This window comes from Pseudomonas sp. L13, from assembly GCF_009935965.1.
GTDB classification, from domain to species: Bacteria; Pseudomonadota; Gammaproteobacteria; order Pseudomonadales; family Pseudomonadaceae; genus Aquipseudomonas; species Aquipseudomonas lactis.
The window spans coordinates 1-57,671 of the sequence record NZ_QODJ01000014.1; the positions used below are offsets into that span (position 1 = coordinate 1).

General features: G+C 61.8%; 41 protein-coding genes and 2 pseudogenes (1 of these 43 running past the window's edge). 10 read left to right on the forward strand and 33 right to left on the reverse strand.

The features are described 5' to 3' along the window. Positions 1 to 154: 154 nt before the first annotated feature. Positions 155 to 1,423, reverse strand: a complete 1,269-nt coding sequence (locus DK871_RS10020) for an Hsp70 family protein (RefSeq protein WP_161904893.1) — start codon at positions 1,421 to 1,423, stop codon at positions 155 to 157. Positions 1,424 to 1,589: 166 nt separating this feature from the next. On the opposite strand from DK871_RS10020, the gene DK871_RS10025 reads away from it, so the two are divergent. The 3 genes from DK871_RS10025 (at position 1,590) to DK871_RS10035 (ending at position 14,961) form a co-directional block, all read left to right on the forward strand. Continuing rightward, positions 1,590 to 8,537 (forward strand): NEL-type E3 ubiquitin ligase domain-containing protein, encoded by a 6,948-nt coding sequence (locus DK871_RS10025; protein WP_161904894.1) that lies wholly within the window; start codon positions 1,590 to 1,592, stop codon positions 8,535 to 8,537. Between the two features lie 230 nt (positions 8,538 to 8,767). Next, on the forward strand, positions 8,768 to 9,706 hold the full coding sequence (locus DK871_RS10030; protein ID WP_116666804.1) for a DnaJ C-terminal domain-containing protein: 939 nt from the start codon (positions 8,768 to 8,770) through the stop codon (positions 9,704 to 9,706). An 83-nt stretch (positions 9,707 to 9,789) separates the two neighbouring features. Then, entirely contained in the window at positions 9,790 to 14,961 is a 5,172-nt protein-coding gene (locus DK871_RS10035; protein WP_161904895.1) for a dermonecrotic toxin domain-containing protein, read from the forward strand. Here DK871_RS10035 and ureC read toward each other — a convergent pair. The 12 genes and pseudogenes from ureC to urtA all read right to left on the reverse strand — a co-directional run bounded on the left by ureC (position 14,958) and on the right by urtA (position 25,075). Then, positions 14,958 to 16,658: an urease subunit alpha gene (ureC, locus tag DK871_RS10040; protein ID WP_056782782.1), complete on the reverse strand. Its 1,701-nt coding sequence runs from the start codon at positions 16,656 to 16,658 to the stop codon at positions 14,958 to 14,960. The two genes, DK871_RS10035 and ureC, sit on opposite strands and share 4 nt — an antisense overlap. Positions 16,659 to 16,770: 112 nt before the next feature. After that, on the reverse strand, positions 16,771 to 17,076 hold the full coding sequence (locus DK871_RS10045) for an urease subunit beta (RefSeq protein ID WP_161904896.1): 306 nt from the start codon (positions 17,074 to 17,076) through the stop codon (positions 16,771 to 16,773). Continuing rightward, complete coding sequence (locus DK871_RS10050) at positions 17,073 to 17,606, reverse strand: GNAT family N-acetyltransferase (protein WP_161904897.1); 534 nt, start codon at positions 17,604 to 17,606, stop codon at positions 17,073 to 17,075. Before DK871_RS10050 ends, DK871_RS10045 begins: the two co-directional genes overlap by 4 nt. 5 nt (positions 17,607 to 17,611) lie before the next feature. Continuing rightward, positions 17,612 to 18,124 carry a GNAT family N-acetyltransferase gene (locus DK871_RS10055; protein WP_161904898.1) on the reverse strand — a complete coding sequence of 171 codons (513 nt, stop codon included), beginning with the start codon at positions 18,122 to 18,124 and terminating at the stop codon, positions 17,612 to 17,614. 9 nt (positions 18,125 to 18,133) lie between these two features. After that, positions 18,134 to 18,436: an urease subunit gamma gene (gene ureA / locus DK871_RS10060; protein WP_003171437.1), complete on the reverse strand. Its 303-nt coding sequence runs from the start codon at positions 18,434 to 18,436 to the stop codon at positions 18,134 to 18,136. 45 nt (positions 18,437 to 18,481) lie between these two features. Next, positions 18,482 to 18,592, reverse strand: a pseudogene (locus tag DK871_RS29070) (outer membrane lipoprotein carrier protein LolA); the annotation flags it as partial. Between the two features lie 2 nt (positions 18,593 to 18,594). Further along, positions 18,595 to 19,434: an urease accessory protein UreD gene (locus DK871_RS10065; protein WP_161904899.1), complete on the reverse strand. Its 840-nt coding sequence runs from the start codon at positions 19,432 to 19,434 to the stop codon at positions 18,595 to 18,597. Between the two features lie 30 nt (positions 19,435 to 19,464). After that, the gene (gene urtE, locus DK871_RS10070; RefSeq protein ID WP_161904900.1) at positions 19,465 to 20,163 is read right to left on the reverse strand and encodes an urea ABC transporter ATP-binding subunit UrtE; all 699 of its coding nucleotides are present in this window, start codon (positions 20,161 to 20,163) and stop codon (positions 19,465 to 19,467) included. 139 nt (positions 20,164 to 20,302) lie between these two features. Next, positions 20,303 to 21,136, reverse strand: coding sequence for an urea ABC transporter ATP-binding protein UrtD (gene urtD, locus DK871_RS10075; RefSeq protein ID WP_161904901.1), 834 nt, complete (start codon positions 21,134 to 21,136; stop codon positions 20,303 to 20,305). Beyond that, positions 21,133 to 22,200, reverse strand: coding sequence for an urea ABC transporter permease subunit UrtC (gene urtC / locus DK871_RS10080; RefSeq protein ID WP_161904902.1), 1,068 nt, complete (start codon positions 22,198 to 22,200; stop codon positions 21,133 to 21,135). Before urtC ends, urtD begins: the two co-directional genes overlap by 4 nt. Next, complete coding sequence (gene urtB, locus DK871_RS10085) at positions 22,200 to 23,702, reverse strand: urea ABC transporter permease subunit UrtB (protein ID WP_161904903.1); 1,503 nt, start codon at positions 23,700 to 23,702, stop codon at positions 22,200 to 22,202. Before urtB ends, urtC begins: the two co-directional genes overlap by 1 nt. Positions 23,703 to 23,809: 107 nt before the next feature. Beyond that, the gene (gene urtA / locus DK871_RS10090) at positions 23,810 to 25,075 is read right to left on the reverse strand and encodes an urea ABC transporter substrate-binding protein (RefSeq protein ID WP_003188149.1); all 1,266 of its coding nucleotides are present in this window, start codon (positions 25,073 to 25,075) and stop codon (positions 23,810 to 23,812) included. Positions 25,076 to 25,332: 257 nt separating this feature from the next. On the opposite strand from urtA, the gene DK871_RS10095 reads away from it, so the two are divergent. Next, positions 25,333 to 29,889: a DUF4329 domain-containing protein gene (locus tag DK871_RS10095; protein ID WP_161904904.1), complete on the forward strand. Its 4,557-nt coding sequence runs from the start codon at positions 25,333 to 25,335 to the stop codon at positions 29,887 to 29,889. Positions 29,890 to 29,904: 15 nt separating this feature from the next. On the opposite strand, the pseudogene DK871_RS10100 reads toward DK871_RS10095, so the two are convergent. From DK871_RS10100 to DK871_RS10125, 6 genes and pseudogenes are all read right to left on the reverse strand, one after another. Next, positions 29,905 to 31,288, reverse strand: a pseudogene (locus DK871_RS10100) (PepSY-associated TM helix domain-containing protein). 118 nt (positions 31,289 to 31,406) lie between these two features. After that, positions 31,407 to 33,467: a TonB-dependent copper receptor gene (locus tag DK871_RS10105; protein WP_161904905.1), complete on the reverse strand. Its 2,061-nt coding sequence runs from the start codon at positions 33,465 to 33,467 to the stop codon at positions 31,407 to 31,409. Between the two features lie 92 nt (positions 33,468 to 33,559). Further along, complete coding sequence (locus DK871_RS10110) at positions 33,560 to 33,961, reverse strand: DUF2946 domain-containing protein (RefSeq protein ID WP_161904906.1); 402 nt, start codon at positions 33,959 to 33,961, stop codon at positions 33,560 to 33,562. Positions 33,962 to 33,971: 10 nt separating this feature from the next. Then, complete coding sequence (locus DK871_RS10115) at positions 33,972 to 34,454, reverse strand: copper chaperone PCu(A)C (RefSeq protein ID WP_161904907.1); 483 nt, start codon at positions 34,452 to 34,454, stop codon at positions 33,972 to 33,974. A gap of 47 nt (positions 34,455 to 34,501) precedes the next feature. Then, complete coding sequence (locus DK871_RS10120; RefSeq protein WP_161904908.1) at positions 34,502 to 34,894, reverse strand: DUF2946 domain-containing protein; 393 nt, start codon at positions 34,892 to 34,894, stop codon at positions 34,502 to 34,504. Positions 34,895 to 35,222: 328 nt separating this feature from the next. Continuing rightward, positions 35,223 to 35,705 carry a DUF6392 family protein gene (locus DK871_RS10125; RefSeq protein WP_161904909.1) on the reverse strand — a complete coding sequence of 161 codons (483 nt, stop codon included), beginning with the start codon at positions 35,703 to 35,705 and terminating at the stop codon, positions 35,223 to 35,225. 424 nt (positions 35,706 to 36,129) lie between these two features. On the opposite strand from DK871_RS10125, the gene DK871_RS10130 reads away from it, so the two are divergent. Beyond that, entirely contained in the window at positions 36,130 to 36,381 is a 252-nt protein-coding gene (locus tag DK871_RS10130; RefSeq protein ID WP_161904910.1) for a DUF6124 family protein, read from the forward strand. Between the two features lie 176 nt (positions 36,382 to 36,557). Here the strand turns inward: DK871_RS10130 and DK871_RS10135 are convergent, their stop codons facing one another. From DK871_RS10135 to cbiE, 4 genes are read right to left on the reverse strand one after another with little or no spacing between them, the layout of a single operon-like run. Next, the gene (locus tag DK871_RS10135; RefSeq protein WP_014716718.1) at positions 36,558 to 36,881 is read right to left on the reverse strand and encodes a DNA-binding protein; all 324 of its coding nucleotides are present in this window, start codon (positions 36,879 to 36,881) and stop codon (positions 36,558 to 36,560) included. Between the two features lie 5 nt (positions 36,882 to 36,886). Beyond that, positions 36,887 to 37,219, reverse strand: coding sequence for a type II toxin-antitoxin system RelE/ParE family toxin (locus DK871_RS10140; protein ID WP_161904911.1), 333 nt, complete (start codon positions 37,217 to 37,219; stop codon positions 36,887 to 36,889). 56 nt (positions 37,220 to 37,275) lie between these two features. Continuing rightward, positions 37,276 to 38,001 (reverse strand): cobalt-precorrin-6A reductase, encoded by a 726-nt coding sequence (locus DK871_RS10145; protein WP_161904912.1) that lies wholly within the window; start codon positions 37,999 to 38,001, stop codon positions 37,276 to 37,278. Continuing rightward, a complete protein-coding gene (cbiE, locus tag DK871_RS10150) occupies positions 37,998 to 39,203 on the reverse strand; it encodes a precorrin-6y C5,15-methyltransferase (decarboxylating) subunit CbiE (RefSeq protein WP_161904913.1) in 1,206 nt (401 codons plus the stop codon). Before cbiE ends, DK871_RS10145 begins: the two co-directional genes overlap by 4 nt. 38 nt (positions 39,204 to 39,241) lie before the next feature. Between cbiE and cobG the strand changes: the two genes are divergently transcribed. The 5 genes from cobG (at position 39,242) to DK871_RS10175 (ending at position 44,593) form a co-directional block, all read left to right on the forward strand. Further along, positions 39,242 to 40,588, forward strand: coding sequence for a precorrin-3B synthase (gene cobG / locus DK871_RS10155; RefSeq protein ID WP_161904914.1), 1,347 nt, complete (start codon positions 39,242 to 39,244; stop codon positions 40,586 to 40,588). Continuing rightward, positions 40,581 to 41,207 carry a precorrin-8X methylmutase gene (locus DK871_RS10160; RefSeq protein WP_073524968.1) on the forward strand — a complete coding sequence of 209 codons (627 nt, stop codon included), beginning with the start codon at positions 40,581 to 40,583 and terminating at the stop codon, positions 41,205 to 41,207. Before cobG ends, DK871_RS10160 begins: the two co-directional genes overlap by 8 nt. Beyond that, complete coding sequence (locus DK871_RS10165) at positions 41,207 to 41,938, forward strand: precorrin-2 C(20)-methyltransferase (protein ID WP_032893769.1); 732 nt, start codon at positions 41,207 to 41,209, stop codon at positions 41,936 to 41,938. The genes DK871_RS10160 and DK871_RS10165 overlap by 1 nt, the downstream gene beginning before the upstream one ends. Continuing rightward, complete coding sequence (gene cobJ / locus DK871_RS10170; protein WP_161904915.1) at positions 41,938 to 43,575, forward strand: precorrin-3B C(17)-methyltransferase; 1,638 nt, start codon at positions 41,938 to 41,940, stop codon at positions 43,573 to 43,575. The genes DK871_RS10165 and cobJ overlap by 1 nt, the downstream gene beginning before the upstream one ends. Positions 43,576 to 43,813: 238 nt before the next feature. Then, on the forward strand, positions 43,814 to 44,593 hold the full coding sequence (locus DK871_RS10175; RefSeq protein WP_161904916.1) for a hypothetical protein: 780 nt from the start codon (positions 43,814 to 43,816) through the stop codon (positions 44,591 to 44,593). Here DK871_RS10175 and DK871_RS10180 read toward each other — a convergent pair. The 10 genes from DK871_RS10180 to accB all read right to left on the reverse strand — a co-directional run. Then, on the reverse strand, positions 44,590 to 45,186 hold the full coding sequence (locus DK871_RS10180) for a MarC family protein (RefSeq protein ID WP_003171467.1): 597 nt from the start codon (positions 45,184 to 45,186) through the stop codon (positions 44,590 to 44,592). The two genes, DK871_RS10175 and DK871_RS10180, sit on opposite strands and share 4 nt — an antisense overlap. 688 nt (positions 45,187 to 45,874) lie before the next feature. Then, the gene (locus DK871_RS10185) at positions 45,875 to 48,646 is read right to left on the reverse strand and encodes a hybrid sensor histidine kinase/response regulator (RefSeq protein ID WP_161904917.1); all 2,772 of its coding nucleotides are present in this window, start codon (positions 48,644 to 48,646) and stop codon (positions 45,875 to 45,877) included. Positions 48,647 to 48,762: 116 nt separating this feature from the next. Next, positions 48,763 to 50,055 (reverse strand): phosphoribosylamine--glycine ligase, encoded by a 1,293-nt coding sequence (purD, locus tag DK871_RS10190; RefSeq protein ID WP_003188167.1) that lies wholly within the window; start codon positions 50,053 to 50,055, stop codon positions 48,763 to 48,765. 170 nt (positions 50,056 to 50,225) lie between these two features. Beyond that, positions 50,226 to 51,833: a bifunctional phosphoribosylaminoimidazolecarboxamide formyltransferase/IMP cyclohydrolase gene (gene purH / locus DK871_RS10195; protein ID WP_161904918.1), complete on the reverse strand. Its 1,608-nt coding sequence runs from the start codon at positions 51,831 to 51,833 to the stop codon at positions 50,226 to 50,228. 82 nt (positions 51,834 to 51,915) lie between these two features. Then, the gene (gene fis / locus DK871_RS10200; protein ID WP_002555375.1) at positions 51,916 to 52,236 is read right to left on the reverse strand and encodes a DNA-binding transcriptional regulator Fis; all 321 of its coding nucleotides are present in this window, start codon (positions 52,234 to 52,236) and stop codon (positions 51,916 to 51,918) included. Further along, positions 52,233 to 53,246, reverse strand: coding sequence for a tRNA dihydrouridine synthase DusB (gene dusB, locus DK871_RS10205; protein ID WP_034126416.1), 1,014 nt, complete (start codon positions 53,244 to 53,246; stop codon positions 52,233 to 52,235). Before dusB ends, fis begins: the two co-directional genes overlap by 4 nt. A gap of 185 nt (positions 53,247 to 53,431) precedes the next feature. After that, a complete protein-coding gene (locus DK871_RS10210; RefSeq protein WP_161904919.1) occupies positions 53,432 to 54,682 on the reverse strand; it encodes a DUF3426 domain-containing protein in 1,251 nt (416 codons plus the stop codon). A 30-nt stretch (positions 54,683 to 54,712) separates the two neighbouring features. Further along, positions 54,713 to 55,591: a 50S ribosomal protein L11 methyltransferase gene (gene prmA, locus DK871_RS10215; RefSeq protein ID WP_034134793.1), complete on the reverse strand. Its 879-nt coding sequence runs from the start codon at positions 55,589 to 55,591 to the stop codon at positions 54,713 to 54,715. Between the two features lie 295 nt (positions 55,592 to 55,886). Then, a complete protein-coding gene (gene accC / locus DK871_RS10220; protein ID WP_056782803.1) occupies positions 55,887 to 57,248 on the reverse strand; it encodes an acetyl-CoA carboxylase biotin carboxylase subunit in 1,362 nt (453 codons plus the stop codon). A gap of 17 nt (positions 57,249 to 57,265) precedes the next feature. After that, positions 57,266 to 57,671: the 3' portion of an acetyl-CoA carboxylase biotin carboxyl carrier protein gene (gene accB, locus DK871_RS10225; protein ID WP_003188191.1), read on the reverse strand. Its footprint extends 59 nt past the window's final position; 406 of the gene's 465 nt are visible here — the last part of the coding sequence; its start codon lies off the right edge, out of view; it ends in the stop codon at positions 57,266 to 57,268.

Genomic DNA, 57,671 nt, shown 5'->3' on the forward strand with positions numbered 1-57,671 from the left:
CGGGTTACCCACGAATTCAAGCCTGCGTTCGGCCAGCGTGGTTTAACGGGGCGCCTGAGATCAAGATCAAAAGCAGAGCAACGGCAAGATCAAGAGCGGCTCGCTTCGCATCGTGGTTACCGTCGGATGGGCTCGCCACGTTGTCAGCTGCAACTCAGCAACCGTAACGCTTGCTCGCCTCAATCGCCAAACCACTCCCAATACTGCCAAAAATATTGCCCTCCACATGCCGCGCATTCGGCAGCATGGCCGAGATGCTGTGGCGCAGTGCCGGGATGCCGCTGGAGCCGCCGGTGAAGAACACGGTGTCCACCTGCGCCACGCTCACCGAGGCGTCGTTGAGCAACTGCGTGACGCTGCCGCGTACACGTTCCAGCAAGCTGTCGATGGACGACTCGAACAGCGCGCGACTCAGGTCTACGCTCAGGCCGGCTTCGATGCGGTCCAGCGGCACGTGGCGGCCGTCTTGGTGGGTGAGCTGGATCTTGGTTTCTTCCACTTCCATGGCCAGCCAGTGCCCGGCGCGCTGTTCGATCAGTTTGAACAGACGGTCGATGCCGCCGGTGTCTTCGATGTCGTAGCGCATGCTGCCCAGGGCCAGCTGGGATTTTTGCGAGTACACCGAGTTGATGGTGTGCCAGGTGGCCAGGTTCATGTGGTGGCTGGTGGGCATGTAGGCGCCGCTTTTCATGCGGCTGCCGTAGCCGAACAGCGGCATCATGCCGGCTAGCGAGAGCTGTTTATCGAAGTCGGTACCGCCGATGTGCACGCCGCCGGTGGCGAGGATGTCGCTCTGGCGATTGTCGTTGTGACGACGGTCCGGCGACAGGCGCACCAGGGAGAAGTCGGAGGTACCACCGCCGATGTCGACGATCAACACCAGCTCTTCTTTGGCGATGGTGGACTCGTAGTCGAAGGCGGCGGCAATCGGTTCGTACTGAAAGGAGATGTCCTTGAAGCCGATCTTGCGCGCCACGTCCACCAGGGTGTTTTCCGCTTCCTGGTCGGCCATCGGGTCGTCATCGACAAAGAACACGGGGCGGCCCAGCACCACTTCTTCGAACTCACGGCCGGCGTTGGCTTCGGCGCGGCTCTTGAGCTGGCCGATAAACAGTGCCAGCAGGTCGGTGAAGGGCATGGCAGTGCCGAGCACGCTGGTGTCGTGCTTGATCAGCTTGGAACCCAGCAGGCTCTTGAGCGAGCGCATCAGGCGGCCTTCGTAGTTCTCCAGGTATTCGTGCAGCGCCAGGCGACCGTATACCGGGCGGCGCTCCTCGAAGTTGAAGAACACCACTGACGGCAGGGTGATCTTGTCGTCCTCCAGCGCGATCAGCGTCTCCTCGCCGGGGCGGATCCAGCCGACGGTGGAGTTGGACGTGCCGAAGTCGATGCCGCAGGCACGGGCTGGGGATGCGTTTTTCATGTCTCACAGGTTCCGGGCAAAAAACGGCCGCGCAGTGTATGCCACTGGCGCGCGGATGCGTAGACCGGTGATCCGTAAATCCACCGGCATTCGCGCTACATAGCTACGTCTTGAGCCTGCCGGGGTTTGGCTAGGCTGCGGTTTTACCGCTCACGGATGAACTGCTATGCCTGATGCAACCTTTACCGCCGACCTGCGCGGCGTGCACTACGACTTCCTCAAACAACGCGTGCCAAGCTGGTTCCTGGACGGCACCACCCAGCGCCAGGAAGAGCTGGGCCAGCACGAAATGGACATTCCTTCCTGGTACCTGGCAGCCACTCACCCAGACAAAACCACCCTGGCCGAGCAGCACACACGTTTTCGCGAAACCCTCAATTCAATCGAAGCGCATCTTGGCCAGATCGACGACATCCTGGCGTTCGCCGAGCAGCCGCTCAAGGACGCGATCAAAAAGCAGTTCAACCTGGAGTTGGATGTACGCAATGTGTTCCTCCTGCGCAAATACGCTTACAAAGGTGCTCGCGACGATTTCTACGGGACCTTTGTTTTTGAGCAGCAAAACGACCCCAGCCTGACCTACACCTACCGTGGTACATCCCTGCTGGAAGCAGCCCTGGCCAATTTCGAGGCTGATGAAGAACAGCCATCGCCGTGCACCGATTGCCAACTCATTACCCGCTGGAATCCCGATAACCCCCACATCATTGCGACATTCGCCGCCGTCAGCGCCCACGCGGTGGCGATCAAGCCCCATGAATTTGCCAAGCTGTGCCGCTCCCTGGACCTCGGCGCGCAATACCAGAAGCACATCAAGGCGGTGGTCGAACCCGACGCCGCCCAAGAGCGCGAGGCGCTGGAGCAATTGCTTGAGGAGCATCAACGCCAGCAACTGGCGCTGAGCATCGAGATTGCCCGGTTGCAGTTAAACGGCGCGTTGAGTGCCGATGCCTACCAGATGCTCAAACAGGTGTTGGCCGGTTCCGGCACGCCGAAGCTGGCGGGCAAGCCGGTCACCTACGCCGCCCTCAAGGTACTGGACAGCGTGCTGGTGGGGCCGCTGCTGATCGGGCCAGACCGTGAACGTTCGGACCGTACCGAGCGCCTGGTGGTGTACATACCCGGCGACCCGCAACAGCCGGTCAAGGAGTACGCCTCCAGTGGCGAGTTCATGGTCGACCTGCGCATGCGTTTGCACAGCGCATCCTATCGACGCTTTTTCAGCCGCTTTGTACCGGTGCGCGAGCAAGGCGTTTTTTTCGCCCGTTTCAGCCGGTTGTACCAGCCCGCCGATAACGGCAACGGTGGGGCCGATTATCCGCTGCGTACCTCGCTGGTGCATTTGCCCATGGACGGCTTCCTGCTCAGTGGTGACCTCTGGCAGCGCAGTCGCCAGGCACATATCAGCAAGATCTTGAGTGATGCGCGGGCCGTGGCCGTACCCACCGAGGACGAGGACCGCAAGGCGCGGCTGGAGCGTCTGGAAAGCTTTTTCGACGCCGCTGTCAGCGTGTTCAACCTGGCCGCCTTCGTGGTGCCAGGGTTGGGGCCGATCATGCTGGCCGTGGGCGCGTCGCAGATGTGCTACGAGGTCTTTGAAGGGATAGAGGCCTATGGGCAAGGCGAGCCACGGCAAATGTGGGCGCATTTTGCGTCGGTGGCGTTGAACGTGGCGTTTATTGCCACCGGCGCCAAGGTGTTGCCTGCCGTCAAATGGCAAAGCGCGGTGGAGCATCTCAAGCCTGTGACAATGCCGTCCGGCAAGCAGGTGCTGTGGAACCCTGACCTGGCGCCCTACGAATCGCCTGTCAAACCGGCGCCCGAGGCCAAGGCCAACGCGCTGGGCCTGTACGAGCACGACGGGCAGCAACTGGTGGCATTCGAGGACGCCCATTATCAGGTCAAGCAAGACCCCCTCACCGGCGATTACCGCATCCAGCACCCGACCCGCTCCGGCGCTTATACCCCAGAGCTGGAACACAACCACAACGGGGTATGGAGCCATGAGCTGGAAGAACCGCTGACCTGGGATGAACCGACCTTGCTCAAGCGCCTGGGGCTTGGCGATCAGGCAGACCCGCTGCGCATCAGCGGTGTCGACACCGACGTGCTGCGCCAGGCCGCAGTCCATCATGAGCCATTGCCGTGGTTGCTGGAAGACACGCTCAAACGCTTCGAACTGCACCAGCAGCTCACCACCTTTGCCGAGCGCATCAGAAGCAGCGACCCCTTGGAGTACTCGAAAGCCGAACCCAAGCTGCAATTTGACCTGCTTCAACGCCGCGGCCTGTTGCCTGACAACGTGGCGCTGAAAGTCATCGGCCCACAGGGCGAGGTGCTCTGGGAGACGCCCGATGCCCCGGCTTCAGCCAGCAAGCGCGTGATGGTGGTGACCGAAAGAGCCATGGCCTTGGGCGGTTTGCTACGGGAATTGTTGTATACGTTGCAGGGTGTCGACCCGCTGCTCAAGGAGTTTCCCGGCAGCCCCGAGGAGTCGCTGGAGGTGCGCGCCGGCAAGCTGCGCCATTATCTCGGCGATGCCGTTGACAGCCTCAAGGGGACGTTACTGGAACAACGCTACCAAGCGCTGAACCCTGGGCCCGATGCCGATGTACAACGTCTGCTGGATACCTACCCGGCCTTGCCCACACCGGTCGCTGAGCGTGTGCTGCAAGGGGCGACCACCGATCAGTTGCAGACCTTTCGCAGCACCCGTCGCTTGCCCGAGCCGCTGGCCACGCAAGCCCGATGGTGTGCCCAGGAAACCCGGGTGGCCCGTGCCTACGAAGGGTTGCACCTGGACACCCAGACGCACCTCGATAGCCTGCGCCTGGCCTTGCGCACCCTGGAAACCCTGCCGGGCTGGCACCGAGGGTCGCGCATCGAGCTGCGTCAGTATTCGGCTGAAGGCACGGTGCTGGATGCCATCGGCTCGCCTGACTTTCCGCATAAACGCACACTGGTGCTGCTGGAAAGCGGCGACTTCCAAGCCTCCATGCCTGGCGATTTCTACAGCGCTATCTGGGAACAATTGGCGCTCGATGAGCGCCAGCGCCTGGGCTTGAGCAGTGCCGTTGAGCTCAAGCAGGCGATTCAACGCAGCCCGTTACCGCGAGAACCGTTGCGCACGGTGCTAGAGGAGAACCCGTTGCGCAAGCCTGACTATGACCCGATGGCCAGGCTGTTGGGCGGCGCGCCTGGGGTGCGCCAGTTGTTAAGGACGGCGGGGAATGTGCTTCGCTCCCCGGCGGAGCGGGTACGGCGGTTGTTTCCCACCTTCAGCGACGAGCAGGTCGCGGCGTTCATTGAATCGCTGGGTGAAGACGTGCGGGGCGAGTTGAGCCGCCGTGAGTTGGAGTACCGCACCCTGAAGAAAACCTTGAAGGTCTGGGCGCAAGCAAGAGGGCCGCGGGCCCTGAACCCTCACAGCGTTGAGTGGCGTGTGAGCGAAGAGATCAAACGCTGCTGGCGCCGTGAGACCGGGAGCCAATTGCACATTCGCGTGCCCAGGGACAGCTTCTATTGGGTGGATATACCCGCCATAAAAGGAGGCTTCGACCATGTCCGGGAGTTGGTGTTGTCGAATGTCACATGGGGTGGACAGTCCACTGCGTTGTTCCTCGAAAACTTTATCGAGTTGAACAGCTTGAGCATCACCGGGGCCGAAATGACCGAGCTGCCCGCGGTGATCGGCGACATGAAGCAGCTCACGTCGTTGAGGCTGAACGCCAATGGCTTGCAGTTGACCGAACACAGCGCTGGACTGTTAAGCGATCTCAATGCGCTGCAAGTGCTCGACCTTTCGAGTAACCCATTGGGCGTAACGCCAGACTTCAGTGGCATGCCCCATTTGAGAGAGCTGAATCTGTATTGGACGCGCATCGAGCGTTGGCCCTCGGGGTTGAGAGAACAGGCCGGGCTGGAGCGTCTCGACCTGCGTCAAAACCGTCTGCAACAGGTACCGCAGGACAACCTGGTGCCGCCCGCGGATCAATTGGAAACCGTGGCACGGATCAACAATGTCACCCTGCTTGAGGATAATCGCTTCCCCCCCGATTACTGGAAAACCTTCGATAAGTACTGGCAGGACCTGGCCCAGTCGCGACCCGACCTGTTGCAAGGGGCACTGGAGGGCGCTTTCGACAGTAAAAATCCGCGCATCGAGAAGGTGCAGTACGTGTACCCCGAGTACTCCGTGCAGAAGGCCAGGGCGCTTATCTGGTCCTGGGGTGAAGGGGCCGAGGCGCAGTTGAACCGCCTCTGGCAAGAGCATTCTGTGCTGCTCCGACAGTTGAACGGGTGGCTGTTCTCAGGCGGTGGTGAGCGCCAGCGCTATGTGCGTGTTGGCGAGCGTGCCAATGACGCAGGGTCTTTGCGTGACCGCCACCAGGCCTGGGACCGCATCTTGCGCTGCTGGAGGCAAGAAACACCGCAACAGCTCACCAATGATGGCGAACCTTTCGGCTTGGAGTTGAACCTCAGTGATCTGAACCTGCCGAGCCTGCCCGACCTGGATGCGGATTTCAGCCATGTGGGTTCGCTCAAATTGAGCAATATGAACCTTCGAACCTCGCCGGAAGGGTTCCTCGCGCGTTTTCGCGGGGTGCGCTGGCTCGATTTGTCCAAGAACCAGTTGCGTGAGTTACCGCCGGCGGTCGGGCAGATGCATGGCTTGACCCGCTTGTCCCTGCAAAACAACCGGATCCGCCTGACTGCCGATTCGGCGGCGATACTCTCGTCACGCACCACGCTCAAGGCTCTGGTACTCAATTCAAACCCCCTGAGTAGGGCGCCGGATTTCAGCCAAATGACCAGTCTGCACTCGTTGGGCATGGGGGCCACCGGCCTCGATACCTGGCCTACCGGCTTGGACGAGCTCCCCCTGTTGGACATGGTGTACCTGCGAGGCAACAATATTTCCACCTTGCCCGATGCGCTGATCGCCCCGTCGGACGAGCAACTGGAACAGACACTGCGGGTCACCCGGGTAACCGACCTGGGCCTTAACCCGCTGTCCGCCGATACACGACAACGCATCAGCGCCTACGGCGACCGGCTCACCGCCACCGAGCGAGCAGCCAATCGATTGGTCGCCAGCGTGACGAGTGCGGTGGATGGCCCGGTGGTGCTGGCTGGCGCGGATGCTCCGTTTCGGCGCTGGTCCACGGGCTTTTCCACTGAGCAGTTGGCGCAGCGCCGGCTCCAGTGGTCCACCCTGCGTGCGTTGCCGGGTTCGGACGGCTTCTTTGAAGTGCTCCGGGATCTGGAAATAGCGCCCGCCGGGCGTGAGGACTTGCAGCGCCGGATCTGGGAGGTGATCGATGGCATCACGCAAAACAGCAATGAGTCCGAGCAGTTGCGCAAGGAGATGTTCGAGTGGGCGGGGCGGGCGGCCTGCTGTGACCGGGCGGCCTTGACCTTCAGCAACCTGGAGATCCTGCTGATGACCTACAACGCCAAGGCACTCGCTTTGGACTCGACCCAGGGTGCGGCCCTGCTGAAGCTGTCCAAGGGGCTGTTCCGTCTCGATGAGCTGGAAAAGATCGCCTTGGAAGATATCGACCAGCGCAGGGCCGCTATCAACGCGCGTGAGGGCTTGACCCCTGCCCAACGAGAGAGCGCCTTGAGGGCCGTGGAAGAGGTGGAGGTGCGCATGGCGTATCGCCATGGGCTCAAGGATCGCCTTGCATTGCCCGGCCAACCGCAGCAGGCCCGGTTTGCCCATTTCGGCAATGTGACCCAGGCCATGCTTGATGCGGCCTACCAACGGGTGCTCAGCCTGGATAACTCCGCCCAGGAGTTGCAAGCCATGCTCGCCAGAGACTTCTGGAAAGACTATGTGGCGAATAAATATCGTGCGCAGTTTGAAGCACAGAACGAACCCCATCACGAACAAATGGAAGCCTTGCAGCGCGATTTCGAGGCCGGGACGCTGCCCCGTGCAACCTACGACACCAAGGTCAAGGCATTGCAGGCGCAGTTCGAGATTGAAGAAGCACAGTTGATCGAACGCTTGAGCCGCGATGAAGTGGCGCAGGCGCTGGTGCCGACAGCGAGCCTTGAAGTGTTGGCGGACAGCGATGGCAACGGCTTGCAACTGTCCCAGGCACAAGCCGTCGACTTCAATGGCAAGCGCTACTTCGTGGCGAGCATGCCCGATGCGGGTGATGGCGAGCATTACGTGTTATGGGTACAAGCGGCGGATAACCCCTTGCGGTTGACCAGCAGCGCAATCGTCGCCAAGCCTGACGTCAATGGCGTGTGGCGCCGCCGAGGCCTGGCGGGCGGAATGGTGCAGCCGGGGTCTGACGATGAGTTTGTCGACGCGTCGGAATCCATGCCGGTCAAGCCCTATACAACGGCCGAACTCAGTTACATGCGCCGGGAAGTGCACTTTACGGCCAACCCTAATCCGGTTGGCAGTTACATCCGCGCCAACAACGGCAAGTACCCACTCAGGGATTTCCAGGGTAGGCCGATCCGTATCCGAACCCTGGAGAGGCAAGTGACCTTGGATTCCGGCGCGCAATACACTTCCGCGCAGGTCAAGCCCTACATCCAGTTCGAAGGGTATGAGCACGTCGGTGCACGCTATGAAGCGCAACTGCAACTGCGCACGTTCACGGCGCAGGATGTGAAAGTGCCTGGTGAAAAGGCGTTGATCGGCCAGTCCATGGTGGTGGCCAACCGGCGTATCGCCAAAGGGGAAATCGTCGGTGTATACGGCGGCACCGTACTGCCGTCGGGTATCTTCGGCGAGGGCGGCCAGACCTACACCATGAAGGTGGGCAGCCAGAGGGTCGCCGAGGGTAACGTTCTAATGGAGGTGCCGATTCATTTGTCGGGGGACAATATTCTGTCGCGAATAAACACCCACTTTGAATATGACGCAAACGGCAAGCCGCTGCGCCAGGCGCCAGGTGGCTATAACGTCGAGACAGTGGGGTTTGATGTTGAGGCCGACATGTGGCTGGGCGTGGGGCCAGAGGCGCAGATAAAGCGCAAGCCGTTCATCCTCAACACCCTTTTCGCCACTGAAGACATCGCTGCGGGCACCGAACTGCGAATTGACTACCAATACACCGAGGGGATGATAAAAAAGCTGTTCGCTTGATCCTACTCAGGTCGGTAACCCGTCCGTCGTCGTAAATAGCGGTATCGCATCTTGAAAGACCGCGTTTTGCCCCAATCTTGTGGGCATATCCAGGCGGTACACAGCCATTGCATTGAAGCTGTGTGCCGCCGCTTAACTTATGACGCGCCCTGACATCAATTCCCAGGCTGCCAGCCATGGTGTGCCGTGTGGCGGGCTGCGCGATATCGATAACGGATGGTGATGCCCCCATGGATTTCAAAGACTACTACAAGATTCTCGGTGTCGAGCCGACGGCTGACGACAAGGAGATCAAGTCGGCTTATCGCAAGCTGGCGCGTAAATATCACCCGGACGTCAGCAAAGAAAAAGATGCCGAAGCCAAGTTCAAGGATGCGTCCGAGGCCTATGAAGCGCTGAAAAGTGCCGACAAACGCGCCGAATACGATGAACTGCGCAAATACGGCCAGCATGGCCAGCCGTTCCAGGGGCCGCCGGGCTGGCAGAGCCGTGGCGGTTTTGGTGGCGGCCAGGACGCGGGCGACTTTTCGGACTTTTTCAGTTCGATCTTCGGCTCGCGCGGCGATGCTTTCGGTGGCGGCCAGCGCCGTCCTACCGGGCGCAAGGGCCAGGACGTGGAGATGCAGCTCACGGTTTCCCTGGAGGAAACCCTGTCCACCGAGTCCAAGCAGATCAGCTTCCAGGTGCCGCAATACGATGCCTCAGGTCGGCATGTGAGCAATACCACCAAAAGCCTGAACGTGAAGATCCCGGCCGGTGTGGCCGATGGCGAGCGCATTCGCCTCAAGGCCCAGGGCGCGCCGGGCATCGGTGGCGGGGCCAACGGTGATTTGTACCTGATCATCAAGTTTGCGCCCCACCCCAAGTTCGAGGTGGACGGCGAAAACCTGATCATCAACCTGCCGCTGGCACCGTGGGAGTTGGCGTTGGGTACGGAAGTGGCTGTGCCGACCCTCACCGGCAAGATCAACCTCAAGGTGCCTGCCGGCAGCCAGAACGGCCAGCGCATGCGCGCCAAGGGTCATGGCTTGCTGAACAAGGCCGGGCAACGCGGCTATCTGTTCATCCAGCTCAAGGCGGTAATGCCCAAGGCGGCGGATGATGAGGTCAAAGCACTGTGGGAGGCCTTGGCACAAAAGGCTGCGTTCAATCCGCGCGAGCAGTTCTGAGCGGGTCATTGATTTAGTTAGCGCCAGCGGCAAAAACGGCGTGCCTAGGATGACAACCTCTTCCAAGAAAAGGTTGTCATCCCATGCCGGACTTTCAGGTCACCGACCCCGCCACCCCGCTTCCGGGTGAGCAGGGCCAGCATTACGAACTGATCAAACAGGCGATCCCCACTTGCCTGGTCAACAGTTCGCCCTCCCGTCGCAAGGCCCTCAAAGACACGCCGCCGGCCATTCCCCGCTGGTACGACGCCGCTTCCCAGGCGCGCAAAGATCAGCTCAAGGTGCTGCTGGACGCCCGTTGCGATTCGCTCAACGCACTGGAGAAAACCTTCAGTCATATACGCTCGGAGCAAGCATTTGCCCAACCCTTGTTGGAAGCCAAGCTAAAGGCTATCGGCCACGAGCTGGACGTCAATCAAACCTGGTTGCGCCTGTATGTACCGGTCGAAGATGCCTTTGGCGTGAAGACCGCTGGCTTCAGGGTCAAAACCTTCTCCCTGCTCCACGCTGCCCTCGGCAACTTCGAGCAGCGAGAGACTCAAGAAGGCTATTTCAACAGTGCCTCAGGTTTCATTACCCAACCGGACGTGCGCGGTCTTTTCGAGCGCCACACCACGACCCTGAAGATTCATGCGTTCACTCAACTGTGCCGAGACCTGGACCTGGGCAAGCAGTACCAGGCTCACCTGCGGGCGCAGTTGAAACCTCACGACGTCAAGTCCCAGGCCGAACTGCGTGAGCGTTATACCCGGCACCAGAAAGCCGCTTTCAAGGCGGCGGCGTACCTGGCGTTGCTCAAGGGCGACATTGACGACAACGACCACGCGCTGCTGATGCGAGTGGCGGCCGGGGGAAAACACATCCTCAGCGACGGTAAGCCCATTGGGTATCGCAGCCTGAGCCTGATGAACCTGCATGTGCACGATTGCCTGGTCATCGATACTTGCGCCAGGCCTGACTACACCTGCTGGGTCATCGTCTATATTCCCGATGACCCCGACCATCCCATCAAGCGTTATGAAACCTTCAATGACTTTCGCAAGGAATTGACCGAGCGCCTGAGCGCGAAAATCAATCAGGAAGCTGACCGTTCCCAAGGTTGGAAGGCTACGCCCAACCAGCATTTTTTTGCCCGGTTCGTTGCCGACAAAGACCGCGCGTACTACTACAAACGGCTGACCGAAGTGGTGCTGGACGCACCTCCCCAGCCGTTCGGCGCACAGGCGTTGCGATCGGAATGGGGGCGCTTGCTCACGTCTCCGTCCTTCTCCACGCCTTCAGCGCTGGGGGAGCCCCAACCTCGGGTGCGCGTACCTGTCAGCGCCCCTGAGTTCAACATCCGCGCGCACACCCTCGTTGACCTTTGGCAAGTTGCGGATTTGTGGACTTATCGCCTGGGCAGCTTGCGTGCCCGCCTGTTCGGGAATGCCCGGCATCGTGCGGTGAGCACCGCCGATGTCGATGAGGCTTCGCGTTCACTGCGTGCTGCGCATTACATGAGCATTGGCCTGTTCGGCCTCAACCTGGTGGCCATGGCGGTGCCGCCGCTGGGCGTGGTGATGGCCGTGGCGATGGCCGGGCAAATGCTCTACGAAGTCATCGACGGTGTTATCGAGCTGAGCGAAGGCGACCGCGAAGCCGGTTGGGCGCACATCACCGACGTGGTGGAAAACCTCGCGACGCTGGCGGTGCAGGCCGCCGTAGTGCACTTCACGGTGTCGCCGTTTATCGAGCAGCTCAAGGCCGTCACCCTGCCCAGTGGCAAGACACGGTTGTGGAAACCCGACTTGTCGGCCTATGAGCACACCGCGCCCTTACCCTCAGTGGCGGCGGATGAGCAGGGCCTGCATCGGCACAACGGCCAGACCGTGCTGCCATTGGAAGGTAAACGCTATGCCGTGCAACAAGACCCGCTGACCGAGCAGTACCGCATCCTCCATCCCACCCGCGCCGAGGCCTATCAACCGATATTGCAGAGCAACGGCGCTGGCCTCTGGAACCATGAAGTGGAGCAGCCGCACACCTGGGAAGGCGCCACGTTGATGCGACGCTTGGGGCCCGTGACGGACGGCTTCAGCGATCTTGAATTGGAGCAGGCACGCAGCGTGGCGGATGTGAGTGAGGCGGTGCTGCGCCGCGTGCACGCGGAGGGCGAACCGGTACCGGCGATTTTGCTCGACACCCTGCGCCAGTTCAGGGCGTATCGCGATGCGGTGAGCGTCGCCGAGGGCATCCGCCAGGGCTCGCTCAGCAGCGCACTGTGCAGCTATGCCGCGTCGCTGGCGGTGGAGCTGCCTGGGTGGCCGGCGAGCAAGGCGATCGAGGCCTTTGCCGGCACCGAGCTGAGCGGGCCGTCGATCACGTACGGCAATCGTCAGGCAGCGGCGGCGGACACCGTGCAAATCCACCGTGGCGAACTGATGGGCGGTCAGTTGCCCCGGCGCATTATCGAAGCGTTCAGCGAACCTCAGCGCGATGCTTTGGTGGGCAGTTACACCCCCCGTACACCCGAGGCGCGAGCCAAGGCCCTGCAATTGAAGCTCGAACAGCGGGCCGTGGATGTGCGCGAACGCTTGATGAAGAGTATTTACGTCGAGCAGCAACCACCGTCCGACACCGCGACCATGCTGATCCAGCGCGACTTCAGCGGTGTGCCGACGATCCTGGCGCGCGAAGTGCTGGCAGACGCAACGCCGTCCGAGCGAGACACCCTGAACAGCGCCAAGCGCATCCCGCTGCGCCTGGCTCAGAAGGCGCGCCGGGCGCAGCAGCAAATGCGCCTGACCCTCGCGTATGAAGGCTTGTACCTTGATGCGTTGGCCGGGCCGGACACCGAAACCCTGGCCCTTAACACCCTGCCGGCGCTTCCCGGCTGGTCGGACAATCTGCGCCTGGAAGTGCGCGAAGGCCGGTTTGAAGGCCCACTGCGTGCCAGTTTTGGTCCCCCGGAGGCGAGCAATCGCAAGGTGCTGGCGCGCATGGAGGATGGCCGCTACCAAGCCTTCGATGAGCGCGGCCAGCATCTGCATGGGCTCAATGGTTTCTACGGCGCCTTGCAGCATGCGCTGACCGATGCCCATCGCAACGCGATTGGCCTGCCCCATGTCGGCCAGGGTGAGCAATTGAAGGGGCTGATCAAGCAGCATGCAATAGGCCGCGCACCGTTGCGCAAAGCCTTGGGCATGTCGCCGGAAAAACTGGCGTTTTTTCGACCGCCGAGCAGGTTGCCGGGCAATCGTCGCGGCTATCCATTAAGCGGGCGGGGTGGTACTGAGTGGGAAAAAATCACGCGCGAGCGGATCCGCAGCCTGTACCCGGCAATCACCCTGGAGGAAATGCTCGCCCTGATCAACGAGCACCGGGCGCAGGATCTGAGCTGGCTGAATGCGTTGGAGCAAGAATACAGAACCCTGCAATCCACGTTGCATCAATGGCTGAGTACGCCGCCCCAGAGCTTGGAGCCGTTCGGTGACGAGTATCGCCAGGTGCTAAGGGTCAGGCGCAAGATTTATGCGGCGCTGGATGACGCCTGGAAAAAGGTAGGCCCAGGGCACTACGATCGAAATGGGCGCCTTTTGGGGCAGAAAATCGAATGGTTGGAAGAAGACCTGGCGCAGCAGCTGCGAACCTTGCCCGCACTGGCTGCAAACTTCGACCATGTCAGCTACTTGGGCATTGTGGGCACCGAAGGCTCGGAGCTGACGGATGCGGATGTGCAGCCACTGCTCGCCAACTTTCGCGGATTGCGTCGATTGGGGATCGAGGCCGCTCAACTGACACGCCTGCCGCCAGCCATCGAACAGATGCCGCATTTGCAGCGGTTGCATTTGGGCGGCAACGATATTGTCCTGACGCCCGAAGACGTCCTGCGCTTGAAGGATCGGGTGCATCTCAAGGAGTTGTTTTTGGACATGAACCCACTCGGCTTGCCACCCGATGTCGGGCGCATGCCGCGCTTACAGACCTTGCTGCTCAATCACACAGGCCTGCAGGAGTGGCCTGCCAGTGTGTTCCGTGTGCCCAGGCCGGAAAATTTCATTCTGGATATGCGGCAGAACCCGATAGCGCGGATTCCCGAGTTCGCGCCGGGCTCGGATAAGGCACTGATTGTGGCGACAACGTTCCTCACCCGTGAAGAGCTGACGCCTGAGCTGCTTGCTCAATTCAAGCGGTACATCGAGGCCGCCGGCCGCGACCCGGATCGCCAATTGCCAAAAAGGGGCGCGCTCGACGGCGAGCAGTGGAAAACCGGTTATTCGGCGCGGGAATGGCCCTCCAGGCAAGTGCTATGGGACATGCTGGAAGGGTCGTTTGGCTCTGAGGGCTTTTTCGATATTCTTCGTGCCGTCAGACGCTCCGGGGACGCGACAGCCAGGGGCGGCGTCTGGTTGCCGGAACTGACTGCGAAGGTCTGGCGCATGCTTGAGGCGATGGGCGAAGACGCCGAATTGCGCGAGCAGTTATTCCTGATGGCCCGGGACCCCGCGGCCTGCGTGGACGCCGGGGCGCAGCTGTTCAATTCGATGGGCGTTGCCGTGCTGCATCGCTCGGCCTATTTCAGCGAGGATGTCGACGCCGTGCGCAGGGCTGTGTTCAACCTGGCCAGGGGTAAATGGCGCCTTGATGAACTGGGGCGCATTGCCCATGCACGGGTCGCCGAATTGCTGCAGCAGGGCGCCAGATTTCCCGAGTATGACGCCCAGGGCCAGCAGATTGAGCATTACGATGGCGCCGGCAATGTGATCGCCGATATCGACGAAGTCGAAATCTATCTGGCGTATACGGTGCCGCTGGCCGCCCGGCTGGACTTGCCTTGGCAATCCAGGAGCATGATGTTTCGCGAGGACTACGTGACGGCGCCGATGGTTGAGGCAGCGTTTGACCGGGTGCAGTTGCTGGACCAGGGCGAGCTGCTGCGTGACAACCTGCTGGAGCAGCCAATGTGGACCGATTTCCTGCAACGCGCCCATCCGGCCGACTACGCGCCGATTGCCGATAAATTTGAAGCCCTGATCGACTATCAGGCTGCGCAGAAAAAATGGGCCGGTTATGCCAGCCTGCCCGAGATGGCGAGACAGGCCTTGCGTCAGACCATCCGCCAGGCTGCGCAGCGTCTGGGGCGCGCTGACGCTGACAGTGAGCCCGGGCGGTTGATGCTGCAGCAGGAATATGCCGATACCTTTGGCCGTATCAACACCCAACTGATTAGCTTGAACCAGACACTGACCGATCAGGCGATCAGCGCCATCCTCTAGAACAGGAAGTACCGCTGGGCCATCGGTAACACCTCGGCCGGTTCGCACCACAGCAACTGACCGTCTGCCTTGACCTGATAGGTTTGCGGGTCAACCTCGATATCGGGCAGGTAATCGTTGTGGATCAGGTCGGTTTTCTGCACATCGCGACAACCCTTGACCACCGCGATCTGCTTCTTCAGGCCCAGGGCCTCGGGCAGTCCGGCCGCCTGCGCGGCCTGGCTGATAAACGTCAGGCTGGTGGCGTGCAGCGAACTGCCGAAGCTGGCGAACATGGGGCGGTAATGCACCGGTTGCGGTGTGGGGATCGACGCGTTGGCGTCGCCCATCAGGCTCGAAGCAATGGCGCCGCCCTTGAGGATCAGCGTCGGCTTGATGCCAAAGAACGCCGGGCGCCATAGCACCAGGTCAGCCCATTTGCCGACTTCGATGGAGCCGACGATATGGCTGATGCCGTGGGTGATCGCCGGATTGATGGTGTACTTGGCGATGTAGCGTTTGGCGCGGAAGTTATCGTTGCCCGCGCCGTCGCCTGGCAGGGGGCCGCGCTGTTTTTTCATCTTGTCGGCGGTCTGCCAGGTGCGGGTGATCACCTCACCGACGCGGCCCATGGCCTGACTGTCGGAGCTGATCATCGAGAACGCGCCGAGGTCGTGCAGGATGTCTTCGGCGGCGATGGTTTCGCGGCGAATGCGGCTTTCGGCGAAGGCCACGTCTTCGGCAATGCTCGGGTCCAGGTGGTGGCACACCATCAGCATGTCCAGGTGTTCGTCGATGGTGTTGCGCGTGAACGGCCGCGTCGGGTTGGTGGAGCTGGGCAGCACATTGGGGAAGCCGCAGGCCTTGATGATATCCGGCGCGTGGCCGCCACCGGCGCCTTCGGTGTGGTAGGTGTGGATAGTGCGGCCCTTGAGCGCGGCGAGGGTGGTTTCGACAAAGCCCGACTCATTGAGCGTGTCGCTGTGGATCGCCACCTGCACGTCGTAGGCATCGGCGACGCTCAGGCAGTTGTCGATGCTCGCGGGGGTGGTGCCCCAATCTTCGTGCAGCTTCAAGCCGATAGCACCGGCCTTGACCTGCTCGATCAGCGGTTCGGGCAAACTGGCGTTGCCCTTGCCGGTAAAACCGATGTTCATCGGGAACGAATCGCTGGCCTGCAGCATCCGCGCAAGGTGCCACGGGCCGGAGGTGCAGGTAGTGGCATTGGTGCCGGTGGCCGGCCCCGTGCCGCCGCCGATCATGGTGGTGACGCCGCTGGTCAGGGCCTCTTCGATCTGCTGTGGGCAAATGAAGTGCACATGGGAGTCGATGCCGCCCGCGGTGAGGATCATGCCTTCCCCGGCAATCACTTCGGTGCTGGCGCCGATGGCCATGGTCACGCCGGGCTGGATGTCCGGGTTGCCGGCTTTGCCAATCGCGTGGATGCGGCCATTCTTCAAGCCAACGTCTGCCTTGACGATGCCCCAGTGGTCGATGATCAAGGCGTTGGTGATCAACGTGTCGACCACTTCATGGGCGAGCAACTGGCTCTGGCCCTGGCCGTCGCGGATCACCTTGCCGCCGCCGAATTTGACCTCTTCGCCGTAGACGGTGAAGTCCTGTTCCACTTCGACGAACAGCTCGGTGTCGGCCAGGCGTACCTTGTCACCGACGGTGGGGCCGTACATGTCGGCGTAGGCTTGGCGGGTGATTTTCATGTGTGTGCCCTGAAGAATAGGTGTTGAATGTGAAATCGCTATCGCAGGCAAGCCAGCTCCCACAGGGGGAATGCATTTCAACTGTGGGAGCTGGCTTGCCTGCGATGAGGCCCTAAAGGTCGCCCATGACCCGCCCTGCAAACCCAAATACCCGCCGCTCACCCGCCAAATCCACCAACTCCACCTCCCGACGCTGCCCCGGCTCAAACCGCACCGCGGTGCCCGCCGGAATATTCAGGCGCATGCCACGGCTGGCCGCGCGATCGAATTGCAGCGCGTCATTGGTCTCGAAAAAGTGGTAATGCGAACCCACCTGGATCGGGCGGTCGCCGCTGTTGGCCACGCCGAGGGTGAGGGTGCGGCGGCCGACATTCAGTTCGATCTCGCCAGGCTGGATCTGATATTCACCAGGAATCATGCAGGTTGCCCCAGGGTCTTGAAGTAGATGGCGGTCGGGCTGTAGCGCCCGTCCGGGCTTTGGCAATAGTCGGGCAGCTCACCGATCTTGGTGTAGCGCAGCGACTGGTAAAAGGCTTCGGCGCCGGAGCCGGCCTCGGTGTCCAGGTACAGCAGGCCGCGCTTGTGCTGGCGCGCGGCAAGCTCCAGAGCATTCATTAGTTGCTGGCCCAGGCCGTGGCGGCGGGCGCTGCTGTGCACCAGCAACTTTTGCACCTCGGCGCGGTTCAGGCCGTTGGCTTTCTGGCACAGCGCCAATTGCACGCTGGCGATCACCTGCTCGTCGCGCACCACCACCCACAGCAGCAGGCTGCTGTCCTCGACACCGGCTTGCACGCCGACGAGGTAGTCCCGGGCCTGGGCCTCATCGAAGTCGGCCATGAAGCCGACCGAAGCGCCATGCTGCACCGCGTCCAGCAACAGCTCGATCAAGCCCCGACGGTAATGGGCAAAACTTTCAGCATTGACTCGACGCAGTTGTGCAGCGCTCATCGATGTCACTCCTTGGGCGGTTGTGCGCCCGGGTTCAAAGTCAGTTGCATAAAGGTCAGGTCAAGCCAGCGGCCAAACTTGATACCCACTTGGGGCATTTGCCCCGTGGTGATAAAACCCAGGCGTTCGTGCAGGCGGATCGAGGCCAGGTTGCCGCTTTCGATGGCCGCGACCATCACATGTTTGCCACAGGTGCGAGCGCGCTCGATCAGCGCCGCCATCAGCCGTGGGCCGAGGCCTTTGCCGCGCTGGTCGTTGCGCACATACACCGAGTGCTCGACGCTGTAGCGAAAGCCTTCGAAGGGGCGCCAGTCGCCGAACGAGGCGTAACCGGTAACTTCGTTGTTTTCCACAGCTACCAGGATCGGATAGCCCTGGGCCTGGCGCGCACTGAACCAGGCCTCGCGGTTGGCCAGGTCCACCGGTTGCTCGTTCCAGATCGCCGTGGTGTTCAACACCGCGTCGTTGTAGATGGCGCGAATTGCCGGCAGGTCGTGTTCGGTTGCATCACGAATCATGGCCGCGCCTCACGCAATGGGCTGGTGGACGGTGACCAGCTTGGTGCCGTCGGGGAACGTGGCTTCCACCTGGATATCCGGGATCATTTCCGGAATGCCTTCCATCACTTGTTCTCGGCTGAGCAGGGTGGTGCCGTAGTGCATCAGGTCGGCCACGGTGCGGCCATCGCGGGCGCCTTCCATCAAGGCGGCAGAGATATAGGCGATGGTCTCCGGGTAGTTGAGCTTCACCCCGCGTGCCAGGCGCCGCTCGGCGACCAGGCCTGCGGTGAAGATCAGCAGTTTGTCTTTTTCCCGTGGGGTCAGGTCCATGGTTCAGTCCGTAGTAAGGCAGTTAAAAAGACGAGCGCTAACCCCTGTAGGAGAGAGCTTGCTCGCGAAAAACCTGAGGGCGCCGCGTACATTCAGGGTGCCCGCGTTATCGTTAACGATCTTCGCGAGCAAGCTCGCTCCTACAGAAGGGCTCATGTTCATGTGCTCCAGATTCTTGGTGATATCGCTTCCCTGCCGAGTACGGCCGGTCGCAAAAGCCGCCATAAATCAATCAACCAACCCCGCGCCAGCAGCGCTTCACTGGCCAGGCACCGCGCCACCAGCAAACCCGGCAGTTGGGTCAGGTCACCGCGCACCGCGTGGGGCAGTGAGCGGCATTGCTCCAATAATTCAGGTTCGATCTCACCGGTCACCAGCAACGTGGCAAACACCGGTTGCCCATCCAACCCGATCGGCGAATCCAGCAACCCATCGGCGCCCACAATGCGCTGGCGTTCATGCCAGAGCAACTGGCCGTCGCGGCGAATGTCCAGGTGCGATTGAAAGTGGCCCAGGGTGAACCGTTCGCCACTGGCCGGGCGGCCCAGGGCGACCACATCCCAGTAGAACAACCGCGCATCGCCCAACAGCTCGATCCGCGTGGTGAGTTCGGCCTGGGCAGCGCTGAACACGATGGTTTCCTGGGGTAGCCATTCCAGGGTCGCGCCGTCTTCGACGGTCAGTTCCAGTTGTTGAAACGCCGGGCCGCTGGCGCGGTACCACTTGGCGGCGCCGGGGCTGGTCAGTTGGGCCCAGGCTCCGGTGCCCACATGGGCGCTGATGTCCAGACGATCGCCACCGGCAATCCCGCCGGGCGGGTGCACGATGATGTGCTGGCACACCTGGGGGCCTTCGGCGTACAGGTGTTTTTGCACCCGCAGCGGGCCCAGGTGGCGGCGCAATACCGGGCGTGTGGTGTCGCCGACTCGCGCGTAGCCGAGCTCCAGCTCGGCGTGCCAGCTGGGGGTGAACAGGGCAGGGGTAACGGGCAGGTTCATGGCGTGTGCTTATCGTTAGGAGGCTACAGATTAGATGGTTACCAGCCCACGCACACCCTCGCTTTCCATATTTTCACCACGGCCCTGCTGCACGATTTCGCCGCGGGACATCACCAGGTACTGGTCTGCCAGTTCAGCGGCAAAGTCATAGAACTGCTCCACCAACAGGATCGCCATGTCACCGCGCGCCGCGAGCTGCTTGATCACTGCGCCGATTTCCTTGATCACCGAGGGCTGGATGCCTTCGGTGGGCTCGTCGAGGATCAACAGGCGCGGGCGGCTGGCCAGGGCGCGGCCAATCGCCAACTGTTGCTGTTGGCCACCGGACAAGTCACCGCCGCGCCGATGCTTCATTTGCAGCAACACCGGGAACAGTTCGTAGATAAAGGCCGGCACTTCCTTGGCTTCGGAGCCGGGGAAGCGCGACAGCCCCATCAGCAGATTTTCTTCCACTGTCAGCCGCGCGAAAATCTCTCGGCCCTGAGGCACATAAGCGATCCCGGCATGCACACGCTGGTGCGGCTTGAAGCCGGTGATGGCCTTGCCTTCCCAGTTCACCGCGCCTTCCTTGGCCGGCAACAGGCCCATCAGGCACTTGAGCAGGGTGGTCTTGCCCACGCCGTTACGCCCGAGTAGGCAGGTGACTTCGCCGATTTTTACATCAAAAGACAGCCCGCGCAGGATGTGGCTACCGCCGTAGTACTGGTGCAGCTTGTCGACTTGCAGCATGTTCGATTCTCCTCAATTCCCCTGTGGGAACCGGATCAACTGTGGGAGCTGGCTTGCCTGCGATGCAGACGACTCGGTGTATCAGGTACACCGCTATCGCAGGCAAGCCAGCTCCCACATAAAGCCGTTCGTGTCAGCGTTAGCGGCCGAGGTAAACCTCGATCACCCGCTCGTTTTCCTGCACCTGTTCCAGCGACCCTTCGGCCAGTACGCTGCCCTGATGCAATACGGTGACGTGATCAGCGATGGAGCCGACAAACCCCATGTCATGTTCCACCACCATCAACGAGTGCTTGCCCGCCAGGCGCTTGAACAGCTCGGCGGTGAACTCGGTTTCGGCGTCGGTCATGCCCGCCACCGGTTCATCGAGCAGCAACAGTTGCGGGTCTTGCATCAGCAGCATGCCGATTTCCAGGAACTGCTTCTGGCCGTGGGACAGCAAACCGGCGGGGCGATGCACGGAAGCGGTGAGGCGGATGGTGTCGAGCACTTCCTCGATGCGGTCTTTCTGTTCGCCGCTCAGGCGCGCCCGCAGGCTGGCCCACACCGACTTGTCGGTCTTCTGCGCCAGCTCCAGGTTTTCGAACACGCTCAAGGCTTCGAACACCGTGGGCTTCTGGAACTTGCGCCCGATACCGGCCTGGGCGATCTGCACTTCGCTCATGCGGGTCAGGTCCAGGGTTTCGCCAAACCAGGCCTTGCCGTGGCTGGGTCGGGTCTTGCCGGTGATCACGTCCATCAGCGTGGTCTTGCCCGCGCCGTTGGGGCCGATGATGCAGCGCAATTCGCCGACGCCGATGTACAGGTTCAGGTCGTTGAGGGCTTTGAAACCGTCGAAGCTGACGCTGATATCTTCCAGGGTCAGAATGGTGCCGTGACGGGTGTTGAGCCCTTTGCCCGCGACCTGGCCGATGCCAATCGCATCGCGGCCGCTGCCTGCGTCGAAAATAGGTTCAAGCATGACGTTCCTCATTTCTTCAGCAGGCCGATAACGCCCTTGGGCAGGTACAGGGTGACGATGATGAACAGCGCCCCCAGGAAGAACAGCCAGTACTCGGGGAAAGCCACGGTGAACCAGCTCTTCATGCCATTGACCACGCCAGCGCCGAGCAGCGGCCCGATCAGCGTGCCACGCCCGCCCAGCGCCACCCACACGGCGGCTTCGATGGAGTTGGTCGGTGACATTTCGCTGGGGTTGATGATGCCCACCTGCGGCACATACAGCGCGCCGGCAAGGCCGCACAACACCGCGCTCAACACCCACACGAACAGCTTGAAACCGCGTGGGTCGTAACCGCAGAACATCAGGCGGTTCTCGGCATCGCGCAGGGCGGTGAGCACACGCCCGAACTTGCTCTTCGCCAGGCGCCAGCCGATGTAGAGGCTGGCCGCCAGCAACAGCACCGTGGCGATAAACAATACCGCCCGCGTGCCCGGTTCAGTGATGCCAAAACCTAAGATGCTGCGGAAGTTGGTAAAGCCGTTGTTGCCGCCGAACCCGGTCTCGTTGCGAAAGAACAACAGCATCCCGGCGAACGTGAGGGCCTGGGTCATGATCGAGAAATACACGCCCTTGATCCGCGAGCGGAAGGCGAAGAAACCGAACACCAAGGCCAGCACACCGGGGGCCAGTACCACCAGGCACAACGCCCACAGAAAATGGTCGGTGCCGGCCCAGTACCAGGGCAATTCGGTCCACGACAAAAAGGTCATGAACGCCGGCAACTCATCCCCGGATGCCTGGCGCATCAAGTACATGCCCATGGCGTAGCCGCCCAAGGCGAAGAACAAACCGTGGCCCAGGGACAACATCCCGGCGTAACCCCACACCAGGTCCAGCGCCAGGGCAACGATGGCGTAGCAGAGGATCTTGCCCACCAGGGTCAGGGTGTAGGCCGACACATGCAGCGGGTTGTCGGCAGACAATAGCGAACACAGGGGCAACGCCAGCAGCAGGAGCAGGATGACCGCACCGACTGCAATCGTGACTTTAGGGCCGGCCTTTTGCGTGGCCGTAAGCATCAATGGCTGGTTCATCAGTCGATCACCCGTCCTTTCAGTGCGAAGAGTCCTTGCGGGCGTTTCTGGATAAACAGAATGATCAGCGCGAGGATCAGGATTTTGCCGAGCACGGCGCCGATCTGGGGTTCGAGGATCTTGTTGGCGATCCCCAGGCCAAAGGCGGCCATGACACTGCCGGCCAACTGGCCGACGCCGCCGAGCACCACCACCAGGAATGAGTCGATGATGTAGCTCTGGCCCAGGTCCGGGCCGACGTTGCCGATCTGGCTCAGCGCCACGCCGCCTAAACCTGCGATACCGGAGCCGAGGCCAAAGGCGAGCATGTCCACGCGCCCGGTGGGCACGCCGCAGCAGGCGGCCATGTTGCGGTTCTGGGTGACGGCGCGCACGTTCAGACCCAGGCGCGTCTTGTTCAGCAGCAGCCAGGTGAGCACCACCACGAACAGCGCGAAGGCAATGATGACGATGCGGTTGTACGGCAGCACCAGGTTGGGCAGCACCTGGATGCCGCCGGACAGCCAGGCCGGGTTTGACACTTCGACGTTCTGCGCGCCGAACACCAGGCGCACCAGCTGGATCAGCATCAGGCTGATGCCCCAGGTGGCGAGCAGGGTTTCCAGCGGGCGGCCATACAAGTGACGGATGACTGTGCGTTCCAGCGCCATGCCGGTGGCCGCAGTGACAAAGAACGCCACCGGCAACGCGATCAACGGGTAGAACTCGATGGCCTGGGGCACATAGCGCTGCATCATCAACTGCACCACATAAGTGGAGTAGGCGCCGAGCATCAGCATCTCGCCGTGGGCCATGTTAATCACGCCGAGCAGGCCGAAGGTGATCGCCAGGCCCAGGGCCGCCAGCAGCAGGATCGAGCCCAGGGACATGCCGCTGAACGCCTGGCCGAGGATTTCACCCATCATCAGTTTGCGTTTGACCTGGGCCAGGCTGGTTTCAGCAGCGGTATGCACGGCCGCGTCGGCTTCCACGCCGGGTGCCAGCAGCGCTTCCAGGCGCGTGCGGGCCAGCGGGTCGCCAGTGCTGCCGAGCAAGCGCACGGCCGCCAGGCGCACCACCGGGTCGGGGTCGACCAATTGCAGGTTGGCCAGGGCCAGGCTGAGGGCGCTGTGCACCTGCTCATCCGTCTCGGCGGCGACCTGCTGGTCGAGGAATTTAAGCTGTGCAGGCACCGCGCTTTTTTGCAGGGTGCGCGCTGCCTCCAGGCGCACCTTGGGGTCGGCGGCGAGCAGTTGCTGGCTGGCTTGCACGTTATTGATCAGGCCGCGCAGGCGGTTGTTCAGGCGCACGGTCTTGGTTTCGCCATTGAGCGTGAGTTGGCCTTGCTCGAGGGCATCCACCAACTCGATGCGGGCCGGGTCGGGGTTGGCTGCCCAGTCCTGCAGGAGTTTGGCTTGCTGCACCGGGTTGGCGTTGAGGAAGTCTTCGGCGTCGCTGGCGTGTGCGCCCAAGGGCAGCAACAGCAGCAGGGCGAGGATGAGGCGGTGGAGGGCAGTGGGCATATAAAAATGTCCTGGTCATGCGGGGACAGTGTGGGAGCTGGTTGCCTGTGGGAGCTGGCTTGCCAGCTCCCACAGTGCTCATGTCCCACATTCGAGCTGTGGGGGCTTTAGTTGCTCTTCACGGCATAGTCCGGCTTTTTGTCATTGCCCGGAATGTAAGGGCTCCACGGCTGTGCACGAATCGGCGCTTCGGTCTGCCACACCACCGAGAACTGCCCGTCGGCCTGGATCTCACCGATCATCACCGGCTTGTGCAGGTGGTGGTTGGTCTTGTCCATGGTCAGGGTGAAGCCAGACGGCGCGGCGAAGGTCTGGCCGCCCAGGGCTTCACGCACTTTGTCGACGTCGGTGGACTTGGCTTTTTCCGCCGCCTGCGCCCACATATGGATGCCCACGTAGGTGGCTTCCATCGGGTCGTTGGTCACGGCTTTGTCGGCGCCCGGCAGGTTGTGTTTCTTGGCGTAGGCTTTCCAGTCGGCCACGAACTTCTGGTTCACCGGGTTCTCCACCGACTGGAAGTAGTTCCAGGCCGCGAGGTTGCCCACCAACGGCTTGGTGTCGATGCCACGCAGTTCTTCTTCACCCACCGAGAACGCGACTACCGGTACCTCGGTGGCTTTCAAGCCCTGGTTGGCCAGTTCTTTGTAGAACGGCACGTTGGAGTCGCCGTTGACGGTGGAGACCACCGCGGTCTTGCCACCGGCGGAGAACTTCTTGATGTTGGCAACGATGGTTTGGTAATCGGCGTGGCCGAACGGGGTGTACACCTCTTCGATGTCTTTATCCGCCACGCCTTTGGAATGCAGGAATGAGCGCAGGATCTTGTTGGTGGTGCGCGGGTACACGTAGTCGGTGCCGAGCAGGAAGAAACGCTTGGCGCTGCCGCCTTCTTCGCTCATCAGGTATTCCACCGCCGGGATCGCCTGCTGGTTTGGCGCCGCACCGGTATAGAACACGTTGGGCGACATCTCTTCGCCTTCGTACTGCACCGGGTAGAACAGCAGGCCGTTGAGTTCTTCAAACACCGGCAACACCGATTTACGCGACACCGAGGTCCAGCAGCCGAACACCACGGCGACCTTGTCTTGGGTGAGCAGTTGCCGGCCTTTTTCCGCGAACAGCGGCCAGTTGGACGCCGGGTCCACCACCACCGGTTCGAGCATCTTGCCGTTCACCCCGCCTTTGGCGTTGATCTCGTCGATGGTCATCAGCGCCATGTCTTTAAGCGAGGTTTCGGAGATCGCCATGGTCCCGGACAACGAGTGCAGGATGCCGACCTTGATGGTCTCGGCGGCCTGGACGGTCCAGGTCAAACCCATGGCGGCAATGGATGCCGACAAAGTGAAAGCCTTGATCAAGCTGCGACGCTTCATGGTGCGATCTCCGTAAACCAATAGTTGTTATGGGGGCAGATACACAGCGCTTTGCAAAGGCTGTGCCTGCGACCTGCCGCAGCGGTTTTAACGGGGATTCAGGGCCAGGCAGCGACGGTTGCGCACCAGCCTGGCGCTGCAAGAGAGGACGCAGGCGTGACGCGCCTCAAAAAAGGGCGTCGGGAGCAATATGCAGCGCAAGCTTAGCGCACGGGTATTCCACGATGGTCACTTCTTTCGACTATCCAGGTGCTTTCATGGACGATTCTTCTGCGCGTGACAAACGCGCGGCACTGCCTCGCGGCCACGCCAAACTGGGGCAGCTCAGCCCCGCCTTTATCAGCACTGACGATGCCGCGCGTTATATTCACGAGCAAATCGGTAACCAACGTGACGTGGAGTACGCCAGTGTCATTCTGCGGCGCCTGAGCGATAACCTGTACGTTGCCAGCGAACCGCGCGCGGGCAAGCCCACCACGTTCGACTGGAACCTGTTGCTGGACCGCGAACATCCCGCCGGCGAGTTCGTGAACCCCGAGGGCTACCAGATTGTGGCGAGCCTGCACTCTCACCCCAGTTCTCTGGATTTTGTAAAACGTACTTACCCCAAGTGGACGCTGCAGCAGATGCAGGCGTTCATGAGTTTTTATTCCACACCGGATATCTACTTCAATCATCAGGACCGTGCGCGTTTTACCCAGGCTTATCTCTCGGGGCCAGATGGCGCACTGTTGCGCTACACACCGAGCAACTCCGCCGCCGAGGCGGGGTTTGTGCACTGGCTGGATACCAATGGGCCGTGGTCCTCGCCCCATGCCCATGATGGAACGCTGGAAGGCATCTACAAAAAGCTGGCATCGGTGGGCCTGTTGACCTTCGTGCAGTCCAGCCCTGCGTGGGGCGGTTCGACAGGTGACGTTCCCGCCGATTGGCAACCTTACCAGCCCTTCAGTGCGTCGCCGATGCCATTGCCCTGCGGGCCGGTGTTCACCAGCGTTGAGCAGGCGTTGTCGTATGCCTGGTCGCGTATCCAGCGTACTCCCACCGCCCGGCAGCGGGTGCTGTTGCTCAAGCATGATCTGCAAGAGTTGTTTGTGGCGGCGCAGCCGGAACTCACCAGTGACGTCAGTGATCAACTGCCGCTGTTGCCGACCGGGCTTCACCTGCTGGGTATTTACTTTCACTCCCGGCCCTTGCCCGGCCAATACCCTGACCTGGACGCCTGGCTGTATAAGAACTTTGTCAGCCCGTTGGAGCTGGCCACGCATATCGCGCAATTTCGTCAGTACGCGCGGGGCGCTCAATCTACCCTGGGGGCGTCGTTGTACATCCGCATGCGCGACGAGGCGATCCTGCGCTACAGGTTTTCAGGCTCGGCGGCGGAGACGGCATTGTTTACCCGGTCGAGCACAGGGGAAGTGGGTGACAACGGCACTCAGGCGGCTTTGCAGTCCGGCGCGCTGTTGACCCGGGCGTTCGTTTTGAAGGTAGCGGCAGCCGGGGAGTTGAGTGTCGAGAAAACCAGTGCCTTATGGGACCGTGCCGGTGTGATCGATGCACAGTGGAAGCCCTACTCCCAGGTGGCCCTGCCCAGCTTGAGCCGTGGCTTTCTCAGTGCCGATGATGCGGCCCGTCATGCCCATGAACGCATCGGCGCACGTCGTGATCGCGAATATGGCGGGACGATCCTGCAACGCGCGGATGGTCGTTATGTGGCGACCGAGCCTGTGGCGACTGGGCCATCGCCGTTCGCCTTTGCGGGGCTTTACCCCAAAGATCGGCAAGGTGCGCCGATCATTCTGCATGCCGGGTGCCGCTTGCAGGGGCTTTACGGCTCACGCACTGCCCTGTCCCTGGCCGACCCCGCTGAGGCGCTGACGTTGAAGTGGAGCCGCCAGGATGCCGAGGTCTACGGGCAGATGTTCCGTGACCTGGACGTACACCCGATTTTGCAGGCCGGGGTAACCGCTTATCTATCCGCCGCCGAGGACAGCCTGATCGCCTACCAGCCGGGCCACACGACGGCCGAGTGGGTACTGCATTGGCAAGCCGAGGCCATCAGCGGTACCAGCCAGATTGCCAAGAACCTGGCCAATGGCACGATGAAACCCGCCGATGTGGTGCGCAAACTGGCCGAGGCCGGCACCTTGCGGGTGGTGATCGGCAATGCGTTGTGGGGGCCGAGCGGGCCAATCGACCTGGATTGGGGCCCGTACCTGCGTAGCACTGCTTGGCAGCGTCCTGAACAGCCGAGCCATGGCGCACTGTTTGAAAGCGCCGACGCGGCGGCCTTGGATGCACTCGCTCGAGTACCTTACAACCAGGAGCAAAACCGCTATTTTTTCTGTTTTATCCTCAAACACACGTCGCGCAATGACTACGTGGCGAGTGAATGTGTTCCGATTTCGCGGCAGTCACCGATGCTGACCCTTGCCAGCCTGTACGCGAGTACCGGCCCTGGTACTTACCAACTGCCTGAGGGGTTTGAGTGTGAGGCGCTTTATTACACCAACCAATGGGCAGGCAATGGTGTCACGGCCTGGCTTGAGCGCTGCTTTATGCTGCCTGCGCACCTGGACATCGCCGTGTCCCAGGCACGCTTGATCACACGCGGCTCCGCCCTGGGCGCGGCGGTGTATATCGCGACACCCGAGGGGGCTTTGCTGTGCTATCGCTCGTCTTCGCCCAAGTCCTTGTTTGATTCGCAAAGCGTGGACGACAGCCTGGAGGCGATCGAGGCCAAGTTGAAGGGCGGCACCCTTGAACCGCTGAGATTTATTCGCAAGGTCGCCGAGGCGGGCGAGCTGCGTGTGATCACGCAGAGTCCATGTTGGGACCGCACCGGAGCGGTGAGCCGGTTATGGAACCCGTATGCCAACCTGACACGACGTCGCTTGAGCCCGGTCTTTGTGTCGATGGACGACGCTGCCCGCTACGTGCGCCGGCGTGTGGCCGCGACGCAGGCGCAGATGTTCGGCGGCCTCATCCTGCGACGCGATGACGGCGGTTTCATGGCCACCGAGCCCTTGGTGATTGCCGATGAAGTCTTCGACCTCAAATGGATCTTCCCTGATGAGTTGGTGACGCGGGGGCAGTACCCCATACGCACCACAGTGGTAGCCAGCTATCACTCGCGGCCAGCGTCCCAGTGGCCGTTTTTGCTGACGGCGGCTGAAGCATCGGTGTACAGCAATACGTTTTCCACCCGTCTGCTGGCCCATGCATTGGCGCCCGGTGAGAAGCGCCTGCATCACTACCTGCTGGGGCCTGACGGTTCGTTGACCTGCCTGTGGCCCGAGCCGCGGGGCAAGTACCCGCAGATTACTGAGCAGCAACTGGTCACCCGCCCCAGAAGCCGTCATGAGTGGCTCACAGCACCACTGGAGCGCCAGATACGGGCGGGCGAGTTGGCCCCTTCGGAGTACGTCAATCGTATTGCCCGCAGCTTTACCCTGAATGTGGTGCTGGGCAGTGCGATGTGGGGCGGGCCTGGGGAGGTTTCGGGATGGAGTGCGTTTGCCACGCCAGCGAAAAGTGACGGCCAGTATGTCCAGGCGCGTCATGACCCAGCGTGCAGCCCGCTGTTCATCCAGGTCGACGATGCCGTGCGGTATGTCCACGAGCAACGGGCGCAGCGTTCGGAGTTGATGTTCGGATATATCCTCAAGTCGATGGGTAACGGAGGGTACGTGGCGACATTGCCGGTGAGCGACGGCGGGTCGAAACTGGCTCGCCGCCGGGTGTTCAGCAGTGCAGGCTATCCGTATCGCTACGCCTTGGCAGGTATGTATATCTGCGTGCCTGAGCAGGCGGATTTTTTTCCAACGGGGGGCGTACGTACCGGGGACGATGTATACCGAGGGTTGTTCTCGCCGGTCGATTTGCTCGGCGCATCTCATCAACTGCAGGCCACGGCTGATCGTTCGGCGTTGCCGGTGTATCTGTCTTGTGTGGACGGGGCCTTGCTCAAATTTGTCGCGCGCGATACGCGCGGTCTCTCATACAGCGATGCAGTCAATCTGCGCCTGCGCTTATTGAGCCCGTCTGACTACATCCGCCGTGTCGCGGTGGCAGGTGAACTGCGGGTGTTGCAGTCCAGCGCAAACTGGCTCGGTACGGGCGTAGTGGGGGCTCAGTGGCAGCCGGGCCTCTCACGCGCAGTCAAGCCTGCGAGCGAGCACGAGTTGGCATTGGGGCCGCTGCATGCTCACCGCGACGATGCTGCGTGGTTCTCTCAGGCTTATGTCGGCGGCTACACGGGCCAGCAGTACCTGAGTGCACTGTTGTCCGATCCTATGGGCAGCAGCCATCTTCCCGTTTTGCCAATACCGGACAATGGATTTCCCTCTACGCACGCTGAAGGCTTGTTTGATGGCCGTGGGTTGCCGGACAAATACCGGATCACCGCAGCCCATCTACTGTTCCATGCGGGGTTGGATCAGCCGGAAAACGCGGCGCAGGGCGCTTTTCGCAATCACTTCGTATCGTGGCGCGAGCTGGCGTACTACATTCACGATTTGAAGCGAAAGGGTTTGCCGATTGTCTCGTTCTATCTGTCCGCAAGGGACGGGGCATTGCTGGCCTATGCCCCTCATTGGAGCAACGAGGAGTACAACCTGCTTGCAGTTCCCGGCAAATGGTCGGCACAAACAGGTTATACCGTGCAGGCCCCGACACCTTCTCACTTTATCTCCGAGCTCGCGCGAATCGGCGAGCTGCGGGTGGTGCGCAGCGGGGATTTCTGGACCGTGCGTGGGGTTCTGGGGGCTCAGTTGAAGCTGTCGATCAGTCGTCCCCCCAAGGATGAATTGTGAACACCCCTGCCTGCGTCAGGCGGAGCCTGAAGTGGGCTCTCGGTGGCCAAGAACACGTGACAGCACCAGGCGATCCAATGCCCACACGGCGATCAACGACGCCCCCACCAACGGGAAAATGATCGCCAGCCCGAGCATGATCGCTATCGCGGTTTTCCACTTCGGCAAGTCGTGACGCAGCGGCGGCACCCCCAACCCACCTTGTGGCCGGCGCTTCCACCAGATCACCACGCCACTCGCCGCGCTGAGCAAAATCATCAAGCAAATGACCAGCACGATCAGTTGGTTGACCCAGCCGAACATCTTGCCCTCGTGCAGCATCACGCCGGTCTCGGTGGCGCGTGCGACCAGGTTGTAATGATCCCAACGTACATCGGCCAGGACCTTGCCGGTGTACTGGTCCACGTGCAGGGTGGCGTCGTTGCGCGGGTCGTCGGCGAACACCGCGACGGTGAACACACCGGTGGCGGTGGTGGGGAAGGTGATGCTGTAGCCGGGTTCGACCTTGCGCGCATTGGCCAGGTCGACCACCTGTTGCAGGCGCACCGTGGGTGCGGCCGGGCCTGCGGGCATCGCACCGTGGTTCATGTGTTCGGCGTGGTCGCCGGACATCGGCATCGGCGTGTTTTCCATGGCCCAGGGCACGGTTTGCTGGGTGGCGGTGTTGAGTACACGGGCTTGCTGGTCGGACTGCGGCACGTTGTTCCACATCGCTGCCGGGAAGGTGTTCCACAGGTCGGCGTATTGCTTGCCCCAGAAGCCGGTCCAGGTCATGCCGCTGAGCAGCATCACCAGCAGGAACGCCGCGCCCCAGAACCCGGCGACAGCGTGCAGGTCGCGCCAGAACAAGCGCCCACGGCTACCGAAGCGCGGCCACAACACGCCGGCCGAAGACTGGCCCCGCGGCCACCACAGGTACAGGCCGGACACCACCAGCATCACGCCCCAGCCGGCGGCGAGTTCAATCAGGCGATCGCCGACGGTGCCGATCATCAGCTCGCCGTGCAGGGCGCGGACGATGGCCTGCAGGTTGTTATTTGCGTCCTGCTCACCGAGGACGGTGCCGCGATAGGGGTCGATGAACACCGTCACTTCGTGGGCGTCGTTGCGCATCACGAACTGCGCGCTGCGAGTGGCGTCGGCGGGGGGCAGGTATTTACTGATCGCGGCGTGAGGGTAGGCGGCCTGGGCGCGCTGCAGTTGCTCGTCGGCGCTTAGCGCGTGTTCGGCGGCGGGCACGGTGAGCAGGTGGCCGTACATCAGCGGGTCGAGTTGGGGTTTGAACAGGTAGATGATGCCGGTGAGGGCCAGCAGCACCATGAAGGGGGGCGACGAAGAGGCCGGCGTAAAAGTGCCAGCGCCAGGCCAGGTTGTAGAAGGAGATTTTTTGCGTGGTCATCGGCTGCTCCGCATAAGGCTTTTGATTTTTCTTGGTCTGTTACACCGTCATCGCAGGCAAGCCAGCTCCCACAGGGGACTGTATTGCACCTGTGGGAGCTGGCTTGCCTGCGATGCTTTTAGAAGCTCATGTCCACCTTGGTCCAGAGCGTACGCCCCGGCTCCTTGATGGCCTGCGGGTCGTTCGCCGGGTAGCCGAAGCCTGCGTTACCGGCCAGGTTCAAGTGCTCGGCGTAAGCCTTGCCAAACAAATTGTCGACCCCGGTGCTGACCTTGAAGTGCTTGTTGATGCGGTATGCCGCATTCAACGAGAACACGCCAAAGCCGCCACTTTTGTCGTAGTCCTTGCCGACCACGTTGCCCTTGTTCGGGTCGATGCGGTTTTGCGCAGCAACTACCCGCCACAAGGCGCCGGCGCTCCAGTCGTCTTGGCTGTAGGTCAGGCCCAGGCGCGTGTCCAGCGGTGGCATTTGTGGCAGGGCCTTGCCGTCGCTGCTGTTCTTGCCCCAGGCATAGGCCAGGCTGGCGTCGGCTTTCCAGTGTTGGCTCAGCTTGTACGCCGCGCCCACTTCGCCGCCCATGATGCGTGCGTCTACATTGCGCGCCTGGGAGGTGGTGCCCATCATGCCGGGCCTGTAGTCGAACAGAATGAAGTCACGTACCTGGCCGACATAGCCCGAGGCCCAGGCTTCCAGGTCGGCGCTCTTGTATTGGGCGCCGAAGTCGAGCTGGGTGGTTTTCTCCGGTTTCACGCCGTCGAAGGCATTCACCGAACCGGCCGTGCCGGTGTTGGGAGAAAACAGTTCCCAATAATCCGGGAAACGTTCTGTGTGGCCCAGGCCGGCATACAGCGTGGTGGGGCTGTCCGCCAGGTCGTGCTCATAACGCACAAAGCCCGAGGGCAACGTATCGGCGCGGGTGTCGCCGGCAGTCGGGTTCGGGCGCGACATCATTCCCGAGCCGGTGCGTTGACGGAAGTCCTTGGCCGAGGCGCGGTCCAGGCGTGCGCCGGTGATCAGGCGATCATTGTCGGCGGCGTACCAGGTCAATTCACCGAACACGCCGTAGTTGTGGAAATTGGCGTCCTTGTTGCGCGGCAAGTCCTTGTAGGTGTCGATGCCCATGCTGCTGCGCGCACGGTGTTCATTGGTCTGTGCATCCAGGCCGCTGATCAATTGCACATCCGCCCAGCGCCAGGTCGCCTTGATGCGCGCACCGAGGGTGCGGCGGTCGACGTTGGACGCCATGGGGCCCGCCATCATGCCGGTGCCCGAAGGGACGCGCAGGCTGTAGTTGTCCATCACATGGTCGGCGTAGTTGTAGTAGACCTGGGCCTCGATCTTATCCAGCACCTCGCCGATATTGGACTTTTCGAAACGCAGCCCCAGGCTTTCGCGCAGGAACTGCGAGCCGTCCATACCGCGTCCGGCGTAGCGCGCCTCGCCGTCGCCACGCCCAGCGGTGAGTTCCAGCAGGGTGTCGGCGTCGGGCGTGAAACCCACGGCCACGTCACCGTTCCACTTGTCATAGCGCGAGGCGACGGTGTCGTTGTTGCCGTCCTTGTAATCGTCGGCGTGGGCCTGGTTGCCGATCACCCGCACGTAGCCCAATGGCCCGCCAGCAGCGGCATCGATGACCTTGTCGAAACGCCCGTTGGAGCCGGCCAATACGCTGGCGTTGACCCGCGTGCCCAACTCGCCGAACTGCTCCGGCTCACGCTCGAACAGGATGGTGCCGGCCGACGCGCCCGGGCCCCAGAGCACGGTTTGCGGGCCTTTGATCACGGTGAGCTTGTCGTAGGTTTCCGGCGAGATGTACGAAGTAGGGGCATCCATCCGCCCAGGGCAGGCGCCGAGCATCATGCCGCCGTTGGTGAGGATATTCAGGCGTGAGCCGAACATGCCGCGCAGCACCGGGTCGCCATTGGTGCCGCCGTTGCGCACCAGGGCGAAGCCGGGGATGGTCTTGAGGTAATCGCCGCCGTCGCTGGCGGGCACCGGTTGGCGCGGGTCTTTGGGGTTGGTGACCACGGTCAGCGGTGAGCTGGGGGCGATCGCGGTGATGACCGTGGGGCTCAGCTCATGCTCGTCGGCGTGAGCGTGGGTGGCCAATAGTGCGCCGCATAAGGCGGTGAGCAGGGCAGTACTTCCCAAACGGGTGTCAGCAGAAAACCTGGACATGACAAATTCCATCAATCAATCGTAAACAACACGGCCAGCAGCCTACGGCTGTCTGTCTAAAGTCGGCCGGGGTGAAGTAACGGGAAAAGGGCTTACGAGACGATGGGTGGCGCGCGGCTGCGGGCGCCGGGGAAGATGCTCTGCCGGGCATGGCCCAAGCGCGTGGCGGGGGTGAGGGCGTTGGCGGGCGGCGGGGTGCCGAGGGCCACGAATGACACGCTGCCGGGCAGGGCTGGGCAGCTGAATAGCAGGTCGCAATAGCCGCACTTGGCCCAGAGTGCGTGGTGTTCGGCTGGCGCTTGGGTGTGATGGGATTCACCGTGGTCGCTCGGCATTTCCATGGGCATTTCCATGGACATACCGGCGTGATGATCCATCGGCATCGCCTGGGAAATCAGCGGACCGATAAAGATCATCAGCATGGCGAACAGGCTGATCCAACTGCCGCGCTTCACGCGGTAGTGGGGAGACAACCTGGCGCGAGGGGCGCCCATCGAGGTTGGCTTACTGAGCGTGCATATGCTCGTGGCCAGCCATCGGTGGCGCTTTGTGCACCGACACTTGCACCTCGACCTTGCCGGCTTTTTCGAAGGTCAGGGTCAGCGGAAACTGCTTGCCATCGGCCAGCAGGCTGCGGTCTTTGAGGCCCAGCAACATCACGTGATAGGCCATCGGTGCGAAGGTCAGCTCACCCTTGGCTGGTACGGCGACGCTGGGCACTTGTTGCATCTTCATCAAGTCGCCCTGCATTACATGTTCATGCAGCTCGGCTTTTTCGGCGACGCTGGTTTCAACGCCAAGCAGGCGATCCGGGGTAGCCCCGGTGTTATGAATCACAAAGTACGCCGCGACGGTGGGCGCATTCGGCGGCAATTCCTGGGACCAGGGATTGCTGACCTCCAAGTCGCCGGCTTTGTAGTCCTCGGCATTGGCAGCACTGAACACCGGCAGCAGCAACGCAGCCAGAAGCAGGGAAGATTTAAGCATGGCAGTTCTCCAGAACGGTTCTAAACGCAGTTCACTTGCGAAGAAGCTCAGACCGTTGGAGAGGCGCGGGGGTTGAGGCTCGGCCATTGCTGGCGCGGCGTAGGATTTTGCAATAAGCGCGGCGGCAGGTTCTGCACCGCCTCGAACCGCGTTACATACAACTGCGGCACATGCCCCGGCAACGCCACCAGCGGCGCCGAGCCTGAGCAACACCAGCAATGCTGCATGGCGGAGTGATCGTCCGGCGGTGCGGGAATTTCCAGCTTGCCCAGGGCAATCGCCTTGAGGCTGGCGCCATTGGACGAACAGAACCCGCCCCACATCAGACGCTTGACCGGGTCATTGGTCTGCTGCATCGCACCGGCCAACGGCATGGCAAACGCATTGAACAGCACTGCAAGGCAGGCGATCCAGGCAATTGCAAAGCGTTGACGGGCCATGGCGGATAATCCGTAGGGTTAAACGATCAGGCGGGTATTTAGCCTGATCGGGGGGGATAAGTAAAAAGGGCGGGTGTGGTTTGGTGTCGCAGTGTTGGGTTTGAGGATAGACGAGAACGGCCGCTTGCCAATTTTGCAGAAGGGACGCAGCGCACCAGGCGACGCTGAACACTGTGGGAGCTGGCTTGCCTGCGATAGCATCACCTCGTTCCAACTGGAAGACCGAGTCGCCTGTATCGCAGGCAAGCCAGCTCCCACCTGCCAAGCCCCCCACTCAATCGTTTGCGCGTTCATTGATGTGCGCTTGGTAATAGGGTGGTCAACGCGGTCAATCGCGGCCCATATCAACCAAAGTGAACGCTAAACCACATACGGTTTTATCGGATAAATATTGCACGGCAATTCTTGCATTTGAGTGGGTTTCCAAGTTGAGGCGATAGGAGTCCCATCCACCTGTAGCTCCAATCGGTAACGGTAGTTTCACTGGCCCTTTGGACTCGTGTGGCGTTCCAAGCGTTTTTCGGATGCTGTCTTGGTTCATTGAGAGGGTGAGGGGTACAGGCAGTTCACCGGAATACTTGGGCTCGCCTTGTGCCAGTGAAATCAGGCAAAAAACGATTCGCTCCAATCTCATGGTTTCGGCCCAAAACCAAAGCTCAACGCCTGGCTCTGGTTTATGAATGAAATGGGAGTTTTGACCGTTTTCAAATAATGGTTTTATTGACCCGGCACGAAGTAAACCCTCGGCAACAAAATCATCGTAGGTGCGTCCCAAGCGTTTTACCAAGCGATCAATGTTTACTGCTTCCATCCTAGTACCACCCCTGGTTTTCGTTGACCTTATGCATTTGGGTGCGTGCCATCAGCATCTAACGTCTGCTTTTTCTCCGTGTTTCGCCAACCGTAATTCTCACTAAACTTCTGATGGATGTAAGACGGCATCGCAATGCGGGCAGCATTTTTATTATCCGCACGGGAGGGCTCAAACACAGTCGTGGCACTGGCTTATGCAAAGGGAATGGCGTGCAAATAGCGCAAGAATAATGGTGCTGACAGGCGTAAAGCCAAACAACTGTCCGTTCGGCTAGGCATTGGGGAAAACAGAAACGTCTTACAAGGCTTTGAGGTTGTCCCTAGGACACTCAATCTCTAGTCTCCGTACACCGTTGCACACGCAGCGGTCGGGCGTCGCGGCCCGGCTTGATCAAGCTCCCCTTGCGTTAAGGAGCTTCACAATGAACAAAAACACCCTCAATACCCCCATCCGGCTATTTACCGTGGCCGATGGAATCAGCACTGAAGATCTGTTGGTCAACCTCAGCGAAACACTCGCCTCGGCCAATGCGCTGAGTTGCGACCTGGCCTTTGACCTGGAAGGCCCTAAACGAGAGGAGTTGCTGGGTGTTGCACAGTTGATTGAGCTGGCGCAGTTGCTGGCCGATCGGGTGCACAGTGGGGTCGGGCTGGGGACAGTCGCAAGCCGCTAGCAACACAGTACAAATGTGGGAGGGGGCTTGTTCCCGATAGCAGTGTGTCAGTTGCTGATTTGCTGGCTGCGTTACTGTAATCGGGAGCGAGCCCCCTTCCACATGAGATTGTGGCGTCTAAAGAATGCTGATTGCCTGTAGCACCGCTGACGTTGCTGTGCATTCATGCTGGTTGATTATGCAGCGGGTACTCCGTGGACCTGCATATCGACACCCAGGGCTTTTCTAATCACGGCAAAAATCGCCGCAAGGTTATCCATGCTGGGGTTGCCGCTGGCAGAAAGCATTCGGTGCAGGCTTTTGCTAGGTTTGGCGGTTTGTTTCGCAAGGCCTTCAAAGCCTACTGTGGCGTTGACTAAATCACGCAGGATCACGCGAGATATTTCCGGCTCGCCATTGAGAAATAGCGTAGCGGCCTCGTCGAGAAGCGCTTGGGCGAATGCAGGGTCTCGCTGGGCACGTTCAGCGATGGTGTGTTTGTAGCTACGGGTAAGCGCCATGCTGGTCACCTCTTTTGTTTCAATTTCTTGTCACGCTGATACTCATTAATCAGCGACTTTACGACCTTGATATCGCGCTTTTGACTGGACTTATCACCACCACCGAACAGGATGATTAATCGATGTCCTTCTCGTATCAAATAGATTCGCAAGCCGGGTCCCCAGTCGATACGGTATTCGCCTAGCCCATCGAACCACTTGATGTTGCTGGTGTTGCCTGTTTCAAGTCGAACTAAAGCGGTTGAAACTCGAGTTGCCGCTGGGACACTCAAGGATGAAAACCACTCATCGAACGGACTGGACTCGTTGTCGCGTTGGTATTCTTCGATCTCAATCATTAGCTGTCCTGAAGGTAACAAATAGGTTACTAATCAAGCAAGCGAGCGATCCTGCATCATCGAGTGAAATTTGCCAACGCGCTGAGTGTTTCTTCAGACGACAGGAATTCCCTGTCTACTTGAGCCAGCACCGGCCGCTTCAACACCACCACCGGCACCCCACGCTCACGCGCCACTTCCAGCTTCGGCTCGGTGGCGGTGCTGCCGCTGTTCTTGCTGATCAGCACATCAATCCGCCGTTCTTCGAATAACGCCCGCTCGTCCTCGATGAGGAACGGCCCGCGTGCGCCGATCACTTCACAGCGCTCGTTGCCCGGATACACATCCAGCGCGCGCAAGGTCCAGAACTGGTCGGCGGGGATTTCGTCGAGGTGCTGCAAGGGTTCGCGGCCCAAGGTGAATAGAGGGCGCTTGAAGGGTTTGAGCGCTTCGACCAACTCGGCCCAGTCAGCGACCTCGCGCCAATCATCCTCCGGCTGCGGCTGCCACGCCGGGCGTCGCAATGCCCAGCAAGGCACATCGCTCAATCGCGCCGCCTGGGCCGCGTTTTGGCTGATCTGCGCTGCATACGGATGGGTGGCATCAAGGATCAGGCTGATACGTTCGTCACGAATAAACTGCGCTAAACCCTCAGCGCCTCCGTAACCCCCGACGCGAACCTGGCAGTTCAGGTCGGTTGGCACACGGCCCACGCCGGCCAAACTGTAGATATGCTGCGGCCCCAAGGTGCGGGCGATGGCCAGCGCTTCGGTGACGCCGCCCAGTAAAAGAATCCTTTTCATAGCGGTTTGATCACTTCCAGCAACGTGATCGGCAACGCCTGGCGCCAGGTATCGAACTCGCCCAAGGGCTGGGCCTGGGCTACGTGGATGCGGGTCAGTTCGCCGCCATGTTGGGCGCGCCAGTTCATTAAGGTCATTTCGCTTTGCAGGGTCACGGCATTGGCAACCAGGCGGCCACCGGGGCGCAGGTGTTGCCAGCAGGTATCGAGCACGCCGTCGCGGGTGACGCCGCCGCCGATAAAGATGGCGTCCGGTGTTTCCAGGCCGGTTAACGCCTCCGGCGCCTTGCCGCGAACCAGTTGCAGGCCGGGCACGCCGAGGGCGTCGCGGTTGTGTTCGATCAGGCCCTGGCGGCCGGTGTCGGCTTCAATCGCCAAGGCGCGACAGCTCGGATGGGTGCGCATCCATTCAATACCGATGGAGCCACTGCCCGCGCCCACGTCCCATAACAGTTCGCCCGGCATGGGCGCGAGGCGGGCGAGGGTCATGGCGCGGACATCGCGTTTGGTCAGTTGGCCGTCGTGTTTGAAGGCCGAGTCCGGCAAGCCGGCAAGATGCGACAGACGCGGTGCGTGGGCATCTGCCAGGCAGTCGATGGCGACCAGGTTCAAGTCGGCAACCGCAGCCTGCTCCCACGCTTGCGCATGCCCGTCGATACGCCGTTCAGCCGGGCCGCCCAAGTGTTCAAACACACTGATGCGGCTGGGGCCAAAACCGCGCTCGGTCAACAACGCGGCAATCAAGGCGGGACTGCTGCCGTCATTGCTCAATACCAACAAGCGCACGCCACTGGCCAGGTGTGCGTTGATCGCCGCCAATGGCCGCGCCACCACCGACAATGTCACCACCTCCTGCAACGGCCAGCCCAAGCGTGCCGCCGCCAGGGATACCGACGAGGGCGCGGGCAAAATCGTCAACTCCTCAGGCGCCACTTGCCGGGCCAGGCTGGCGCCGACGCCATAGAACATAGGGTCGCCACTGGCCAGGACGCACACAGGCTCCCCACGCCGCGACAACACCGGCTCCAGGGAAAACGGGCCCGGCCACAGCTGGCGCTCGCCATCAATACACTGCGGCAGCAGGTCCAACTGGCGCTGAGCACCTATAATCCGCGTGGCGCGCAGCAAGGCATGCCGGGCATTCCTGCCCAGGCCTTTGAAGCCGTCTTCACCGATGCCTACAACCGTCAGCCAGGGCGACATATCAATTCCTTGAACGACATCCGACGGGCAGGCTTTTCATGCCGCCGGACAAAGCAGGCATAATACCGCGCCTTTACCCGTCAACCGGTAGCCCCGTGAACCCAACGCCCGCTGTGAATACCTTGCGCCCCTCGGCTTGTCCGGGGTTGCTGCGTATTGTCCAGGCGTTGGACGGCGGCATTTGCCGGGTCAAATTGGCGGGCGGCGCGATCACCGCCGCTCAGGCCCACGCCGTGGCGGAGGCGGCCCAAGCGTACGCGGGCGGGGTGATCGAGGCGACCAACCGCGCCAATCTGCAGATCCGCGGCATCGGCGCCGAGCAGGAGGCGTTGATCGCCCGGCTGCTGGCGACCGGCCTGGGCCCCAGCAACGCGGGCGGTGACGACGTGCGCAACCTGATGCTCAGCCCCAGCGCCGGCATCGACCCGCAGATGCTGTTCGACACCCGCCCGCTGGCCGCGCAGATCCTCGCCACCCTGGAGAACCATCCGCGTTTCCATGAACTGTCGGCCAAGTTTGCGGTGCAACTTGATGGCGGCGAAGACCTGGCGATGCTCGAACATCACCACGACCTGTGGTTGTCGGCCTTCGTACGCCATGGCGAAACCCTTCTCGCGTTCGGCCTGGCCGGTTGTCCGGGCCTGGATGCGCCCGTGGCGGCAGTGCCATTGCATCAGGGCCATGGGTTGGTAGTGGCCGTGCTGGAAGCCTTTCTGGACCTCGCCACCCCAGAGCAAACGCGCATGCGCCATTTGCCTGTGGATAACGTGCTGAGCCATTTGCGTGTGCCGTTGCTGCCAGTCGAGGGCTTCACACGCCCGCCCAGCGACGCCTCGCTGCAGGTGGGCACTTATCCACAAACGCAAAAGAATCAGTTCTACGTCGGCGCCCTCGCGCCCCTGGGCCGCCTGGACCCCACGATGCTCAAGGGCGCCGCACAACTGGCCAGCGACTATGGGGACGGCACCTTGCGCTTCACCCCCTGGCAGGGCGTGCTGGTGCCCAACGTCGAAAAGCCGCACGCCGTGACCGAACGCCTGGCGCAACTGGGCTTTATCTGCTCCCTCGACCACCCCCTGGCGCGCATGATTGCCTGCACCGGTTCCAGCGGCTGCGCAAAAGGCCTGGCCGACACCAAGGCCGACGCCGTGCAACTGGCCGCTCTGCAACCGGGCGTTGAGGTGCATCTGTCCGGCTGCCCGCGCTCCTGCGCTGCCGCGCACACCGCGCCAGCCACGTTGCTGGCGGTGAGCCCCGGCCATTACGACCTCTATTTTCGCGATGCAGCCCAGCCAGGTTTTGGCCGGCTGCACGCGCGCACTCTTTCCATTGAAGCGGCGGGCGCCCTGTTGCGCGCTCGTCCACGGAGCAACACCGATGATTGATTACATCCGCGACGGTCAGGAGATCTATCGCAACTCCTTCGCCATTATTCGCGCGGAAGCCAACCTGGACCGCATCCCGGCTGATTTGGAAAAACTCGCGGTGCGGGTGATTCATGCGTGCGGCATGGTCGAGGCCATCGACGGCCTGCAATTCTCCGAAGGGGCCGGCAAGGCCGGGCGTGACGCGTTGGCCGCTGGCGCGCCGATTCTGTGCGATGCGCGGATGGTGTCCGAAGGCGTGACCCGCGCACGTCTGCCAGCCAATAACCAAGTGATCTGCACCCTGCGCGACGACAGCGTGCCGGAGTTGGCGCGGGAGCTGGGCAACACCCGTTCCGCCGCCGCCCTTGAGCTGTGGCGCCCGCACCTGGAAGGCAGCGTGGTGGTGATTGGCAACGCGCCGACCGCGTTGTTCTACCTGTTGGAAATGCTCGATGCCGGCGCGCCGAAACCGGCGTTGATCCTCGGTTTCCCGGTGGGCTTTGTCGGCGCCGCCGAATCCAAGGCGATGCTCGCCGCTGACAGCCGTGGGGTGCCGTTCGTGATCATGCAAGGCCGCCTGGGCGGCAGCGCCATGGCTGCTGCTGCCGTCAATGCCCTGGCCACGGAGGTCGAATAATGCAGGTGCGCGGACGTTTGATCGGCCTGGGCGTCGGCCCCGGTGACCCCGAACTGATTACCCTCAAAGCCCTGCGCCTGCTGCGTGAATCGCCGGTGGTGGCGTACTTCGTGGCCAAGGGCAAGAAGGGCAACGCCTTCGGCATCATCGAAGACCACTTGGTACCACAACAGACCCTGATGCCGCTGGTGTACCCGGTGACTACCGAAGTGCTGCCGGCGCCGCTGTCCTACGAGCAGGTGATCAGCGACTTCTACGACAACGCCAGCCTCGACGTGGCCGCGCACCTGGACGCAGGCCGTGACGTGGCGGTGATTTGCGAAGGTGACCCGTTCTTCTACGGCTCCTACATGTACCTGCATGACCGCCTGGCCGAGCGCTACGACGCCGAGGTGATTCCAGGCGTGTGCTCGATGCTCGGTGGCGCCTCGGTACTCGGTGCGCCGCTGGTGTATCGCAACCAGAGCTTGTCGGTGCTCTCCGGCGTATTGCCCCATGAGGACCTCAAGCGCCGCCTGGCGGATGCCGATGCCGCCGTGATCATGAAGCTGGGGCGCAACTTCCCGAAGGTGCGCCAGGTGTTGGAAGAGTTGGGTCTGGCCGAGCGGGCGCTGTATGTAGAGCGTGCGACCATGGCCAACCAGAAGATCGTGCCGCTGGACCAGGTGGAGCCGATGTCTTCGCCGTATTTCTCACTGATCATCGTGCCCGGTGAACGGTGGCAAGGTTGATGACCCCGGCGATTGTGATTCTGGGCCAGGGCAGCCTGGCGACTGCGCGCAAGCTCCAGCAGGTTTACCCCGACGCGTTGATCCATGGCCTGGCCTCACGGGTTGAGGGGGCCGACCGCAGCTACAGCGAGTTCGGCGCGACCTTGCGTCAGCTCTATCAACAGGGCACGCCACTGATTGCCCTGTGCGCCGCGGGCATTGTGATCCGCACCCTGGCGCCGTTGCTGCTGGAAAAGGGCGAAGAGCCTGCCGTGCTGGCCGTGGCCGAAGACGGCAGCGCCGTGGTGCCGTTGCTCGGTGGCCTGGGCGGTGTGAATGTGATGGCGCGGGATATCGCCGCGGCGCTGGGCGTATCCGCGGCAATCACCACCAGTGGCGAGCTGCGTTTTGGCACCTGCCTGCTCAACCCGCCGGCGGGCTATCAACTGGCCGACATCGAGTTGGGCAAGCGCTTTGTCTCCGACCTTCTGGCCGGCGAAAGCGTGCGCATCGAAGGCGCGGCGCCATGGCTGGAGGAGGCTAACCTGCCTCAGGACCAACAGGCGCGCCTGGCGATTCATGTGGGCAGTGCCGAGCGCACGCCGGCAGCCAACGAGTTGCTGATTTACCCGCAGAATGTCTACGTCACTTGCCGGCCGGGTGCGCAGTTGGCCGAGCGTGTGCGCACGGCGTTGCAGGAGGCGGGTGTGGCCGTGCAATCCCTGGCCTGCCTGCTGGCCAGCGACCTGCAGATGGCTGACGCGTCCTTGCATGAAGCCGCGTCCGCTCTGGGCGTACCGCTGCGTTTTGCCGCGCTGACACCCGTTGCGGATATCAGCATTACCGTCGCCGAGCAGCCCTTGGACCTGTCACAGGTGGGGCGCCCGCGCGGGCGTCTGGCGGTGATCGGCCTGGGCCCCGGCGCCGCTGAACTGATGGTGCCGGCGGTGAAGGCGGAACTGGCGCGTTGCACCGATGTGCTGGGGTATGAAACCTACGTGCGCATGGCCGGGCCGTTCCGTGACGACCAAGTGCAACACTGCACCGACAACCGTGAAGAAATGCAGCGCGCCCGGCACGCCTTCGAGTTGGCTGCGCAAGGGCGTTCGGTGGTGGTGGTGTCGTCCGGCGACCCTGGTGTATTCGCCATGGCTGCGGCAGTGATCGAAGCGCTGCACGAGTCCAGTGAGCCGGCCTGGCATCAGGTCGACCTGGAAATCCTGCCGGGGGTTTCCGCCTCGCTGGCCACCGCCGCCCAGGCAGGTGCGCCGCTGGGCCATGACTTCTGTGTGATGTCGCTGTCGGATAACCTCAAGCCCTGGTCGATCATCGAAAAACGCCTGGACCTGGCTTCCCAGGCTGACCTGGCCTTGGCGTTCTACAACCCGATCTCCCGCTCGCGGCCTTGGCAACTGGGGCGCGCCCTGGAGATCGTCGCGCTGCATCGCACGCCACAGACGCCGGTGGTGCTGGGCCGTGACATCGGCCGCCCAGGCCAGGCGCTGCGCGTCACCACCTTGGGGCAACTGACCCCCGAGCAGGTGGACATGCGCACCATGGTGCTGATCGGTTCATCCACCACCTGTGTGTTCCCACGCGCCGGTGGCGGCGAGTGGGTGTACACGCCACGTTGGTATGGCGACAAACCCAACTCCTGAAAACAGCCCCGTTGGCTGCCGGAAAGCTCCGAATAACCCAGGGATTCTCCTGGCGTTGTTCGGGGCTTTTTCTTTTTTTATGCGATGAAAACCAGAAGCCTGCCGCCCGCGCCTTGTCATTGCTGGGCGCCGTTTTTGGGCGGGGCAGGCCAAGGGATGTTTGTCGCATGGAAAGCGAGCAGCTCCCTGGACTAGGGTGGAGACAAGCCCCATGTGGGGTGCTTGTGGAGAACAGAAAATGGAGCGACGTCACAGAAGGATCAACAGCAAAAAAAGGCGCAAGTTGATTGCCGCCTACAAATTGCCGGGTGCACCTGCACGGCAGGCCGCTGGCGCGTTGGATCGCGAGGATGATTGCAATGCGGCCGTGGTCAACAACGGTGTGATTTCGTTTGCCGAAGGGTTATCGGCGTTGAACCGGGAATACGTGCGCAAAAGCTATTTGCTAGCCAGCAGTTATGTGAGCGATGTGCTGAACGTCCAGCGTGGTAGCGAGGGGTGGTACGAGGAGTTTATCAAGGTCATGGTCAGCCTGGGTTGGCTGCCGCTGCGCAGTCGCTTTGAGCGGGTCTCGCGTGCGGGCAAGGGCCTTACCGTGCAACTGGCGGCGCTGAATATCATCGCCTCGATGCTGACGTCGACGGCGCTGTCCGGGCCGTTGCTCAGCGCATTGCCAAAGCTGGCCGCCGATGCGCTGGACGCATTGAAGCGCCAGCCAGCGTCTTTCGAGCTATTCAAGCGCAATTGCGCGGTGCGCGAGGGCGGCGATTTCGGCCTGGCCTCCTGCGCTGAAACAGACGGCGAATTGATCATGGTGCTGGTGACCTACAGCTCCCATGGTGTGGATAAACAGGTGGGCCTGCCGTTCCTGGAGTGGGACAGTTCTTCGTTCGAGGCCTTCAGCGGGCAGACTTGCCTGGTGCTCAATACCTCGATGGTCAACGAGAAAACCATCCAGCTGATGCGCGAAAGCGCCGGTGACAAAGTCGAAATGGCGATCGCCAAATACCGGATCTAGGGCACCAGGTAGCCGCGTACCCCGGTAAAAATGATTTGCGCGGCCAGGGCGCAGACGAACAGGCCCATCAAGCGGCTGACAATCTGCAAGCCCTGGTCGCCGAGAATGCGTTCGATACGGTTGGACAGGTACAGCACCACGCCCACCGTCAGGCTGGCCAGGGCAATACTGAGGATGGCGGTGAGTTTGTCATCCCAGTGCGGTTGGCTGACGCCCATCACCAGCAAGGCGCCGATGGTGCCGGGGCCGACGGTGAGGGGGATGGTCAGCGGCACGATGGTCACGTCCTGCTGCACGTTGTCGGTCTGCACCGCCGACTTGCCCTGGGCCATGCCCAGGGCGGAGATAAACAACACGCTGCCGGCGCCGATGCGGAACGCGTCGACGGTAATGCCGAACACACTGAAAATCACCCGGCCAAACAGGTAGAGCAGCACGCTCGATACCAGAGTGGCCAGTGCGACTTTCCACGCCAGGCGCCGACGCTCCTTGCTGGAATAGCCACGGGTCAGGCTGATAAAGCAGGACAGCACAAAGAACGGGCTGTAGAGCACCAGCATCTTCAGGTAAACGCTGAATAACACATGGAGCATGGGGGGCGGCTCGCGGGCGGGGGAAGTGTGGAGGAGTCTATCCGACAGAGATCAAATGTGGGAGCTGGCTTGCCTGCGATAGCGGTGGGTCAGTTAACACATCAGTGACTGATACATCTCTATCGCAGCATAGGTATCTCCACAACTTCGGCGCGACGCTGACCCTGTGGCGAGGGAGCTTGCTCCCGTGATGGCCTGACAGCCGACGCTGATCTAGCTGACGTACCGCGATCCAAATGTGGGAGCTGGCTTGCCTGCGAAGACGGCCTGACAGCCGACCGGAATGTTGGATTTGACCGCGTACATATCCGTTATTTAGGTAACGGCCGCGTAGGGTTCCGCCCTGACGGCGGCTCACTTTTGAAAAGCGCAAAAGTAAGCAAAACGCTCTTGCCCCACCACTCGGCACCTCGCTTAGGCTCGGTGTGCCCGTAATCCGCCAGTGATTTGGGGGGCCGCCGCCACGCGCCATCCATGGCGCGGGGCGGCTAAACCGGCATCCCTGCCGGTTTACCCCCCAAATCCCTGTCGAATTCCGGCCAGCGTGGTTTAACGGGGCGCCTAAGATCAAGATCAAAAGCAGATCAAGATCAAGGGCGGCTCGCTTCGCATCGTGGTTACCGTTGAGCGCTACAGAGTTGTGTAGATACCTATGGCTATCGCAGGCAAGAGGGGATGGTATTTCAGGTCAGGACGGGGCGTGTGCAGGGCGCTGTTGGCGCTGCGCCACCCAGTAGTCCACCAGCTCGCGCAACTGCGACAGTTCCACCGGCTTGGCCATATGCCCGTCCATGCCCGCCTGGCGTGCGCGCTCTTTGTGTTCCGACAGGATATGCGCGGTCAGCGCCACCACCGGCGTGCGCACGCGTTGGTGGCTGACTTCCCACGCCCGCAGTTGCTGCGTGGCAGAGAAACCATCGAGGATCGGCATCTCGCAGTCCATCAATACCAGGTCATAGCGCTGGGCTTTCATCGCTTGCAGCGCTTCTTCGCCGTTGCTGGCGGTGTCCGGGTTGAGGTTGAGCTTGCCGAGCATGCCGCGAATCACTTTGGTGGAGATGTTGTTGTCTTCGGCCACCAGGATGCGGAAATCGCTGGGCACGGTGATGGCGGCCGGTGCGCTGGGGGCCGGGCGGGCGACGAGGGCGCCTTTGCTGCGCTGGGTCAGTTCATCGGCCAGGGTGGTCTTGAGGGTATAGCCCGCCACCGGTTTGGCGAGGATGCGCTTGATCCCGCAGTTGCGCGCAATGATCTTGCTCGGCGCGTTACTGATGCCGGTGAGCATGATCAGCAGGATGTCGTGGTTCAGGCTCGGGTCTTCCTTGATCTTCGCCGCCAGTTGCATGCCGGTCATGCCGGGCATGTTCTGGTCCAGCAGTACCACATCGAAGTAATCACGCAGGTGCGCCTTGGTACGCAGCAGCGCCAGGGCCTCCTTGCCCGAAGGCGCGGCGCTGACGTTCAGACCCCAGGCCGTGCATTGCTGCACCAGCACTTTGCGGCAGGTGTCGTTGTCGTCCACCACCAGCACGCGGGCGTCCTTGAGCGGGCCGTCGAGGTCGCTGGTCGGGTGCTCCAGGCGTTCCGGGTCCAGCGGCAGGGTCAACCACAGGGTGCTGCCCTGGTGACTGCCGCTCTTGACGCCGAACTCGCCGTTCATCAACAGGATCAGCTGGCGGGCGATGACCAGGCCCAGGTGGCCACTCAAGCGCGTCGCCGACAGGAAGTTCTTGCTGTGCAGTTCGCTGTGCAGCAGGGCGTCGCGTTCGGCGGCTTCCATGGGTACGCCGCTGTCTTGCACGGCAATGCGCAGGCGCGGCTTGGTGCTGCGCTCATCCAGGGCGACAACGATCAGCACTTCGCCTTCATCGGTTTTGTGCAGGGCGTTTTCCAGAAGGCTCAGCAGCGCCTGGCGCAGCCGCGTCGGGTCACCGCTGATCACCCGTGGCACCTGGGGCTGGATGAAGCTGATCAGCTCGACATTCTGTTGCTCGGCCTTGGCGCGGAAGATACTCAGGCAGTCGTCGATCAATGCATTGAGATCGAACTGCACATCATCGAGTTCGATCTGGCCGGATTCGAGCTTGGAAATGTCGAGAATCTCGTTGATCAGGGTGAGCAACTCGTTACCGGCGCTGTGGATGGTCTGCACATAGTCGCGTTGCTTCACCGACAACGGCGTGCCCAGCAACAACTCGGTCATGCCCAGCACACCGTTCATGGGCGTGCGAATTTCGTGGCTGATCTTCGCCAGGAACTCGGCCTTGGCGGCGATTTCGGCGTTGCTGGCCGCCAGGTCGCGGCTGAGGCTGAAGCGGGTTTCGACAATGGCGCGCTGGCGCTCGCCGAGGGCCAGGCTCATCAGCAGGCCACTGAGGCAGATAAAGCTCAGCAGGGTGACGATCAGGCCCTGTGGCGCTACCAGGGTGAGGCCGAGCAGTGCAGGCAGGATGATCAGCGTGCCGATGTTGAACACCACCATGGCCGCCACGAACAGGCGCGCCGGGCGGTAACCTTTTTGCCAGTGATAGGCCGAGACAAACAGCATGCTCAGGCCTGCCAGCGCGACCAGGGCATAGGTGATGATATTCAGCGGCAAGGTATTGACGAACAACAACAGCAGGCCGCACAGGATGATCAGCAGGATGTCAGCCATCAATACTTTGTTCAGCGGATGCGGGCCCAGGGGCATGAAGAAGCGGTAGGCAAACATCAGCCCGCAGGGCGCGGTCAGCAGCAGGGCCAGGTAGGCGCCAGGGGTCTGGATCGCGTGCCAGTTCGGCAGCCACGGCCCCACCAGGTTGAGCAGCAGCGCCAGGCTGAGCATCAACAGGAACTCGCACGCGGCCAGCCACAGGCTGCTGCGCGAGCGGTGGTAGGCGAAGCGCGTGAGGTTGTGCAGGATCAGCATCGACAGCACGCCGAACAGCAGGCCGTAGATCAGCGTCTGGTTCTGGTTGGCAGCGGCCAGCACTGCAGGTTCCAGGGTGATGTAAGGGCGCAGTTCGTGTTCCGAGACCAACCGCAGGTACACCTCCAGAGGCTGTTGGCTCTGGGGCATCGGTAACATGAAGTCACTGCTGGGCAGCGGGCGCTCAGCCTGGGGTTGGCGAGTGCCGGTGGTTTGTTGTTCCACCAGGGTGTCGCCGTCCAGCACGTACAGGCTCAGGCTGGACAGGTCCGGGGCGAACACCCGCAGCACTTGTTCGTGCTTGCCGGGCTGCAACCTGAAACGCACCCACAACGCACCGTCCGGCTGCGCGGCAGTGATGCGGTCCAGTTCGATGGGGCTGAATTGATTGGTGTAGCGGGCGGAACGGATGTCGCTCAGTTGCAGGTCGGCCTGTTCATCAAGCAATACCGCCCAGCCACTGCCTTGCGCGGCGGCCTGGGCCGGTAGCAAGCAGAGCAAAGTCAGCAGACTGATTGTGAAACCTATGGCGATCCTGAGCCAGCGCACGGCGAAATCCCTTCGGTAGTTGGATGCACGGGTTAACTATGCGCGGGGCGACAGGGTACGGCAAGGGCCAAAGGCCCTTACCTAACCGAACGGATAGCTACTGCAAGTGTAGCTGCTCAGTTGTTCTCGCCGCGTTCGCGGGCAATGGCACGGTAGCCAATGTCGGTGCGGTAGAAGCAGCCTTTCCAGTCGATTTTCGCCGCCAGTTTGTACGCCTGTTGTTGCGCGGCATCGACACTGGCACCCATTGCGGTGGCGCACAATACGCGGCCACCGGCGGTTACAACTTTGCCGTCCTTGAGCGCGGTGCCCGCATGGAACACCTTGCCTTCCAGCGCAGCGGCAGCGTCGAGGCCTTCGATCGCATCGCCCTTGGCGTAGTCGGCAGGGTAGCCACCGGCCGCCAGCACGATGCCAACGCTCGGGCGTGGGTCCCATTGCGCTTCGACCTTGTCCAGGGCCTGGGCGAGGGCGGCTTCCACCAGCAGCACCAGGCTCGATTGCAGGCGCAGCATCACCGGTTGGGTTTCCGGATCGCCAAAACGGCAGTTGAACTCGATGACTTTGGGGTTACCGGCTTTGTCGATCATCAGGCCGGCGTAGAGGAAGCCGGTGTACACGTTGCCTTCATCGGCCATGCCACGCACGGTTGGCCAGATCACCAGGTCCATGACGCGCTGGTGGACGTCGGCGGTCACCACCGGCGCCGGGGAGTAGGCCCCCATGCCGCCGGTGTTCGGGCCGCTGTCGCCGTTGCCGACGCGCTTGTGGTCCTGGCTGGTGGCCATCGGCAATACGTTCTTGCCGTCGACCATCACGATAAAGCTGGCTTCTTCGCCGTCGAGGAATTCCTCGATGACTACGCGCGAACCGGCGTCACCAAAGGCATTGCCGGCGAGCATGTCGCGCACGGCGTCTTCGGCTTCCTGCAGGGTCATGGCGACGATCACGCCTTTGCCCGCAGCCAGGCCATCGGCCTTGATCACGATCGGTGCGCCTTTTTCACGCAGGTAAGCCAGGGCCGGCTCGATCTCGGTGAAGTTCTGGTAATCGGCCGTCGGGATCTTGTGGCGAGCCAGGAAGTCCTTGGTGAAGGCTTTCGAACCTTCCAACTGGGCGGCGCCAGCGGTAGGGCCGAAGCAATCCAGGCCACGGCTGCGGAACAGATCAACAACACCTGCTACCAGTGGCACTTCCGGGCCGACGATGGTCAGGGAAACATTCTTCTCGGCAAAATCTGCCAACTGCTCCAGGGCCAGCACGTCGATGGCGACGTTTTCGCACTTGGCTTCGATGGCGGTGCCGGCGTTGCCGGGGGCCACGAAGACTTTCTGCACGCGTGGGTCCTGGGCTACTTTCCAGGCCAGGGCGTGTTCACGGCCACCGCTGCCAATGATGAGGACGTTCAAGTCAGACTCCTTCGGAGGAAGTTACAAGCTGCAAGCTGCAAGTTAGACGCGATCTTCAGCGCTCCGAAGTGCAGCATCCAGCTATGAATTAGAGAGGCTGCAAGCAAAAGTAAAAGCAACACCGTCCTGCTCTTACTTGTCGCTTGTAGCTTGAAACTTGCTGCTCCACGTTAGTGGCGGAAGTGGCGCATGCCGGTGAAGACCATCGCAATGCCCGCTTCATCAGCGGCGGCGATGACTTCTGCATCACGCATCGAGCCGCCCGGTTGGATCACGGCCGTCACGCCGGCTTTCGCAGCGTTGTCCAGGCCGTCACGGAACGGGAAGAACGCATCGGAAGCCATCACCGACCCCACCACCTGCAAACCGGCGTGTTCTGCCTTGATCGCGGCGATACGTGCCGAGTTCACACGGCTCATCTGGCCAGCGCCGACACCGATGGTCTGGCGGTTCTTGGCGTAGACGATGGCGTTGGACTTGACGTACTTGGCCACTTTCCAGGCGAAGATCAGGTCGTTGATCTCTTGCTCGGTCGGCGCGCGCTTGGTCACGACTTTCAAGTCATCGCTGCCGATCATGCCGATGTCGCGGCTCTGTACCAGCAGGCCGCCATTGACGCGCTTGTAGTCCCAGGCGGCGGCGCGGTCAGCCGACCACTCGCCACAGGCCAGCAGGCGCACGTTGGCTTTGGCGGCGACGATGGCGCGGGCTTCTTCGCTGACGCTTGGGGCGATGATCACTTCGACGAACTGGCGCTCGACGATGGCCTTGGCGGTCTCGGCATCCAGCTCGCGGTTGAAGGCAATGATGCCGCCGAATGCGGATTCGGTGTCGGTGGCGTAGGCCAGTTCGTACGCCTGGCGGATACCGCCTTCAGCGTCCGGGCTGACGGCCACGCCGCACGGGTTGGCGTGCTTGACGATCACGCAGGCCGGCTTGACGAAGCTCTTTACGCATTCCAGCGCGGCGTCAGTGTCGGCCACGTTGTTGTAGGAGAGTTCTTTGCCTTGCAGTTGAGTGGCGGTGGCGATGCCCACTTCGGCCGGCTTGGCTTCCACGTAGAACGCCGCGCTCTGGTGCGGGTTCTCGCCGTAGCGCATTTCCTGGGCCTTGATGAACTGGCTGTTGAAGGTGCGCGGGAACTGGCTGCGGCCTTCGGTGCTCAAGGTTTGCGCAGCCTGGTTCACGGTGCCCATGTAGTTGGCGATCATGCCGTCGTAGGCGGCGGTGTGTTCGAACGCCTTGAGCATCAGGTCGAAGCGCTGGGCGTAGGTCAGGCCACCGGCCTTGAGGTTTTCCAGGACGCTGGCGTAGTCGCTGGCATTGACCACGATGGCCACGTCTTTATGGTTCTTGGCCGCCGAGCGCACCATGGTCGGGCCGCCGATATCGATGTTTTCGATGGCGGTCGGCAGGTCGCAACCTGGCTTGTTGATGGTGGCTTCGAACGGGTAGAGGTTAACGGCCACCAGGTCGATCGGCTTGATACCGTGCTCGGTCATGATGGCGTCGTCGATGCCGCGACGGCCGAGGATACCGCCGTGGATTTTCGGGTGCAGGGTCTTGACGCGACCGTCCATCATTTCTGCGAAACCGGTGTAGTCCGCGACTTCCACTGCGGCCACGCCGTTGTCCTGCAGCAGTTTGAAGGTCCCGCCCGTGGAGAGGATTTCCACACCCAGGGCTTCCAGCTCCCGGGCAAATTCGAGGATCCCGGTCTTGTCGGAAACACTGATCAAGGCACGGCGGATCGGCAGGCGGGTGGTCTGGTCGGTCATCTCAATTTCCATCAAAAGCAAAGGAAGTCAGCAAAAAAGGCGACCGGTTTTACGCGGGCGCCTTTCTGGTTTGATTGAATGCTTACAGCAAATCGTACTGCTTGAGCTTTTTGCGCAAGGTGCCACGGTTGAGGCCCAGCAGCTCACTGGCTTTGGTCTGGTTGCCCTTGACGTAGTTCATCACGCTTTCGAGCAAGGGCGCCTCGACTTCGGAGAGCACCAGGTTGTACACATCCGTGACGGAAGCGCCCTCAAGGTGGGCGAAATAATTGTGCAGCGCCTTCTCGACACTCCCGCGAAGGGTCTGGCCTTCTTCGCTCGGCGTGTTGAGGTGCTGTTTCAAATTGACGTTGTCGCTCACGGGTGTTGTTCCACTCACTAAAGTCTCGGTCATCATCGTCATGCGGCCACCCCTTCTCCATCCCCTGTTCCCAGGCTCTTGTCGCGTCCGGCGAAGAACTCACGAACGGTGGCGACCTGTGCCTGCGTTTCATCCAAACGATTGAACTGAGCGCGGAATTCCTTGGCGCCCGGCAAGGTGGCGAGATACCAGCCGACATGCTTGCGAGCAATGCGTACTCCCATCACGTCTCCATAGAAGGCGTGCAGGGCGGCCAGATGCTCTAGCAGAATACGTTCCACCTCGACCAACTCTGGTGCCGGCAAGACTTCACCGGTACGCAGGAAATGCTCGATTTCACGAAAAATCCACGGCCGCCCCTGGGCGGCCCGGCCAATCAACAAGCCATCGGCACCGGTCGCGTGCAGCACGCGCCGGGCTTTCTCGGCACTGTCGATGTCGCCATTGGCAAAGACGGGCATCGACACGGCCTGCTTGATCGCGGCAATGGTGTCGTACTCGGCTTCACCGGTGTAAAGGTCGGCGCGGGTGCGGCCATGCACCGCCAGCGCTGTAATACCTGCCTGTTCAGCGATCTTCGCCACCGTCAGGCCATTCTTGTTGTCCCGGTCCCAACCGGTACGAATCTTCAGGGTCACCGGCACATCCACTGCGCCGACAACGGCCTGCAGGATCTCGGCAACCAACTGCTCATCTTTCAACAGCGCGGAACCGGCGGCCTTGTTGCAGACCTTCTTGGCCGGGCAGCCCATGTTGATATCGATGATCTGTGCACCCAGCTCCACATTGGCCCGGGCTGCATCCGCCAGCATCTGCGCATCGCCACCGGCGATCTGCACCGAGCGTGGCTCGGGATCGCCTTCATGGATCATGCGCATCCGCGACTTGCGGGTGTTCCACAAACTCATGTCGCTGGTAACCATTTCAGAGACTACTAGACCCGCGCCCAAACGCTTGCACAGCTGACGAAAGGGCTGGTCGGTGACACCCGCCATCGGGGCGAGGATCAAGCCGTTTTGCAATGTGTATGGGCCGATGCGTACCGCCGACATAGGACTTCCCTGTTGTGGGGCCGGATCATTAGAGTTCGAAAAAGGGTTGGCATGATACCCGCTCTCGATGACTGGTTAAAGGCTGAATTGGATAAAATCTGAACAGTTACTTTTTTATCGCCATCGGTTTGGTCGACGGCGGCCAAGTCAATAATCCGCCGTCAAACCTCGGTGGGCACGCCGTTTCACTCGGGCGAATGGAAGCTCAGGCTGTAATTCACGGCTTTGTTGCCGGGGTCGAGGATGTCCAGGGAGATGTGGATCGGCGTCTGCGAGGGCATTTCGCTCACGCCGGCCAACTCGCCGCTCAGGTATTCGGCGGGCTTGAAGCGACGACTGGCAATCAGGCTGCCGTTCAAATCCGCAAAGCGCAGCTCCAGCAGCGGGAAGGGCTGGGAGAAGGTCGCGCGGTTATAGAGGATGGCATCCACCACCAGCGCCCCGGCGAACTCGGGATGGCTGCGCACCACCAGGTTGCTGCTCTTGATATGGGCAATGTCGACCCGCGATGGCACCGTACACCCCAGTTTCGGGCACAGCGCCTGGAACCACGGGCGGTAGGCATCCTGGCGGGCCAGGTCGTCGAATTGGTAGGCGACGTACTGGCCGGCCAGGCCTGCGGCGGCGAGTACCACCAGCAGTATCCAGACCAGCCGGCGGCCCCAGCCTGACGGACGCTTCTGCGCATACAGGTGCAGGGGGTCGTCTTCCAGGTCCTGGAGCAGTTCGTCATGTACGCCGGCCTCCGTTCGTGCGCGCTTGCGTCGCGCGAACGCGCGGTCTTCGGGTTCCGGCTCGTCGAGAGTGGGCGTCAGCGGCGGGTCGAGGTCGTCATCCACGGCGGTGGTGTGCAGAGCCGGTTCGTCATCGAGGTCGTCGGTGTGGGCCGACATGGACGGTTCGGTGCGCTGTTTGGACGCAGGAGCCTTGGCCGGCTCGGGCTCTTCTTCAGGTGCCTGGGCGCGCTCTTCGGGTGGCTCACTGAACAGGCTGGCCGCCCATTTTTCTTCCTCGGCCTTGACCGTATCGCGACTGGCGCTGAAGGACTCTTCCTTTTGCCGACGGTCGGCACCTGGCTGGCGACGTTCTGCGCCCACGGCCTGGGTGTGCTGGATCTCGCGACGTTCCAGCCTGGCCAGTTCCTTGTCCAGGTTGTCCAGGTCCAGCTCTTCGGCCGTCCACTGTTTCTGGCTGATGGCCCGCGGTGGTTGGGGAGGCGTTTCGCCAGTCGGTTCGACGGCCGGCTCAGCGGTGGTCGGCACTTCAGGTTCCGGCGCAGACGCCTGGGCCCGTTGCTCCAGCAACTGGCGAGCGGCGTTGAACACTTGCAGGCACGAGCCGCAACGCACCACGCCGCGGGCCACGCTCAATTGAGCGTGGTTGACGCGAAAGCGCGATTGGCAATGTGGGCACTGGGTGACAAAACTGTCGGTCATGCGGCCATCCGATTCAGGCAAGCGCTCATTCTAGCGCCGACGACCGCTGATGCGTACCCAGCCATCACGGTTGGCGATCGGGTCCAGCTCGAAGTCCTTGGCGTAGGCCGCAGCCACGTCTTCACCTTGCTCGGCGAGGATGCCCGACAGCGCCAGGCGCCCGCCCGGCTTGACCAGACTCGACAGTTGCGGCGCCAACGACACCAGTGGCCCGGCGAGGATATTGGCCACCAGTACATCGGCCTGAACCTGGGGCAGGTCTTCAGGCAGGTAGAGTGGGAATTTGCCTTCGGCAATGTTGTTGCGCCCGGCGTTATCGCGGGAGGCTTCCAGGGCCTGCACGTCGATATCGGTGCCCACGGCCTCCTTGGCGCCCAGCAGCAGGGCGGCGATTGCCAAAATCCCCGAGCCGCAGCCGAAGTCCAGGACGTTGCTGTCGGTCAGGTCTTGGCCGTCCAGCCATTCCAGGCACAGGGCGGTGGTGGGATGGGTGCCGGTGCCGAACGCCAGGCCCGGGTCCAGCAGCAGGTTCACCGCGTCTGGCTCGGGAGCGGCGTGCCAACTTGGCACGATCCACAGGCGCTGGCCGAAGCGCATGGGCTGGAAGTTATCCATCCAGCTGCGTTCCCAGTCCTGGTCTTCGATGACTTCGCTGTGATGCTCGGGCAGCGGGCCGCCGGTGAGCAGTTCCATATGGGCCAGCACGGCGGCGGCGTCGGTGCCGTCCTCGAACAGGGCCAGCAAGTGGGTGTGGGACCACAGCGGCGTGGTGTTGAGTTCCGGCTCGAAAATCGGCTGATCTTCGGCGTCCATGAAGGTCACCGATACGGCGCCCACTTCGAGGAACGCGTCTTCGTAGGTTTCGGCTTGTTCTGGGCTGATGGCGAGACGGACTTGCAGCCAAGGCATGGCGGGCACCTTTGAAAAAAATGAATGTGCGGCGAGCAGGCCGCGAAAGCGCGCAAGTTTACGCGAGCAGCGGGCAGAAGACGACACCACTGACTGCACCCGGTCCAAATGTGGGGCTTGTGTGGGAGCCGGGCTTGCCCGCGATGCAGGCACCCAGGTTTTTCTGCCGGACCGAGGCGATGCCATCGCAGGCAAGCCAGCTCCCACACAAGCCAGCTCCCACAGGGTTTGGTGGTGTTTTCTGGGGCCCACAAACAACAAAACCGCCCGAAGGCGGTTTTGTTGGGTGGAGCACTTACTGGTTGGCCAGCTTGTGTTCCAGGTAGTGAATGTTCACACCACCTTCGCAGAAGCCTTCATCACGAACCAGGTCCCGATGCAGCGGGATGTTGGTCTTGATGCCGTCTACCACGATTTCGTCCAGGGCGTTGCGCATACGGGCCATGGCCTCGTCGCGAGTGGCGCCCCAGGTGATCAGCTTGCCGATCAGTGAGTCGTAGTTGGACGGAACCTTGTAGCCGCTGTACAGGTGCGAATCCACGCGTACGCCGTTGCCGCCTGGCGCGTGGAAATGCTTGACCAGGCCAGGGCTTGGAATAAAGGTTTTCGGGTCTTCGGCGTTGATGCGGCACTCCAGGGAGTGGCCGTGCATCTTCACGTCGTCCTGGGTGAAGGACAACACGTTACCGGCGGCGATGCTCAGCATCTCCTTGACGATATCGATACCGGTGACCATCTCCGATACCGGGTGCTCTACCTGCACGCGAGTGTTCATCTCGATGAAGTAGAAGCGGCCGTTCTCGTAGAGGAACTCGAAAGTACCGGCGCCACGGTAGTTGATGTCGATGCACGCCTTGACGCAACGCGCCAGGACTTCCTGGCGGGCTTTCTCGTCCAGGCCCGGTGCCGGGGCTTCTTCCAATACCTTCTGGTGACGACGTTGCAGCGAGCAATCGCGGTCGCCCAGGTGGATGGCATGGCCCTGGCCGTCGGACAGTACCTGGACTTCCACGTGACGTGGGTTGGTCAGGTACTTCTCCAGGTAGACCATCGGGTTGCCGAACCAGGCGCCCGCTTCGGAGCGGGTCTGCTTGGCGGCTTCGATCAGCTCTTCTTCCTTGTGCACCACACGCATGCCGCGACCACCACCGCCACCGGCGGCCTTGATGATCACCGGGTAGCCGACTTCGCGACCAATGCGCAGAGCGGTTTCCTCGTCTTCAGGCAGTGGGCCGTCGGAGCCTGGAACGGTTGGCACGCCGGCCGCGATCATGGCGTCCTTGGCCGAGACCTTGTCGCCCATCAGGCGAATGGTTTCGGCTTTGGGGCCGATGAAGGCAAACCCGGATTTTTCCACCTGTTCGGCAAAATCGGCGTTTTCCGCGAGGAAGCCGTAGCCTGGGTGGATGCCATCAGCGCCGGTCACTTCTGCCGCAGCGATGATGTTCGAGACTTTCAGGTACGAGTTCGTGGCCAGTGGCGGGCCGATGCAAATGCTTTCGTCCGCCAGTTTCACGTGCATCAATTCGGTATCGGCCGTCGAGTAAACAGCGACGGTCTTGATGCCCTCTTCCTTACAGGCGCGCAGGATACGCAGCGCGATCTCGCCGCGGTTGGCGATCAGGACTTTTTGCAGTTTCTTCGCAGGTTTCAACATCGAAGGCGCTCCGCGGTTCAAACGATGGTGAACAGCGGCTGGTCGTACTCAACCGGCTGACCGTTTTCTACCAGGATGGATTCAATGACGCCGGCTTTTTCCGCGGTGATGTGGTTCATCATTTTCATCGCTTCAACGATGCAGATGGTGTCGCCCACTTTCACGGTCTTGCCCACTTCAACAAAGGCTGGCGAGGTCGGTGCCGGGGTGCGGTAGAACGTACCGACCATTGGCGACTTGACCACGAAGCCGTTCAGCGCAGGAGCGGCTGGGGCGGCAGGTGCAGCGGCGGCGGCAGGCGCGGCAGCCGGAGCGGCAGCGGCTGGAGCCGGCGCTTGCATCTGTGGCGCGTAGAACTGTTGGGCCGGGGTCTTGCTGTGACGGCTGATCCGTACGGACTCTTCGCCTTCCTTGATTTCCAGC

Coding starts and splice junctions, on each gene's coding strand:
- fis (WP_002555375.1), bottom strand. CDS start 52,236: ATGACGATGATGACCGAGACTTTAGTGAGTGGAACAACACCCGTGAGC.
- DK871_RS10180 (WP_003171467.1), bottom strand. CDS start 45,186: ATGCTCCATGTGTTATTCAGCGTTTACCTGAAGATGCTGGTGCTCTAC.
- cobJ (WP_161904915.1), top strand. CDS start 41,938: ATGACCCCGGCGATTGTGATTCTGGGCCAGGGCAGCCTGGCGACTGCG.
- DK871_RS10120 (WP_161904908.1), bottom strand. CDS start 34,894: ATGGCCCGTCAACGCTTTGCAATTGCCTGGATCGCCTGCCTTGCAGTG.
- DK871_RS10160 (WP_073524968.1), top strand. CDS start 40,581: ATGATTGATTACATCCGCGACGGTCAGGAGATCTATCGCAACTCCTTC.
- DK871_RS10020 (WP_161904893.1), bottom strand. CDS start 1,423: ATGAAAAACGCATCCCCAGCCCGTGCCTGCGGCATCGACTTCGGCACG.
- DK871_RS10055 (WP_161904898.1), bottom strand. CDS start 18,124: ATGATTCGTGATGCAACCGAACACGACCTGCCGGCAATTCGCGCCATC.
- DK871_RS10045 (WP_161904896.1), bottom strand. CDS start 17,076: ATGATTCCTGGTGAATATCAGATCCAGCCTGGCGAGATCGAACTGAAT.
- urtB (WP_161904903.1), bottom strand. CDS start 23,702: ATGCCCACTGCCCTCCACCGCCTCATCCTCGCCCTGCTGCTGTTGCTG.
- ureA (WP_003171437.1), bottom strand. CDS start 18,436: ATGGACCTGACCCCACGGGAAAAAGACAAACTGCTGATCTTCACCGCA.
- DK871_RS10130 (WP_161904910.1), top strand. CDS start 36,130: ATGAACAAAAACACCCTCAATACCCCCATCCGGCTATTTACCGTGGCC.
- DK871_RS10140 (WP_161904911.1), bottom strand. CDS start 37,219: ATGATTGAGATCGAAGAATACCAACGCGACAACGAGTCCAGTCCGTTC.
- urtC (WP_161904902.1), bottom strand. CDS start 22,200: ATGAACCAGCCATTGATGCTTACGGCCACGCAAAAGGCCGGCCCTAAA.
- DK871_RS10125 (WP_161904909.1), bottom strand. CDS start 35,705: ATGGAAGCAGTAAACATTGATCGCTTGGTAAAACGCTTGGGACGCACC.
- DK871_RS10110 (WP_161904906.1), bottom strand. CDS start 33,961: ATGGGCGCCCCTCGCGCCAGGTTGTCTCCCCACTACCGCGTGAAGCGC.
- ureC (WP_056782782.1), bottom strand. CDS start 16,658: ATGAAAATCACCCGCCAAGCCTACGCCGACATGTACGGCCCCACCGTC.
- DK871_RS10065 (WP_161904899.1), bottom strand. CDS start 19,434: ATGAACCTGCCCGTTACCCCTGCCCTGTTCACCCCCAGCTGGCACGCC.
- DK871_RS10035 (WP_161904895.1), top strand. CDS start 9,790: ATGCCGGACTTTCAGGTCACCGACCCCGCCACCCCGCTTCCGGGTGAG.
- prmA (WP_034134793.1), bottom strand. CDS start 55,591: ATGCCTTGGCTGCAAGTCCGTCTCGCCATCAGCCCAGAACAAGCCGAA.
- DK871_RS10115 (WP_161904907.1), bottom strand. CDS start 34,454: ATGCTTAAATCTTCCCTGCTTCTGGCTGCGTTGCTGCTGCCGGTGTTC.
- urtE (WP_161904900.1), bottom strand. CDS start 20,163: ATGCTGCAAGTCGACAAGCTGCACCAGTACTACGGCGGTAGCCACATC.
- dusB (WP_034126416.1), bottom strand. CDS start 53,246: ATGTCGGCGGTACGCATCGGCCCATACACATTGCAAAACGGCTTGATC.
- urtD (WP_161904901.1), bottom strand. CDS start 21,136: ATGAGGAACGTCATGCTTGAACCTATTTTCGACGCAGGCAGCGGCCGC.
- accC (WP_056782803.1), bottom strand. CDS start 57,248: ATGTTGAAACCTGCGAAGAAACTGCAAAAAGTCCTGATCGCCAACCGC.
- DK871_RS10105 (WP_161904905.1), bottom strand. CDS start 33,467: ATGTCCAGGTTTTCTGCTGACACCCGTTTGGGAAGTACTGCCCTGCTC.
- DK871_RS10135 (WP_014716718.1), bottom strand. CDS start 36,881: ATGGCGCTTACCCGTAGCTACAAACACACCATCGCTGAACGTGCCCAG.
- DK871_RS10175 (WP_161904916.1), top strand. CDS start 43,814: ATGGAGCGACGTCACAGAAGGATCAACAGCAAAAAAAGGCGCAAGTTG.
- DK871_RS10050 (WP_161904897.1), bottom strand. CDS start 17,606: ATGAGCGCTGCACAACTGCGTCGAGTCAATGCTGAAAGTTTTGCCCAT.
- DK871_RS10210 (WP_161904919.1), bottom strand. CDS start 54,682: ATGACCGACAGTTTTGTCACCCAGTGCCCACATTGCCAATCGCGCTTT.
- cobG (WP_161904914.1), top strand. CDS start 39,242: ATGCCGCCGGACAAAGCAGGCATAATACCGCGCCTTTACCCGTCAACC.
- DK871_RS10030 (WP_116666804.1), top strand. CDS start 8,768: ATGGATTTCAAAGACTACTACAAGATTCTCGGTGTCGAGCCGACGGCT.
- DK871_RS10095 (WP_161904904.1), top strand. CDS start 25,333: ATGGACGATTCTTCTGCGCGTGACAAACGCGCGGCACTGCCTCGCGGC.
- DK871_RS10145 (WP_161904912.1), bottom strand. CDS start 38,001: ATGAAAAGGATTCTTTTACTGGGCGGCGTCACCGAAGCGCTGGCCATC.
- DK871_RS10025 (WP_161904894.1), top strand. CDS start 1,590: ATGCCTGATGCAACCTTTACCGCCGACCTGCGCGGCGTGCACTACGAC.
- DK871_RS10165 (WP_032893769.1), top strand. CDS start 41,207: ATGCAGGTGCGCGGACGTTTGATCGGCCTGGGCGTCGGCCCCGGTGAC.
- urtA (WP_003188149.1), bottom strand. CDS start 25,075: ATGAAGCGTCGCAGCTTGATCAAGGCTTTCACTTTGTCGGCATCCATT.
- purH (WP_161904918.1), bottom strand. CDS start 51,833: ATGACCGACCAGACCACCCGCCTGCCGATCCGCCGTGCCTTGATCAGT.
- cbiE (WP_161904913.1), bottom strand. CDS start 39,203: ATGTCGCCCTGGCTGACGGTTGTAGGCATCGGTGAAGACGGCTTCAAA.